This is a genomic window from Sphingobacterium deserti, assembly GCF_000757725.1.
GTDB classification, from domain to species: Bacteria; Bacteroidota; Bacteroidia; order Sphingobacteriales; family Sphingobacteriaceae; genus Sphingobacterium; species Sphingobacterium deserti.
On sequence record NZ_JJMU01000061.1, the window covers coordinates 1 to 57671 of the forward strand.

The 57671-nt window shown below is 43.0% G+C and carries 49 protein-coding genes and 1 pseudogene (1 of these 50 running past the window's edge); 23 read left to right on the forward strand and 27 right to left on the reverse strand.

The features are described 5' to 3' along the window. A partial coding sequence (locus DI53_RS15480) for a LacI family DNA-binding transcriptional regulator (RefSeq protein WP_037501725.1) occupies window positions 1-607 on the reverse strand: 607 nt, incomplete at its 3' end. 225 nt (window positions 608-832) lie between these two features. Here DI53_RS15480 and DI53_RS15485 point away from each other — a divergent pair. Beyond that, window positions 833-1144 (forward strand): hypothetical protein, encoded by a 312-nt coding sequence (locus DI53_RS15485; RefSeq protein ID WP_131555317.1) that lies wholly within the window; start codon window positions 833-835, stop codon window positions 1142-1144. A 37-nt stretch (window positions 1145-1181) separates the two neighbouring features. Further along, window positions 1182-2084 (forward strand): TIGR01777 family oxidoreductase, encoded by a 903-nt coding sequence (locus DI53_RS15490; RefSeq protein ID WP_037501731.1) that lies wholly within the window; start codon window positions 1182-1184, stop codon window positions 2082-2084. 86 nt (window positions 2085-2170) lie between these two features. Here DI53_RS15490 and DI53_RS20375 read toward each other — a convergent pair whose 3' ends face one another. Continuing rightward, window positions 2171-2311 carry a hypothetical protein gene (locus DI53_RS20375; RefSeq protein WP_157836789.1) on the reverse strand — a complete coding sequence of 47 codons (141 nt, stop codon included), beginning with the start codon at window positions 2309-2311 and terminating at the stop codon, window positions 2171-2173. Between the two features lie 453 nt (window positions 2312-2764). Here DI53_RS20375 and DI53_RS15500 point away from each other — a divergent pair, with 453 nt between their 5' ends. The 5 genes from DI53_RS15500 to DI53_RS15520 all read left to right on the forward strand — a co-directional run bounded on the left by DI53_RS15500 (window position 2765) and on the right by DI53_RS15520 (window position 10253). Next, entirely contained in the window at window positions 2765-5758 is a 2994-nt protein-coding gene (locus DI53_RS15500; RefSeq protein WP_037501736.1) for a SusC/RagA family TonB-linked outer membrane protein, read from the forward strand. Between the two features lie 11 nt (window positions 5759-5769). Beyond that, window positions 5770-6852, forward strand: a complete 1083-nt coding sequence (locus tag DI53_RS15505; protein ID WP_241462448.1) for a RagB/SusD family nutrient uptake outer membrane protein — start codon at window positions 5770-5772, stop codon at window positions 6850-6852. 74 nt (window positions 6853-6926) lie between these two features. After that, a complete protein-coding gene (locus DI53_RS20655; protein WP_241462449.1) occupies window positions 6927-7364 on the forward strand; it encodes a RagB/SusD family nutrient uptake outer membrane protein in 438 nt (145 codons plus the stop codon). Window positions 7365-8136: 772 nt separating this feature from the next. Next, window positions 8137-8415 carry a hypothetical protein gene (locus tag DI53_RS15515; protein WP_037501742.1) on the forward strand — a complete coding sequence of 93 codons (279 nt, stop codon included), beginning with the start codon at window positions 8137-8139 and terminating at the stop codon, window positions 8413-8415. Between the two features lie 92 nt (window positions 8416-8507). Continuing rightward, window positions 8508-10253 (forward strand): hypothetical protein, encoded by a 1746-nt coding sequence (locus DI53_RS15520; protein ID WP_169741999.1) that lies wholly within the window; start codon window positions 8508-8510, stop codon window positions 10251-10253. 850 nt (window positions 10254-11103) lie between these two features. Here the strand turns inward: DI53_RS15520 and pstB are convergent. The 8 genes from pstB to DI53_RS15560 all read right to left on the reverse strand — a co-directional run bounded on the left by pstB (window position 11104) and on the right by DI53_RS15560 (window position 20108). Further along, window positions 11104-11850, reverse strand: coding sequence for a phosphate ABC transporter ATP-binding protein PstB (pstB, locus tag DI53_RS15525; protein ID WP_037501748.1), 747 nt, complete (start codon window positions 11848-11850; stop codon window positions 11104-11106). Next, window positions 11840-12694, reverse strand: coding sequence for a phosphate ABC transporter permease PstA (gene pstA, locus DI53_RS15530; protein ID WP_037501750.1), 855 nt, complete (start codon window positions 12692-12694; stop codon window positions 11840-11842). Before pstA ends, pstB begins: the two co-directional genes overlap by 11 nt. Continuing rightward, window positions 12684-13574 (reverse strand): phosphate ABC transporter permease subunit PstC, encoded by an 891-nt coding sequence (gene pstC / locus DI53_RS15535; RefSeq protein ID WP_037501753.1) that lies wholly within the window; start codon window positions 13572-13574, stop codon window positions 12684-12686. Before pstC ends, pstA begins: the two co-directional genes overlap by 11 nt. Further along, window positions 13564-14436, reverse strand: coding sequence for a PstS family phosphate ABC transporter substrate-binding protein (locus DI53_RS15540; protein WP_037501756.1), 873 nt, complete (start codon window positions 14434-14436; stop codon window positions 13564-13566). Before DI53_RS15540 ends, pstC begins: the two co-directional genes overlap by 11 nt. 172 nt (window positions 14437-14608) lie before the next feature. Continuing rightward, a complete protein-coding gene (locus DI53_RS15545; protein ID WP_037501759.1) occupies window positions 14609-16453 on the reverse strand; it encodes a hypothetical protein in 1845 nt (614 codons plus the stop codon). Between the two features lie 147 nt (window positions 16454-16600). Next, window positions 16601-18463 carry a hypothetical protein gene (locus tag DI53_RS15550; RefSeq protein ID WP_037501761.1) on the reverse strand — a complete coding sequence of 621 codons (1863 nt, stop codon included), beginning with the start codon at window positions 18461-18463 and terminating at the stop codon, window positions 16601-16603. Window positions 18464-18489: 26 nt separating this feature from the next. Further along, a complete protein-coding gene (locus DI53_RS15555; protein WP_037501764.1) occupies window positions 18490-18735 on the reverse strand; it encodes a hypothetical protein in 246 nt (81 codons plus the stop codon). Between the two features lie 485 nt (window positions 18736-19220). Beyond that, complete coding sequence (locus tag DI53_RS15560; RefSeq protein ID WP_037501767.1) at window positions 19221-20108, reverse strand: 1-aminocyclopropane-1-carboxylate deaminase/D-cysteine desulfhydrase; 888 nt, start codon at window positions 20106-20108, stop codon at window positions 19221-19223. Window positions 20109-20159: 51 nt separating this feature from the next. On the opposite strand from DI53_RS15560, the gene DI53_RS15565 reads away from it, so the two are divergent. Together DI53_RS15565 and DI53_RS15570 are read left to right on the forward strand one after the other, a co-directional pair. Beyond that, a complete protein-coding gene (locus DI53_RS15565) occupies window positions 20160-21200 on the forward strand; it encodes an RluA family pseudouridine synthase (protein ID WP_037501769.1) in 1041 nt (346 codons plus the stop codon). Window positions 21201-21214: 14 nt separating this feature from the next. Continuing rightward, window positions 21215-22069 carry an aminotransferase class IV gene (locus tag DI53_RS15570; RefSeq protein WP_037501772.1) on the forward strand — a complete coding sequence of 285 codons (855 nt, stop codon included), beginning with the start codon at window positions 21215-21217 and terminating at the stop codon, window positions 22067-22069. Window positions 22070-22842: 773 nt separating this feature from the next. Here the strand turns inward: DI53_RS15570 and DI53_RS15575 are convergent. The 4 genes from DI53_RS15575 to DI53_RS15585 all read right to left on the reverse strand — a co-directional run bounded on the left by DI53_RS15575 (window position 22843) and on the right by DI53_RS15585 (window position 26918). After that, a complete protein-coding gene (locus tag DI53_RS15575; RefSeq protein ID WP_037501775.1) occupies window positions 22843-24267 on the reverse strand; it encodes an amino acid permease in 1425 nt (474 codons plus the stop codon). A 145-nt stretch (window positions 24268-24412) separates the two neighbouring features. Next, a complete protein-coding gene (locus DI53_RS20105) occupies window positions 24413-24568 on the reverse strand; it encodes a FeoB-associated Cys-rich membrane protein (RefSeq protein ID WP_117624902.1) in 156 nt (51 codons plus the stop codon). 6 nt (window positions 24569-24574) lie between these two features. Next, on the reverse strand, window positions 24575-26677 hold the full coding sequence (gene feoB / locus DI53_RS15580; protein ID WP_037502010.1) for a ferrous iron transport protein B: 2103 nt from the start codon (window positions 26675-26677) through the stop codon (window positions 24575-24577). A 4-nt stretch (window positions 26678-26681) separates the two neighbouring features. Then, window positions 26682-26918, reverse strand: a complete 237-nt coding sequence (locus tag DI53_RS15585) for a FeoA family protein (RefSeq protein WP_037501778.1) — start codon at window positions 26916-26918, stop codon at window positions 26682-26684. 132 nt (window positions 26919-27050) lie between these two features. On the opposite strand from DI53_RS15585, the gene DI53_RS15590 reads away from it, so the two are divergent. Then, the gene (locus DI53_RS15590; protein ID WP_037501779.1) at window positions 27051-27518 is read left to right on the forward strand and encodes a MarR family winged helix-turn-helix transcriptional regulator; all 468 of its coding nucleotides are present in this window, start codon (window positions 27051-27053) and stop codon (window positions 27516-27518) included. Here DI53_RS15590 and DI53_RS15595 read toward each other — a convergent pair. Together DI53_RS15595 and DI53_RS15600 are read right to left on the reverse strand one after the other, a co-directional pair. Next, window positions 27515-28333: a ZIP family metal transporter gene (locus DI53_RS15595; protein ID WP_052072465.1), complete on the reverse strand. Its 819-nt coding sequence runs from the start codon at window positions 28331-28333 to the stop codon at window positions 27515-27517. The two genes, DI53_RS15590 and DI53_RS15595, sit on opposite strands and share 4 nt — an antisense overlap. Further along, on the reverse strand, window positions 28330-28932 hold the full coding sequence (locus tag DI53_RS15600) for a phosphatase PAP2 family protein (RefSeq protein ID WP_037501781.1): 603 nt from the start codon (window positions 28930-28932) through the stop codon (window positions 28330-28332). The genes DI53_RS15595 and DI53_RS15600 overlap by 4 nt, the downstream gene beginning before the upstream one ends. Before the next feature lie 173 nt (window positions 28933-29105). Here DI53_RS15600 and glmM point away from each other — a divergent pair, with 173 nt between their 5' ends. Next, window positions 29106-30488, forward strand: coding sequence for a phosphoglucosamine mutase (glmM, locus tag DI53_RS15605; RefSeq protein ID WP_037501784.1), 1383 nt, complete (start codon window positions 29106-29108; stop codon window positions 30486-30488). 29 nt (window positions 30489-30517) lie between these two features. Here glmM and rlmF read toward each other — a convergent pair whose 3' ends face one another. Beyond that, entirely contained in the window at window positions 30518-31426 is a 909-nt protein-coding gene (gene rlmF, locus DI53_RS15610) for a 23S rRNA (adenine(1618)-N(6))-methyltransferase RlmF (RefSeq protein WP_037501787.1), read from the reverse strand. Between the two features lie 103 nt (window positions 31427-31529). Between rlmF and DI53_RS15615 the strand changes: the two genes are divergently transcribed. Both DI53_RS15615 and DI53_RS15620 read left to right on the forward strand, forming a co-directional pair. After that, window positions 31530-33131 (forward strand): Na+/H+ antiporter, encoded by a 1602-nt coding sequence (locus DI53_RS15615; RefSeq protein WP_037501789.1) that lies wholly within the window; start codon window positions 31530-31532, stop codon window positions 33129-33131. Then, window positions 33131-33907: a TIGR02757 family protein gene (locus DI53_RS15620; protein WP_037501792.1), complete on the forward strand. Its 777-nt coding sequence runs from the start codon at window positions 33131-33133 to the stop codon at window positions 33905-33907. The genes DI53_RS15615 and DI53_RS15620 overlap by 1 nt, the downstream gene beginning before the upstream one ends. Window positions 33908-33935: 28 nt before the next feature. Here DI53_RS15620 and gap read toward each other — a convergent pair whose 3' ends face one another. From gap to DI53_RS15640, 4 genes are all read right to left on the reverse strand, one after another. Next, window positions 33936-34937: a type I glyceraldehyde-3-phosphate dehydrogenase gene (gap, locus tag DI53_RS15625; RefSeq protein ID WP_193790653.1), complete on the reverse strand. Its 1002-nt coding sequence runs from the start codon at window positions 34935-34937 to the stop codon at window positions 33936-33938. Then, window positions 34937-35542 (reverse strand): peroxiredoxin family protein, encoded by a 606-nt coding sequence (locus DI53_RS15630; RefSeq protein ID WP_081939480.1) that lies wholly within the window; start codon window positions 35540-35542, stop codon window positions 34937-34939. The genes gap and DI53_RS15630 overlap by 1 nt, the downstream gene beginning before the upstream one ends. Window positions 35543-35757: 215 nt before the next feature. After that, a complete protein-coding gene (secDF, locus tag DI53_RS15635) occupies window positions 35758-38760 on the reverse strand; it encodes a protein translocase subunit SecDF (RefSeq protein WP_037501797.1) in 3003 nt (1000 codons plus the stop codon). A gap of 262 nt (window positions 38761-39022) precedes the next feature. Continuing rightward, a complete protein-coding gene (locus tag DI53_RS15640) occupies window positions 39023-39514 on the reverse strand; it encodes a hypothetical protein (protein ID WP_037501800.1) in 492 nt (163 codons plus the stop codon). A gap of 222 nt (window positions 39515-39736) precedes the next feature. On the opposite strand from DI53_RS15640, the gene guaB reads away from it, so the two are divergent. Both guaB and DI53_RS19900 read left to right on the forward strand, forming a co-directional pair. Continuing rightward, entirely contained in the window at window positions 39737-41212 is a 1476-nt protein-coding gene (gene guaB, locus DI53_RS15650; protein WP_037501805.1) for an IMP dehydrogenase, read from the forward strand. Window positions 41213-41309: 97 nt separating this feature from the next. Then, a complete protein-coding gene (locus DI53_RS19900) occupies window positions 41310-41426 on the forward strand; it encodes a 30S ribosomal protein THX (RefSeq protein ID WP_071790513.1) in 117 nt (38 codons plus the stop codon). Between the two features lie 28 nt (window positions 41427-41454). Here DI53_RS19900 and DI53_RS15655 read toward each other — a convergent pair whose 3' ends face one another. The 4 genes from DI53_RS15655 to DI53_RS15670 form a co-directional block, all read right to left on the reverse strand. Further along, on the reverse strand, window positions 41455-41748 hold the full coding sequence (locus DI53_RS15655; RefSeq protein ID WP_037501808.1) for a hypothetical protein: 294 nt from the start codon (window positions 41746-41748) through the stop codon (window positions 41455-41457). A 115-nt stretch (window positions 41749-41863) separates the two neighbouring features. After that, complete coding sequence (locus DI53_RS15660; RefSeq protein WP_037501811.1) at window positions 41864-43069, reverse strand: pyridoxal phosphate-dependent aminotransferase; 1206 nt, start codon at window positions 43067-43069, stop codon at window positions 41864-41866. Window positions 43070-43220: 151 nt separating this feature from the next. Further along, on the reverse strand, window positions 43221-43595 hold the full coding sequence (locus DI53_RS15665; protein WP_037501813.1) for a DUF1573 domain-containing protein: 375 nt from the start codon (window positions 43593-43595) through the stop codon (window positions 43221-43223). Window positions 43596-43709: 114 nt separating this feature from the next. Next, window positions 43710-44675, reverse strand: coding sequence for a KpsF/GutQ family sugar-phosphate isomerase (locus tag DI53_RS15670; RefSeq protein WP_037501817.1), 966 nt, complete (start codon window positions 44673-44675; stop codon window positions 43710-43712). 97 nt (window positions 44676-44772) lie between these two features. Between DI53_RS15670 and recQ the strand changes: the two genes are divergently transcribed. Both recQ and kdsA read left to right on the forward strand, forming a co-directional pair. Then, window positions 44773-46962: a DNA helicase RecQ gene (gene recQ, locus DI53_RS15675; RefSeq protein ID WP_037501820.1), complete on the forward strand. Its 2190-nt coding sequence runs from the start codon at window positions 44773-44775 to the stop codon at window positions 46960-46962. A 15-nt stretch (window positions 46963-46977) separates the two neighbouring features. Then, window positions 46978-47793, forward strand: coding sequence for a 3-deoxy-8-phosphooctulonate synthase (gene kdsA / locus DI53_RS15680; protein ID WP_037501823.1), 816 nt, complete (start codon window positions 46978-46980; stop codon window positions 47791-47793). Window positions 47794-47869: 76 nt separating this feature from the next. On the opposite strand, the gene DI53_RS15685 is transcribed toward kdsA, so the two are convergent. Next, window positions 47870-48343: a DoxX family protein gene (locus tag DI53_RS15685; RefSeq protein WP_052072467.1), complete on the reverse strand. Its 474-nt coding sequence runs from the start codon at window positions 48341-48343 to the stop codon at window positions 47870-47872. 205 nt (window positions 48344-48548) lie between these two features. Between DI53_RS15685 and DI53_RS15690 the strand changes: the two genes are divergently transcribed. Then, a complete protein-coding gene (locus tag DI53_RS15690; protein ID WP_037501826.1) occupies window positions 48549-50066 on the forward strand; it encodes a GH3 family acyl-acid amido synthetase in 1518 nt (505 codons plus the stop codon). 99 nt (window positions 50067-50165) lie between these two features. Here the strand turns inward: DI53_RS15690 and DI53_RS15695 are convergent, their stop codons facing one another. Continuing rightward, window positions 50166-50507: a hypothetical protein gene (locus DI53_RS15695; RefSeq protein ID WP_131555319.1), complete on the reverse strand. Its 342-nt coding sequence runs from the start codon at window positions 50505-50507 to the stop codon at window positions 50166-50168. A gap of 189 nt (window positions 50508-50696) precedes the next feature. Here DI53_RS15695 and DI53_RS15700 point away from each other — a divergent pair, with 189 nt between their 5' ends. The 5 genes and pseudogenes from DI53_RS15700 to DI53_RS20660 form a co-directional block, all read left to right on the forward strand. Continuing rightward, a complete protein-coding gene (locus DI53_RS15700; RefSeq protein ID WP_037501832.1) occupies window positions 50697-51050 on the forward strand; it encodes a DUF2200 domain-containing protein in 354 nt (117 codons plus the stop codon). Window positions 51051-51215: 165 nt separating this feature from the next. Next, window positions 51216-51788: an RNA polymerase sigma factor gene (locus DI53_RS15705; protein WP_037501835.1), complete on the forward strand. Its 573-nt coding sequence runs from the start codon at window positions 51216-51218 to the stop codon at window positions 51786-51788. 84 nt (window positions 51789-51872) lie between these two features. Beyond that, on the forward strand, window positions 51873-52985 hold the full coding sequence (locus DI53_RS15710) for a FecR family protein (protein ID WP_037501838.1): 1113 nt from the start codon (window positions 51873-51875) through the stop codon (window positions 52983-52985). A 208-nt stretch (window positions 52986-53193) separates the two neighbouring features. After that, window positions 53194-56532 (forward strand): SusC/RagA family TonB-linked outer membrane protein, encoded by a 3339-nt coding sequence (locus tag DI53_RS15715; protein ID WP_052072468.1) that lies wholly within the window; start codon window positions 53194-53196, stop codon window positions 56530-56532. A gap of 18 nt (window positions 56533-56550) precedes the next feature. After that, window positions 56551-57671: pseudogene (locus DI53_RS20660) on the forward strand (RagB/SusD family nutrient uptake outer membrane protein) (it continues 490 nt past the right edge of the window).

Genomic DNA, 57671 nt, shown 5'->3' on the forward strand with positions numbered 1-57671 from the left:
AGCCGCGCATGCGCTCTTGTGTAAAGGCGAGCTCGGCAGGGCCCGCCAGGTGTGCAACACGCGTGAAGCCCCGTGACAATAGGTAGCGAGTAGCCATGTAAGCACCATCAAAATCGCTCTGCATCACCTTTGATGCGGTGACATCAAGGGGCACGCGGTCAAAGAAAACAAGCGGCACATCGTTATCCAGCAGGCGCTTGAAATGGTCACTCATGCTGGAATGCGACGATATCGAAATCAGCAACCCATCAAGACTGCTGGTCGCGATATTCTCTAACAATTTCTTTTCACGTTCTACATCATCATTGGTTACGTAGAGTATAATGGTGTAGCCGTGCTCATAAGCTTCTTCCTGTATCCCGGAAATCACGGTGGAAAAGTAATAATTCGTGATAAAAGGAAGGACAACACCGATATTTTTTGTATTTCCCGAAGCCAGCGCAGCCGCATTGTTATTTCTTTTAAAATTCAGCTTTTCCGTTAGGGTGATGACTCGCTTGCGTGTTTCTGGGTTTACATCATGCGCGTCGCGCAGTGCTCGCGAAACGGTGGATACGGATATACCTAAGGCCTGTGCAATGTCCTTGATGCCAAAACGCTGTCTCATAAAACGGATCTATATACAATGTTACTAAAAATACACAATATCCTGTCGTCTGAAGAAAGCGCACCAATTTTGCGATAAAAATCATTGTTTTTAACGCTTTTCCGAAACAGCGCATCAAGTGTAAACGAGATAATGCTACCTTCCCAAACACACCTTTTATATGTTTTTTATTTTTTTTATGACAAAAGCGACTCTCCCTTGTTCTATGTTGAAAAGGCATATAAAATGGATTACAGACCTCAAATTGTACGATCGTTGCGTACCCTCTTGGTATCGCGTGAGCACATATTTACCGACGTGTTGAATATTGCAACAGCCGGAGAGATGCGACATGTGATGGATGCATTTGAAGATGGGGATGTGTATGACTTCCAATTATCGCATGTGGAGGATTTAAAAGATCCAAATGTGAAGAAACTCGTGCATTTGATCAAAGAAATTGATAGCACGCTTGATGAGATGAAGACCAGCAATCATATTCCGGATAAGGAATTGTGTGAAGGGTTGGTGGACGAAAATAATGATTTGGACGACTAAACAGATGTTTCGATAAATTACATAAAAGCGCTAAACTATGCAACATGTGTTAATTTCGGGTGGTACAGGATTTATTGGAAAGGCATTGATCGATTACCTGCTTGACCATTATCCGCAGGTGCAATTGACGGTGCTCGTGCGTTCCATGCAAGCGCTTAAAACCAAGGATAGGGTTCATTATTGCTTGTGGGATGTAGACAAAAACTATATTTCGGAAGATGTGCCTGCGAATATTGATACGGTTATCCATTTGGCAGGTGCAAACATCGCTGAAAAGCGTTGGACCAAAAAACGGAAGGCCGTGTTGTTGCGCAGCAGAACGGAAAGTGGCGCCTTGCTTAGCCGCTGGGTGCAAGAAAAAGGATCAGCGGTAAAGACGTTTGTATCGGCATCTGCCATCGGGTTTTATGGACAAGGAGACGAAGGCCAGATTTTCACCGAGCAGGATAAGGCAGGGACAGATTTTCTTGCATCTGTTTGTGTGGCTTGGGAGGCATCCACGCGGCCACTAAGCCGCATGGGTATCCGTGTTGTTTGGCTGCGTACAGGATTGGTATTACATCCTGATGGTGGTATGTGGAAAGCGCTTAAACCGGCTTTTGCTTTTCGCATCGCTCCCCGTTTTGCCTCGGGCAAGCAATTGTTTAGTTGGATCGGTTTGCACGACCTGCTGGCACTATACGCTTTTGCTGCCGAACAGACGGGCATTGAAGGTCCGATAAATGCTGTTGCTCCATATCCTTCGACACAAATAGATCTTTCTAAAACCTTATTGAAAAAGCAATCTCCTCCATCTTTTGTCTTCCCCATACCCGAATTTTTCCTCCGTGTTGCTTTGGGCGAGCTCGCCATCGAACTCATCAAAAATGCGGCTGTCAGCGCTGAAAAGATAGAGCGCCATGGTTTTAAATTTTCTGCCTCACACTTGTCAGATCTATAATCGAGCTCATTCTTTTGTAAAACGTTAAAAACTTTATAAGCATATGGCACTATTGATAAGCTGTATGCTTAAAACCTGCAGTTATCCTAAAGTATCCCAGAACTTAACTGTTCTAATTTCTCGCCTTCCGCTATAGGTAAAGGCTTATCGTTCCATATAGATATCATAGATACCTTATCTTTCAGTTGATGGGGTGTGTTCTCATTTATTTCATACAGTAAATTCATCGTTATTAAATAAAAGGGTGTAAGTTTTTGAACAAGTAAAAGCATAATACTTCGTTATGCTCAACAAATTTTTATGTTCGGTCAATACCTAAAAGTGTTATTTACACATTTATTATTTATGAAATATAGTTTCGAAAATTGCACATCATTTGGAAATTTTGATACCGGTGTAGTTGGTTACTGTATGTTTAAAAATTATCGATAAGATCTGTTAGCGCAGGATTTGATATATCTTGTCAACAATATTAATCGCTGCAATTCCTCCCCGCGATATATCAATTGATTCATGTTAATTAAAATACTTTTGATTTATTTAATTTTAATTTTTTACTTTTAAACACCTTCTTTATGTTTTTATTCGAAAATATTTTCATTAATATATTTGAATTATATTTTTAAATGCATTAAGTTTGTTCTGGATAAAAATATTATAAACTATTTAAACTAATCGTGATGTTACAATTTCATAGGATTTTTTCACGGCTCTTTTGTTTCTGTTTATTATCCATTTTCTCCCAAAGTAATTTGTGTGCACAGGCGTTGTTGGGAGGTTCGGTGAAGGATAACGTAGGGAAGGCTTTGGTAGGGACTTCTGTGTCTGTTGTCGAGCTTAAGCTGGCTACGAGCGCAGACAAGGATGGTAATTTCAGTTTTACGAATGTGCCTGCAGGCCGGTACACCCTACAGGCAAAATTGCTGGGATATATTACGCAGGAGAAGATTGTAGTTGTAGGTAGTGCACCAAAAACCGAACATTTTGTTTTGAATCCAAATGATGAACAGTTGGAAGAGGTCGTTGTGATGGGCTATGCTTCAGTGAAAAAAAGTGATCTGACCGGTGCTGTATCAAAGGTGTCTGCGGAAGATTTTAATAAAGGGCCGATCACGTCTCCTGACCAGTTAATACAGGGGAAGGCTTCTGGTGTTCAGATGATCAACAACAGTGGGCAGCCAGGCGGTGGAAGCACGGTTAAAATCCGTGGGACTTCGGCTGTTACCGGCTCAGGGCAGCCCTTATATGTTGTGGATGGCGTTGCTTTGGATGGAAGCAATGCGCGTCCAGGTGCTGTAGGCGGTGAATTAGGGACTGTTCCTCCAAGTAACCCTTTGGCGTTTATCAATCCAAACGACATTGAATCAATGGAGGTTCTAAAAGATGCTTCTGCGACCGCCATATACGGATCAAGGGCAGCTTATGGTGTTGTTCTAATCACCACCAAACGGGGTAAGTCTGGGGCGTTAAGAATAGACGCAACGTTGACAGGCGGCGTATCTTCTATTATGCGAAAAGTCGATGTGCTGGATGGCGATCAATACAGGGAAATGCTGGCGCGTTACGGTTTGTCTTTAGGTGATTATGGTGATAACGTAGATGCTTTAGATGCTATCCTGCGTGATGGTTTTAATACACAGAGTGATGTTGCTTTCAGTGGCGGCTCCGAAGACGCACGTTTTAGAGCATCAGTAGGTTATCAAAATCAGGATGGTATTGTTAAGACAAGTAACTTCGAAAAATTTAATGGCGCATTCAACGGCAATTTTAAAATGTTGGAAAGTAAAAAACTTGGTGTTGATATGGGTCTTGTGGTGAATCAGGTCAAAGAGCGCTTGGCACCAATCACGACTAACGCGGGGTTTTATGGCAGCTTGATAGGGCAGGCCTTGAGTTGGAATCCTACAAGATCTTTATATAATCCAGACGGCACACTATTTATAGAACAGGGAAGCTTCATGGTAAATCCTTTGGGTATGCTGGGTGCTTATAACGACCAATCAACGGTTACTAACATTCTTGGAAATTTTTCACCATATTATAAAGTTAATGATTGGCTGGAGTACCGTATGCTCGGTAGCATCAAATACGCCAATGGTAACCGTCGAACATCCACAAGGAGCTGGATCAATATGCTGGGAATTGAGGGGAATGCAAATACCCGGGGCGGCGCTGCTTCTGTTGGTGCTAATGAGTTCACGACGACGCAGATGACACATACCCTAAACTTTAATAAAGAAATATGGGATGGATTAAACCTGAATGCTGTCGCTGGGTATGAATACATGCGATTTGAAAACAGAGGGACGTTCATGTCGGGGAGGGAATATGGCGATATCGATGTTGACTACACGGATGCGTTGCAGGCGGGGTCCCAGGGTTCTCGTAGTATCTCATCGTTTAACAATCCATCCAGCGAACTTCAGTCATATTTCTTTCGAGCTATTTTCAACTACCGAAGCCGGTACTTGTTAACTGGAACAATCCGCCGAGATGGTTCAACCAAATTTGGCGTGAATAATAAATACGGAAATTTTCCGTCTTTTTCGGCAGCATGGAATATTAAAGAAGAAGCGTTCTTAAAGAATGTATCATTTCTGAGTGATTTGAAGTTGCGTGCTGGCTGGGGTAAAACCGGTAATCAAGAGTTCCCTTCCGGAGCGGCGGTTGATCGGTATGGTTATGGTTTAAATGGGGTGTTAACATCGCTCAATAATGGGAATCCAGATTTGAAATGGCAAAGCGACGAACAGACTAATATCGGGGTAGATTTTGGATTATTTAATAGTCGCTTGACCGGAACAATTGATCTGTTTTCAAAACAAACAACCGATTTATTGTATCCCCGGGTGCCTTATTATCCGAATTCGCCAGGGACCGCCATTGTGTGGACGAATCTCGAAGGTGTAATTCAAAACAGAGGTGTAGAGCTGGCTCTGCAAGGGAAACTTATCCAAACAGATGAAATAAGTTGGAACATTGGTGGTAACCTAACTCTTCTCCGCAACAGAGTGCGCGATTTGGAAGGAAGTTATAATACGGGGCTGTTGAATGGGCAGGGACTGAGTAATACCACCATTGAAGTTGTGCGGAGTGGTCTGCCTATGTTTGCTATGTTTACTCGTGATTACCTAGGGTTGGATGCTAATGGTTTTTCTGAGTATGCTGATGAAGGTTATACGTACTATTACGTTGGAAATCCCAACCCAAAGGCCCTTGTTGGTTTTAGTACCGATATCTCCTATAAGGGATTTAGCCTAGTGGCCAATTTTAACGGAACACTGGGAAATGATATTTACAATGAGACCGAAAACGCTGTATTGGCGATTGGTAATTTGGGTACACGCAATATCTCGCGCTCTTACTACGATTCTGGGCAGATGGAATCATTTGCGAATCCCATCGCGCCCTCATCAAGATACATCGAAGACGGAAGTTATATAAAATTGGCGAACGCTACCCTTAGTTATCGCGTGGGAGATCTTGGGGCAAATATCAAAAACCTGAATGTATTTGTAACCGGTACAAACTTATTGCTGTTTACAAAGTATAGTGGTTTCGATGCCGAGATCAACGTTGAAAAAAGTGTAGGAGGTCTACCTTCAGCAGGAATAGATTATATCGCTTATCCGAGCTCGCGGACATTCAATTTAGGCATAGGTTTCAGTTTATAAGTATGTGCATCATGAAAAAATCAAGGTATTTTAAATCCCATGCTTTGGGATGTGGGACAGGTAACTCTGCCAGCCTGTCTAAACAATCTTCTGGCAGGAAAAACGCGATATACTTCTTCCTTGCTTTGCTACATTTATCTTTTGGGGTTGCTTGTACCGATCTTAATGAGGAGTTGCGCGGCGAAACCAATAGAGGGAATTTGGGTTCGGCGAATCCTCAGGCCTTGCTAGACGGACTTTATCTAACCATGAGAGGTCCTTATCAAGGGCCGTGGAGTTGGTGGGCACTGCAGCAACTCACCTCAGACGAAGCTATTCCACCCACGCGTGGTGGTGACTGGGCAGATAATGGGGCCTGGCGCGCACTGTATCTGCATCGTTGGCAATTAGATCATACCACCATTGATGGCGTTTTCCGAGTATTGAATAGTGTAAGTTACGCTGCAACCGATCTATTGACTTTTTCACCTAATGAACAACAAGCCGCAGAAGCTCGTTTCGTGCGGGCCTACGTGCAATTTGATATTTTAAGTGGTTGGGGCCAAGTTCCTTATCGAGAACCAGCAGAATCAGTTGTGGGCTTATCTCGGGTTCGACAGGCCGAAGAACAAATCGAGTATTTAAGAAATGAACTGCAAGAAATTTTGCCTATCCTGTCAAATAACGGATCAGCGCGCGCTAATCCTGACGCCGCGAGATATCTATTGATGAAATTGTTCCTTAATAAGGGGATGCTTTTAAATAGAGCGAATCCTACATTTGATGCTACCGATATGGATGAAGTCATACGTCTAGCTGATGAAATTATAGGCTCGGGGCGATATAGCTTGGAAGATGACTACTTTGCGAATTTTGCAGTGGACAACCATAACTCCTCAGAGCTAATATTTGCATCTGCAAATGCTGCCGGAGAAAATGCGGGAGGGCTTAGTAATTTTTGGCGGGTAACCACGCATATGCATATGAATCCATCTGGTTTGAACGGTTTTACGACACTTTCTGATGTTTATGATCGTTTTGAAGAAGGTGACCAACGTCGCGGCGGCACATATCCAGGAATGACAGATGTTGCTGGAGTGCATATCGGATTTTAGTCGGACAGCAGTATAATGCGGCCGGTGAAGCATTGCGGGACCGGCGGGGTAATCTCTTAAATTTCACTCCTCAAGTGAGCCTAATAGAGGAAGGATCTGATATGGAGCTTTCGGGCATACGTGTTATTAAATACGTAGTGGATTATAATAACTTTGCTACCGGATTGGTAGGTAATGATTTAGCGTTGGCACGCTATGCTGATGTGTTATTAATGAAGGCGGAAGCGCTCTTGCGGAATAATAGATCTGCAGAAGCTCTAATGCTTGTGAATGAATTGCGCCTTAAAAGAGGAGCGTCGGAATGGTCAGATCTTACTTTGTCTGCTCTTTTGGATGAACGCAGCCGGGAACTCTTCTGGGAAGCGCATCGTCGCTTAGACTTGCTGAGGTTTGGACGTTATCTGGACGAGTGGCAGCAGAAGCCCGCTGATACAGATAATCGAGCGCTGCTGTTTCCCATACCACTCTCGCAAATTGGTAATCAAAATTACCAGCAGAATCCATTGTACTAAGTAATGAGGGTGGTACGCCATCCTCACATCTTTCTTCATTTACGACTTTTTTATTTTTATTTATTGTCTATTGTCTAATCTTTAGCTAAGCGCTTTGCATAGTTTTGATTTGTCTTGATTAAACCTACACTAGATCTCAATTAAAATCATAGTGGATGTTCCTGATCATCTATAATTGTCATAATCGACTTCATGCCGCTTTAAAAATTTTTATAATTCGACTGGGTCTACCATCTTTCCCAAACCAAATTTGGCATCGGTGTGTTTGTAAAATCCCTTCATACCAACATGATGTTGCAACATCCAAACGTGTTTTGGTAGGTTTTCGTATAGCGCCGTGTTACATTTTTTTTGTTTTTCAATTTTTGTAGTCGTTATTCGACGAGGTTTTTCGAACAAAATAAGGTTGTTATCAGTTGTTTTTAAAGAAGTGGAATGACGCTAAAATCTTATTTCTATACATGCGACGAATTTCTTGCTCATCATCCGCAAGCCTTGATATTGTTGGTTTGTTTCAGGGTTTAAATATTTAATAAAATATTTTTTGAACAAACAAGAATATCTCTAGTAAATACTTTTTGAATTTTAACTATCATCAAATTGCTTCATTAAAGTTCAAAAATAAGTGCATTTAGCTGTTGTTTGATTATTCTACAATCAGTAATTTAACCGATAATTTAACAGGAGTAGCAAAAATAGGGTGTGTGAGATCCGAAGTACTGTTATCTCTGCTTATGTTACGTTAATGTTAATTGTGATAATTGAACACTAAATGAATAATAATATGTCTTTTACCTTAAAATCAACCTCGCCGTTAACTGAGGGGATCGAACGTCCGCCTCTGGTGCAAATGCTCGTTAAGCCAGGCCTTAACAGTAAGCTCAAAATTCAATATATCCCACCGTCGGTGACGGTATCTATTGTCAGTCTGGAAGGTAGCTTGGCCGCAGGATCTGTATCAAGAATCCAGGTTGGAAGCCCGGGCGATCCCAACACCCCTGAGGTGGAAGATTGGACGATAGATGGAAGTGATAAGCAGATTTATTTATAGTATCAATACAAACTCATTACGTAATGATCAATATGTGTAGATTGAAAGTGGTATGGGCTAAAGCTTGTATTCCTCTTTTTTTAATTTTGTGTTTGGCTTGTTCCGAACAAGGTTCCAACGAAACTGAAATTGTAGATAATGGAACGAAAGTAGTTTTTAGTGTCTTTGAGGACGATTCTGGCGAAGGATCTGGCCAGATGCAGGTTATGTCTGCGATGAACAATGTTACTGCAGAGGAGAAGGTGGTTGGGGAGGAGCAGCACGTTTTAATCAATAATGGAACGATGCGGCTGACAGCTACGCTGGTGGAAGCAGCAGCTAGCACAAACTCGGCACGAGAATTCGTAAAGCCTACCGTAAGTGCTGCACGGGCCAGTGTTCGTAATACGAAAGCGCAAACGGTGCTTGGTAATAACGTCAAATATCGTGTGGTGCTGTATGATCGATCGACTACGCCATCAACCTTCGTATCCTCGACATTGGGTACAGCAGGTACGCCCCTGACTGTCGATGTAGTTAAGGGGAAAAACTATGATTGGGCCGTGTTTTCCTACAATGACCAAAGTGACCCTGGAACATCAAGCACAACGGTCCCTTCCGATCAACGCGATCTTTTGCATGCAAGTGGTACCACCGGACTCGTGCCGGGCACACCTGGAGATGGCACTAATGCGAACGTTCCTATAAGTGTCGTCTTGAAACATAAATTATCTGCCGTAACAGTAGAACTGAATAGTACATTCTATCCCGCTACTATCACAGCAGCGACAGCAACGCTTGGTTCGGCAAATTATTTTTTCACGTCGAATATGGATGTTAAAACCGGTACACTTTCCACCCCAGTAGCATCTACGGTACCGACGGCGATTAATTTAGTACCTACAGCTCCGGCGGCCGTCAAATCTGCTCTTTTCTATACGTCGTCAACTTCAACGATTGCTAATTTTTCCGTGACGCTAAACAGTTTATCGATCACTGATCAGTCTAACCAGGTGAAGACATCAACGACGCCTACCAACTTTAGCTGGACAAACGTAGTTCCGACAGCCGGCAAAAAATATTTTGCACGAATCAATGTGCAACCCGTTAGGGACATTTCTGGGGATAATTTTAAAATTTTATCTGTGGGAGTTTCTCCACATACCCTTTTAAATACAGGGAGTTCCGGAATGTATCAAGCCTTATATGGTACTAGTAATTTCGGGCCGACCGGAATTGTTCCTACTACCAATCGAAATTGGAATATATTATGGCGTGGTTCTAGTTCTGGAAATCTTTTTGATGCTACCACCGGGAACTATAAGCTGATCGTTGTCGGCTACGCTGCCGGAATTAGTGATAATGATGCTACGCAACTTATAAATTACGTAAATTCCGGAGGAACGGTACTTTTCTTTACGGAAAATCCTGGATCCGGTCCCGACCAAAGAGTTTGGAGGGCTTTTGCAGGGGCTACGGCTTCTTATCAGAGTTTTGGTGATTTCGGTAATTTTAACCAAAACGGAATGCTTGTAGGGCCTTTCGGCGATGCCCGAGGAACTTCTTTCGGGGACCAGGCCTTGGTGGGGTATGGAACTATCAATTACGATCCGAATCTAATCGATGTTCTCGCTTTCGCAAACGGTTCGACCACAAATGCGGTAGTCTGGAAATCGAAAACACGTGATTTTTATTATTTCGGGGATGGAGGCATGCAGTTGACAAACGATCCATTTTTGATGACAGCATCTCCGGCTTATACACCGAGAATTGGAGCATGGTATACGCGGAGCAATATATCAAACTCCGTAGTGGTGATGAATTTTATCGCGAAAACTCTCTCCAAAATGGGGCAATAAGAAAGGGGGATAAAAAGAAAATCCTGAAGCGGGGAACTTCAGGATTTTACCAAACCAATTATTAACCTAAATTATGAAATTATGAATTACATATAAAACGTGCACCGCAATGCGATAGTATGTGTTAAGGTTAGTCTTAACACTTTTTAACAAATCGTTTTTCTTTGCCAGTACACGCTCACCGGATCGTGAACCGGTAACTATTCGGGTAAATGAAACATTCGGAAGTAACCTGCTTCCGAATGTTTTTATTTACACCCGTTCCATCCTAGTCGGAATAAGGTTTCCTTTTTTTAAAAAAAGCAGCTTCGATCAACCCGCTACGCGCGGTGAAGAAGTAATAAAATTTGTGTCGAGTAAATCTCTACAAAACAAGTACTGCATACTATCGTCTATAAAAAAGGCGTCATTCTTTAGTTGAGGGTAGTGCAGTGATAGAAATTACCTCATAGAGGTGACATATCTATAGCAAGTTATTTAAAATTTGAACCGACCCCGAAGTGGGTCGCATATGTATTGATTTTTGTTAATGCGCCCCCCCTGTGGGTCAAAAAAATCTAATCTGGAATCATACTGGAAGAAGAGCTCTTTATCACACGTTATATCTCACTACTCACTACTCACTACTCACTACCCACTACCCACTTCCCAATACTCCATACGCACGGCCAAATACAAAAAAAGAATCCCGGAGCGGGGAGCTTCAGGATTCTTTGCTAACTAACCAATTATTAACCTAACTTATGAATTACAACTATAACGATGTAATATGTTGCTTTCGTATAATACTTGTTTTCTTTTAACGTTTCTTAACAGTATACTATGGAAATCGCTTTTGCATAAATGTTCTTTAGCCAAATTGTCCGTTGATATAGTTTGAAGTAAGCTCGTGCTTCGGATCTTCAAATAGACTGGTGGTAGGTCCTTCCTCCTTTACTTCGCCCAAGTACATAAAAATTGTTTTATCAGCAATGCGTTGCGCTTGCTGCATATTGTGCGTCACGATAACGATGGTGTAGCGGTCTTTCAGACTGCTTATCAGTTCTTCAATTTTTAGCGTACTGACGGGGTCCAATGCTGAGCAAGGTTCATCCATTAAAATTACTTCTGGCCTTAATGCTACTGCACGTGCAATACATAACCGTTGCTGTTGTCCGCCCGATAGCCGGGTGGCTGGCATTTTCAGATCATCTTTCACTTCTTCCCACAGGAAGGCTTCGCGTAACGCCTTTTCTACAATATCCTTGCTGTGAGGGAGGTTATTTATTTTAAGTCCGTAAGTGATATTCTCGTAGATGCTCTTTGCGAAGGGGTTTGCTTTTTGAAACACCATGCCAATTCTTTTTCGAATTTCTGTAGCATGCATATCGTTCCCGTATATGTCCGTATCGTCCAGCTTGATTGTGCCGGTAATCTTCGCGTCTGCAGAGAGATCATGCATGCGGTTAAAACTTCTCAGTAGTGTGCTTTTCCCACAACCGGAAGGACCGATGAGCGCGGTTATTTCATGCTCTCGGAAACTCACATTGATATCTTTCAGAACGTCCTTTGTTCCAAAGCTTATTCTCAGGTTTTCCGCAGATAGCTTATTTTTCATGTTGTCTGTACGTATAGCGTATATAAAAGGCAGTGAGGTTCATCAAGAAAACGACAATAACCAATACCAAAGCTGTTCCGTAAGCAATGGGACGAACTTCATCAATGGACTGATGCTGTGTAGACAGCATATACAGATGGTAAGGTAGTGCCATAAACTCCTGATTTACGGACACGCTTGTTTGGTTTATATAAAATGCTGCACCTGTAAACAAAATAGGCGCAGTCTCTCCTGCGGCTCGCGAAAGTGTAAGAACGACGCCAGTCAGTATTCCCGACATGGAAGAGGGGAGAACGATGTCTTTTATCGTTTCAAACTTTGTAGCGCCTACAGCTAATGCAGCCTCTCTCGTGCTATTTGGGATGCGTAGCAATGCTTCTTCTGTTGTTGTAATGATATATGGCAGTGACAACAATCCTAATGTGAGGCCGGCAGCAAGGAGCGATGTGCCAAGTTGTAAACCCTGAACGAACAACGCAAGTCCGAAAAGACCGTATATAATAGAAGGGACGCCGGATAAGTTACGTATAGAAGCCCGAATAAGTCGCGTCAGCCAATTGCTCTCGGCATATTCATTAAGGTATATCGCACAGCAAACACCAAAGGGAATAGAAAATAAAGCCGTCAGCAAGGTAAGCATAACGGTGCCTATAATCGGCGTCAATATTCCGCCTTTGGTCATGCCTTCCGTAGGGAGCGATCTTATAAATTCCCAAGTGATTACAGAACTTCCCTTGGAAAATATTTCCCATAAAATAACCAACAGGAAGAAACAGACCAAGATGGTGCTCCCTACCAACGTTCCCCACTCCAGTATGCTAGATAATTTGTTCTTAGGCTGCATGATATTTTCTGAATCGGTTGATAAAATACTCGCCAAGCATATTAGCGGCGAGGGTCATGATAAACAATACAGTAGCTATTGCGTAGAGGGCAAAATAGTGGGTCGTTTGATAGGGCACTTCGCCCATCTCAATTGCAATGGTTGCGGTCATTGTTTTTACCGAAGCAAACATACCCGTGGGTAATAAGGAGGCGTTTCCTGTCGCCATTAGCACGGTCATCGTTTCGCCGATCGCCCGACCTACGCCAAGCATAACTGCCGCGATAATGCCCGGTGCCGCCGCGGGAATAACGATTTTACGTAGTGTTTGCCACTTCGTTGCGCCCACACCATAACTGGCTTCCTTGTAAGTTTTCGGAACCGCGTGAATGGCGTCTTCAGCCACGGTGATAATGGTAGGAAGCGCCATAATGGCCAACAGTATTGCTCCGTTCAGTGCATTAAGACCGTTGGCTAAATCTGCAGCATGTGCAATACCTGGACCCACGACAACGATGCCCAAAAAACCAATTACAACAGACGGAATGGCGGCTAGCATTTCCACTGTGGGCTTCAATATATTTTTCAATCCGGGGCGAGCATATTCCGCAATAAACGCTGCCGTGCCTATGCCCAAGGGAATAGCGATCAGCATAGCACCGACTGTAACGAGCGTTGTGCTCAATACCAAAGGCAGAATGCCATATTTCGGATTATCTCCGGTTGGATTCCATTCCAGGCCCGTGATAAAATCCAATGGGCGAACATCAACGAAAAATGCTACGGAGTTGTAGATCAACATAGCCAAGATCGCACCTAGCAGGAGTAAAACGAGTAGGCCCGTTACTTTAAATACATACTTAAATACCCGATCCAAAGATCGTCGTGCGCTATATCTCATGGTTGTCAATAATATAGTAACCGTGTTGTTCAATTAGTTGTCGACCTGCCATACTCTTTTCAAAATCGATAAAAGGCTTCACTTTTCCCCACGATTTAGTGAGCACAAATTGATAAAGGGGGCGTTGGAAATAATACGCCCTTGCGTTAATAGCATGGGGATCGATGGGGGAGATCGCAGGGCCTGCTTGTTTTTCTCTAATTTTTAGAATTTTAACATGGCGGTTGTCCTCCGGTGCATGCGCCACGTAGCCGGCACCTACGTAACCTATTCCCGAGCGGTCGACCTTTATACCCTCTATGATCTGGGCATTGCCCGTCATCTCTTTCGCTGCATTGGAAAATTCGATGCGGAGCTTCTTTTTAATAAACGAATGCGTGCCAGAGCTACTTTGCCTACCGTATATATTGATCGGAAGATTAACGTCAATCAGCTCAGACCAATTTTTAATGCTACCATTTAGAATATGGCCCAATGTTTCTACATCAATTTCATCCAATGGGAGATCTTTGTGAACGATAAATGCAGTAGCATCTTCCGCAAAGACCACGGTGTGTAGAGCAATACCCTTTGCTTTAAATTGCGCCACCTCTTCCGGTGAGAGGGGTCTGGATGAATTAGCAATGTCTGCCTGCCCATTGAGTAGCGAGGTAATTCCTAGACCAGAACCGCCGCCAGAGATCGCGATATTGAACGTTTGATCCACTTGGGTGAATTTCTCGGCAAGGTTTACGGCCAAATTGACCTCTGTATCAGAGCCTTTCATTTTTATTGCCGGATTGTCTGGTTTGCACCCCAAAAGGCATTCGAAGGCTAATAGTATAACAAGCAAATTGAAAGCTTTGATCGCACTCTTTCTCATAGTGCAAAGCTATGGTTTAGATGTAACCGTATTGTTATCATTATGTTAAGGCTGCTTACGGTGCGATTCGCGTACTGGCTTAATGTTACATGAAATTTGTTATATCAAAAAAAAGGAGACCCCGTCAATAGGAGTCTCCCAAAAAGTAATCCCAAGATAATGGGTAATCAAGCTATTTCCCAGTTCCCAAAACCTTGTCCATAGTTTTGGCAACAATATTCATAAGCATAACTGAATTCGAAACACGCTCTTGATTGCTCCAAGCTCCTATCTTCGGCACATAGTCTGGTGAAGCTGTCAATAAAAACGGGTTTACGCCTAGTACGGGAGTTGACGAATACTTTTGCATACCCGCACTTCCAAAATAATAAAAATCGTAGTCTCTGGCCTTCCAAACGGCTGCAACACCTGAACTGGTTTTTGCCAACTCTATTACAGGCTCGGAGAAATTGCTTACGCCGGTGCCAGAGACCGCCATAGCATAATTTCCAAACATCGTATTTCGGGCGTCACCAAAGGGGCCATTTAAAAGCTCACTATCGCTGAAGGGGACACCATAACCTGTATACTTTTTTTCTGAAGCTTGGTCACCTGCAAATCGCTGCCAAACCAATTTTTCAAAATGCGATATGGGCAGTTCTATAGACCAGATAACTGTACCGCCATTTTCAATATAGTTGATCAATTGCCTCACATCATTATCAGTTAAAGGGCCACCAAAGTATCCAATAAAAACCATCTTATAAGCGGATAAATTGTCGAACGCACCTAATGGTGAAGACCGATAATCCACGTTCCACTTTAGGTTAGTGGTTGGGTATGTACCTTTTGGACCAAAATTTTTCTCGCTATGCAATGCATGCCAAGAGCCAGAATAGGGCTGATTAGGTGCTAAGGAATAATGCGATGAGCCTACAGAGAGTATTTTGAACTTATCGCCGGAGATATCCCGCACCGGCTGTATGTTAATCCTTGCAACATTCCGTTGTCCTTGCGCGGGACTCATTTCCCAGTGGTGAATTGAGGGGGAATTCAAGGATTTAATTTCATTTGCACCGGTGCGTATGCTGAGCGAATTTAATGTCACCGAGAAGCCGGTGATCGATTTGAATTTTGAAGTGTAGTAGTTTGCAACCATTACAGAGTCTCCATCATTTGAGACAAAATTCATAGCTGGTCCTATAGGGATTTGCGTATTACTTTGGACAAACTCCCCCGTCTTGAGATCTAATGTGTTTTTGCAAAAATAGGTATTCCTGCCAAGGGATGCGCTAAGTGAGATAATTTTTGCAGGATACTCTTTTACGCTTACATGCACAGAAACATTAGCCAACTTGTGTTGTAGCAACACGTTTATAGGCATAACGACTTCTTTTTCGTCACCACTATAGCCTGGTACCACTTCCGTTGTGCCTTTTGCATGTAGCAGGTCTTTGAGTCCTGTAGTCGGAGTGATGACATCCTGCGATTCACCCGGGTCATTTTCGTCATTGTACGAGAAAACCGCCCAATCGTAACTCTTCCCTTTTTCTACGTCGATAAGCAATCTTTGTCCTGCTATTCCTAAGCTTGTGGATGCAAATTTAGACGGTGTGGTGGATCTGTCGTAGAGCACCACACGGTATTTTGTGCCATCCTTCAGGACGCTGTTTGAAGAGCTTGCTTGTGTGCTTGACATTCTCGAAGAAAGCGGCTTGTTACTCACCATTGATTTTGGTTCCATGGGAGCAGATATCGGCGCTGTGCTCAGCGATGTGGTTATTCGAAATGCACCATCCTCCGTAAATTGATGTTGCTCACTTTCTTCCTGTGTATAGGTAGTGATAGCCGCAGAGCTCGATGCTCTAAGGTTTGATGTCTTACTGATCGACCCGCCGGTTTGTTCAGAAATGATAAACATAAGCTGAGCGTCTTTGTTGGTATTTTGAATGTTTATGCGCTCTTTGCTACAGGAGGCTAGGGTAATAAGAAATAGGTATGCAAAATAATGTCGTGCTTTTAATTTAAATGTGTACATTTTACGAGTAACTGATTTTTATGGTAACGTGTTTTTGCCTATTTCACAATTAGGCTGTAGTTGGATTGTTGTAAAACTAAAAATAGGAGACACCCCTGCAGGGTGTCCCCGAAAAATAAACATATAGTGTTCAAAGAATAGCTTAATCTATTTCGCTGTTCCTAAGACCTTGTCAATGGTTTTAGCAATAATGTTCATGAGCATTATTGAGTTTGCAATATTTTCTCGACCGGTCCAAGATCCACTTCTTGGTATGTAATCGGGTGCGGCTGTTAATAGAAATGGGTTAGCGCCAGGTGTGTGCGTCGGATAGTACTTTTGCATTCCTTCACTGGAAATAAAGTAAAATTCCCGATATTTGGCCTTCCAGGCGACAGCTACGTTGGAATTTGCTGTGCTAAGAGCCAACACTTCTGCGTCATTGCCAAGATTACTTATGCCGTATCCACTTGCCGGGTAATTTCCGAGGAAGGCGCCCCGTGCATCACCAAAGGTACCGTTCAAAATCGGGTGCTGTCCGAATGGTGAAGCGGTAACGGCACTGTAAAGGGTTGTGGTTGCTTGGCCACCAGCGTACTGACGCCAGACGATTGGCTCAACTGCGCCTAAATGATGGGTTCCCGTAGCATAGATTACTGTTCCTCCAGCTTCAATGTATGCTAACAATTTATTTGCATCAGCGGCAGTTGAAGGTGCGCCGCCATAGCCAACAAACACTATTTTATAGTTTTGTAAATCGTTAAACGCATTGAGAGGTGAAGGTCTATTTTGAATGTTCCACGCAAAATTCGTTGTAGGGTAGGTGCCATTAGGTCCGAAGTTCTTTTCGCTATTCATAGCGTACCAAGCACCGGAATAATTATGTGCTCCGGGCGCAGCGGTGGGCGCTAATGTATAGTGGGGCAATCCAACGGAAAGTACCCTAAACTTGTCGCCGGAGATATCGCGCACAGGCTCTATCTTAATCCGTGCTACATTCTGTTGTCCTTGTTCTGGATTCATTTCCCAGTTGTGGATGGAGGGGGAACTTAAGGATCTGATCTCATTCGTGCCAGTGCGAATATTGAGCGAATTTAGTGTTACTGAGAAGCCGGTGATGGGCTTAAATTTTGAGGTATAATAGTTTGCCACGCTAACTGATTCCTCTTCGGTAGAAACGAAAGTCATAGCGGGGTCGATTGAAATTTGTGTGTTATCATTGACAAATTCCCCAGTCTTGATATTTAATGTATTTTTACAAAAATAGGTGTTCCGTCCGAGGGATGCGCTAAGAGACATAATCTTTGCGGGATACTCTTTTACACTTACGTGCACAGAAACGTTAGCCAACTTATGCTGTAGCAATACGTTTATAGGCATAACGACTTCTTTTTCGTCACCACTATAGCCTGGTACCACTTCCGTTGTGCCTTTTGCATGTAGCAAGTCTTTGAGTCCGGTAGTCGGAGTGATGAAATCCTGTGATTCACCCGGATCATTCTCATCATTGTACGAGAAAACCGCCCAGTCGTAACTCTTTCCTTTTTCGACATCAATAAGCAGTTTTTTTCCTGCTATTCCTAAACTTGTAGATACAAACTTAGAAGGCGTGGTGGATCGGTCGTACAGTACAACACGGTATTTTATACCGTCTTTTAGGATAGTGCTTGAAGGACTTGTTTGAGTGCCTGACATTCTCGAAGAAAGTTTATTACTCACCACCGATTTTGGATCAATCAAGGCAGACATAGGCGCTGTGCTCAGCGATGTAGTAATCCGAAATGCACCGTCCTCCGTAAATTGATGTTGCTCGTTTTCTTCATGTTTATATGTCGTGGTAGCGCCAAAACTCGATGCCCTAAGGTTGGATGTTTTGTTGGTTGCGGAGCCGGTTTGTTCAGAAATGAGAAACATAAGCTGAGCGTCTTTGCTGGCATTTTGCATGTTTAAGTTTTCTTTTGTGCAAGATGCAGCGACAAGTAAGATTAGAAAGGCTAAAGCACTTACTATTTTTGATTTACAATTAAGCATAATTATATCAGGTTTTACGAATGGTATTAGAGAAAAATCTGTTGTTCAGATTCTGTAACGCGCCAGTCTTCTACTTCTGGGGTGAAGTTATTACCTTCGCTACCGATCTGTATTCTTGCTCCAGATGTTGCTGCTATTCCACCCTCCATTTGGATAATATCCACGTCTATCGCGGGCGGAACATACTCCAATTTGATTTTGGACGCATTTTCCGCAGTGGTTTTGCTGTGTGTGTCTTGGTGATAATCCCTCGTGCTTTTCATTTCCATCATACTTGTGCTTTACGCGTTTTTATTAATCTATAATGAGCCTATTTTAAGCTTTTAAATAACTTGTGCTACGCAATCTGATTATGTATTATCAGTATGCTTCATATTTTCTGCAACAAAAATCCAATTTTTATTTGGTTAAAAAATAGATTTTGTTTTCTTTGAAAATAATTGTAGATGGTTGTTTACAGTGGTTGTTTTTCATATTAAGAATACTAAAACGGTTATGCAGCTTCGATTGGTATCCATTATTTCAAATATTAAGGTAGTTATATTCTTATAGGTAATAATTGTTGTAATTTACCGAGGTCCTGCTTTATCATTGAGTATTTTGGTGTATAAATGCTAAACTTGAAGGTTTGTAAATAGGGTTATAGAATTGTATTAGTGCGCCTATGACAGGTTTGTCACCGCGGTATTATTCGTAGCAAAAATATTACTCCATTTTCTAATGAAAGTAAAAACGCAAAAAGTCTATCAGTCAGGTCTTAAAATCTGTCTAACATGCCTAATAAACCAGTAAGTCCACCAGTATGCAAAATGAGAATTTTAGATCCGGAAGGGATTTGATCTTTCGCCAGTAAGTCGTGTAGCGCAAAAACAAGCTTTCCAGTGTAGGTTGGTTCGAGCAATACTCCGGTTTGCTGCGTGAAGTCTTTAACGAAGCTTATAAGAGAGGGGGTGGTTTTGGCATAGCCACCACAGTGATAAGCGGTATGGAGCTGCAGATTCTCTTGTCCGTTCGGTAGTAATTTCGCTATTTCTTCGCCGATAAAGGAGCCGCCTTTTAAAACAGGGACAGCGTGCACGATGCTGGTCAATCGGTTTTTGTTGATCCCGTGGAGAAGTCCGGCTGCTGTTGTACCAGTCCCACAGGCGCAAAATATATGCTCGTAATATTCGTTTAGTTCGTCGATGACCTCGCTGCATCCCATCATGCCATGCGGACCGTATCCCCCTTCATCAATAAAATAAGCATTGCTGTCCTTCGCGAAGTACTCCTCAAAAAGCGTTTCCTTTTCTTTATAGCGTTGCCGGTCCGTAAATTTTAGCTGCATGCCAAATAGCTTGCACAATTTTAACACGGGGTTGTCAACTTCTTCGCCTCGCACGAAGGCGAATGTTTTAAAGCCAAACTTAGCGCCTGCACAAGCGGTAGCAAGGAGGTGATTAGACCAGGCACCACCGAATGTAACTAATAGGGTTCGGTCTTGCTGTATGGCCTGGTTAAGGGTATATTTCAGTTTTCGCCATTTGTTTCCTGATATATATGGATGTATTAGATCGTCGCGTTTGACGAAAACACGCACATTCTTTTCGGTATATAAAGGAAGCCTGATTTCTTCTACCGGGCTATGTACATCAAATCTTAACATATTACGCTGCCAAAGTTAGTAGATTTTAAAGGATTTCGATACTTTTGCGTGATGGCAGAAGAATTGGATTTTCAGGATCAGGAAGAACAGGAACTTTTTGAACATTTACGTATCGAGGCGGATAAAGGTCAGGCCCAGCTTCGGTTGGATAAATTTCTGATGAACAGGGTGGAAAACACATCCAGGAACCGTATTCAAAATGCTATAGCTGCGGACTCCGTGTTGGTTAACGGTAAGATTGTCAAAGCCAGCTACAAGGTGAAACCGCTCGACGTGGTCACCGTGGTATTGCCCGATCCACCGCGCGATACGGAAGTGTACCCAGAAAATATCCCCTTATCAATCTTGTATGAGGATGTCGATGTGCTGCTGGTGAATAAGGAAGCCGGCATGGTTGTGCATCCGGGCTATAATAATTACACCGGTACGCTGGTGAACGCGTTAACATACCACTTAAACCAATTGCCTACGATGCCGGGAAACACCGGGCGCCCGGGCTTGGTACATCGCATTGATAAAGATACATCCGGTCTATTGGTCATCGCTAAGAATGAATGGGCAATGACATTCTTGGCTAAGCAATTTTTCGAGCACTCCATTCAGCGGAAATATGTAGCACTGGTATGGGGGGATATAGTCGAAGATGGTACCGTAAAGGGTTACATCGGACGTCATTTGAAAGACCGCCGCGTAATGGATATGTATGATAGCGAAGAAAAAGGAAAATGGTCGGTTACACATTACCATGTACTGGAGCGCCTGGGCTACGTCACGCTGATAGAATGCGAGCTGGAAACTGGGCGTACGCACCAAATACGCACGCATATGAAGTCGATTGGGCATCCCATTTTTTCTGATGAGCTCTACGGCGGTAGTAAGATATTAAAGGGCACAGTTTTTAATAAATATAAGCAGTTTGTAAACAACTGTTTTGCGATCTTGCCGCGGCAGGCTCTACATGCCCGATCATTGGGTTTCATACATCCGCAAACAAAAGAAATGGTAAACTTTGAAGTGCCATTACCAGATGATTTTCAGCAAGCGCTGGATAAATGGCGATCCTATGCCACAAATATGGATGAGCAAGCTTAACTCCTATTAAATTTATGTCAGTACATTATATCAATTTCGACGGTCAGATCATTCCAGAAAGTCAGCCTATAGCTGGCGCTGATAGTAGGGCACTGCGCTACGGCGATGGACTTTTCGAAACTATGCTGTGGAAAGACGGCGATATCCGTTTCCTGGATCTGCATGCCGACCGCTTGCAGCGCGCTATGCAAACTATACAACTGGAGGAAGCATCTAAGTTTGACGTCTTCTTTATACGTTCAAAAACGGAAGAGCTGATCCGTAAAAATAACATGCTCGGACAGCAGGCACGCGTACGGTTGATCGTGTATCGTGCTGGTGGCGGGCTCTACGCCCCGGAAACAAATCGTCCCGTCTATTGCCTGCAGGTATCGCGTATACAAACGTCCTTAAGGGATAAAAAATTAGGCTTGATTGTGGATTTGTATACCGAATTTAAAAAGCCATTTAGCGATCTCTCGCATCTTAAATCAAACAATGCGTTGGTTTATGTATTGGCAGGTCTTTACAAGAAGAAATTCGCTTATGACGAAGTGTTTTTGCTGAATCAGGAAGGTTTTCTTTGCGAGGGGCTTAGCTCCAATATCTTTGTGTATTACGAGAAAGTGCTTTACACACCCGCTTTAACGGAAGGTTGTGTAGCAGGTATTATGCGTAAAGTAGTGATGGACATGGCGGAGCATGAAAATATTCCCGTGGTGGAAGCGCAGATAAGTTCGGAGATCATGAAGCAGGCCGATGAAATTTTCTGCACCAATGCTACACAGGGTGTGCAGTGGGTAATGGGATACAAGCAAAAGCGTTATTTCAATAAGATATCAAGGATATTGCAAGATAAGTTGCAAAGTTGGTCTTATGAAGAGGAATAATTTTTTTGTAAAATAAAGATTTTTTGGCATGAGTAGTACTTGTAGTCAGTTTGTCTCATGAACAATCCTTCCGACGGATGCCGCGGCCACTTTTGTAGGCCAAAAGTAGCAAAAGCCCGTCGCTTGAAACCTTTGCAGGGAAGGTTTGTGCAATTCGAAGTAAAAAGTAAAAAGTAAAAGAATTTTATATACCGGACCAATTATACATACTAAGTACTAAAATCTAAATACTCACCGATCACATCTCACTACCCACTACTCAATACTGAAGATTGCCGCGTCGTCGTGCCTCCTCCTTGCATTTGAAAGTAAAAATTAAAAATTAAAATAATTTTATATACAGTACCAATTCTACCATACTAAGTACTAAAATCTAAATACTCTCTGTTCAGGTCTCACTACGCAATACTCACTACGCAATACGCGTCATTGCCGCGCCGTCGTACCTCCGGTTCGCATTTGAAATTAAAAATTAAAAATTAAAAATTAAAATAATTTTATATACAGTACCAATTCTACCATACTAAGTACTAAAATCTAAATACCCCAGATCACATCTCATTACGCACTACGCATTACGCGAATTTGCCGCGTCGTCGTGCCTCCTCCTCGCATTTGAAAGTAAAAAGTAAAAATTAAAAATTAAAAAGTCAAAACTAAAAGAATTTTATATGCGGTACCAATTCTACATACTAAGTACTAAAATCTAAATACTCCCTGTTCAGGTCTCACTACGCAATACTCACTACGCATTACGCACTACTCACTCCCCCTTACTTCCTCCGATTTCTCTGTACCAACAGGTAACTGATGTAGAGCAAGATCAGCCAGATGGGGATCAGCTCTACAGAGATTTTCAGTCCGGTAAACCACATCATAATAAGCACGCCGGAAAGAAAAAGTAAACAAATATAGTTGCTGAGCGGATAGAAAAGCGTAGGAAACAGCGAGCGCTCCTTTCTTTCGCCGAGCTTCCGTTTAAAAAAGATATGTGTAAGCGAAATCATAATCCAGTTGATCACTAAGGAAGAAACAACTAGACTCATTAAAACTTCCAACGCTTTTTCGGGCATAATCTTGTTGATAACAATGCAGATCGCTACCAAACCTGCGGAAACCAAAATAGCATTGATAGGGGAGTAGTTTTTGTTGAGTTTGGTGAGGAACCGCGGAGCATTGCCTTGTTCGGCGAGGCCAAATAACATCCGAGAATTGCTGTACACGCAGCTGTTGTACACAGACAGTGCCGCTGTCAGAACAATGAGGTTCAATGCATTTGCGATGATGTTTGTAAAGAAATACGTCGATCCAAACAGCTCAAATTGCATACCTTTTAGACTCGCAAATACTTCGACAAATGGGCTTGTTTCCGGCGTGATATTCCGCCAAGGCATTAAGGAAAATAAAATGATTAAGGAACCAATATAGAATATCAATATCCGCCACAGCACCTGGTTTGTTGCCTTTGGAATGTTCTTCTCCGGGTTCTCCGCCTCTGCGGCAGTTATACCCACCAATTCCAAGCCTCCAAATGAAAACATAATCATGACAAGCGCTGCCAGCAATCCCTGATAGGATCCATTTTCTGCCGTGCTTAGCCAACCTTTCGGAAAGAAGCCTCCATCGTTCGTCAGGTTATTCACACTAGCCTGCTCACCTGCATTACCGCTGATGAGAAGGTATATGCCGAAGATGATCATGGCGATAATGGCGACCACCTTGATAATGGAAAACCAAAACTCGGTTTCGCCATACACTTTCACAGAAGCAAGGTTCAGCGCATTGATCGCGAAAAAGAAAAATAAACTTGAAACCCAAAGAGGTACCTCGGGCCACCAAAACTGTACGTAATGGCCGATCGCCGTTAATTCGGCCATGCTCACCAGCAGATACAAAACCCAATAGTTCCACCCGGAGGCGTAGCCGGCAAATGATCCCCAATATTTATTTGCGAAAAAGCTGAAGCTGCCCGATACGGGCTCCTGCACGACCATTTCGCCGAGTTGGCGCATGATAAAAAAAGCGATGATTCCTGCTATTGCATAGCCAAGGATTACAGAGGGGCCGGCAAGCACGGCTGCCTGTCCAATACCAAGAAACAGGCCGGTTCCTATTGCACCACCCAGTGCAATCAGTTGTATATGTCTATTGCTGAGGCCCCGCTTTAATTTTTTGTTGTCTGTTGAATTCGTTTCCAAGATCTATATTCGTGTAGTGTATGAATAGGGATGGGTTGTATGTTATGATTAATAGTCGTATTGCCCCTCCTTTGTTCAGCGCGTTCCGGCGTCGAAAGTGAGCCCACCAACCTATTCAGGCCGTAAATATAGCAAAAGTATCAGATTAACTACCTCCTGATCCCGATTCGCTCATGGAGCAGCCGCAACCCTTGGCACAGCCGCCCTTTTTCTTTTTAGCCGGCATAAAGCGTTTCACCATGTAAATTAGGGCCACAATAAATACAACGGCTATAATACTATATTGAATGATTAAATCCATACCTTTCTATTTCATTAGTTGATAAACCACAAACGCGATAAGATAAGCTACACCAGTCATCATCAACGTTTGGATAACTGTCCATTTCCAAGAGCCCGTCTCGCGTTTCATAATGGCGATCGTGCTCATGCACTGCATCGCAAAAGCGTAAAACAGCAATAGCGAAACACCTGATGCTAAATTATAAGCAGGTTTACCCGTGTTTCGATTGATCTCCGACTTCATTTTGCCTAGCAAAGTATCCTTCTGTTGATCATCTTCGATATCGACATCTTCACCAAGACTGTATACGGTCGCCATGGTGCCCACAAATACTTCGCGCGCAGCGAAAGACGATATCAAGCCTATTCCCATCTTCCAATCGTAACCCAATGGTGTCACGACCGGCTCGATTCCCATACCTAGGTAACCAAGAAAGGAGTGTTCTAGTTTGAATGATGCGATTTCTTCACCAAGTTCCTCTTCCGCTACGCCAGGATTAGCTTCCGTAACGTAACGTTCCGCTTCGCTAAACCGATCACCTGGGCCAAAACTTCCCAATACCCATAGAATCACAGCCATGGCCAAGATAATTTTTCCCGCGCCAAAAACGAAGCCCGATGTTTTATCCCACACATTGGTGGCAACGTTCCGCCAGTCTGGAGTCTTGTAAGACGGAAGCTCGAATATCAAGAACGATTTGTGGTTGCTCTTGACAATTTTGTTAAGTACCCAAGCCGATATCAGTGCCGCTACAACACCAAGAATATACAATAAGTTCAATACCAAACCTTGAAGACCAAAACCTAAAAAGGTATCATCAGGAATCACCAGCGCGATAAGTACAACATATATAGGAAGGCGAGCGGCGCAAGTCATAAAGGGTGTCACCAACATGGTGATGAGCCTCTCCTTGCTATTTTCAATATTCCTGGCTGCCATGATAGCGGGAACCGCACAGCCCACGCCCGACATCAGTGGAATAACGGATTTTCCATTCAATCCATAAGGGCGTAACCATCTGTCCATCAGGAAAACTACACGGCTCATATAACCTGTTTCTTCCATTAAAGAAACCAAAAGAAACAAAATAGCAATCTGGGGTACGAAGATTACAATTCCACCGATACCCGCTAAAATCCCTTGCGTAATCAAATCTGATATTGGCCCGGCAGGCAGCGTTGATGCTGTAAAATCAACAAATGCGGCAAAGTTCTCGTCGATCCAATCCATAATTGGGGCTGACAGGGTAAACACCAATTGGAAGATCAGGAAAAGCAAAGCAAAGAATATCACATATCCCCAAACAGGATGGAGCAATGCTTTGTCGATGCTATTCGTATTGCTTACATGTTTGTTTTCCTTTGCAAACACGATGCTTTCCAAGTCCGCCGCAACCGTTGCGTTGCGTTTTATAGATTCAGACTTTTGCAGTTCGGCACCGGTAATATGGTGTTTTTTCCGGATTTCTATCAATCGTTGCCGTTGTTCATGAGAAATAAACGAGATGTGATCCTGCGCGAGAAATTGCCAGCTTTGATACTCCGTTTGCAATGGGAAGATCTTTTTAGTCTCGGCCAAGGCCTCGTCGTATTTCGGTTCCGTCGCAAAACGACTGAAATAGTGCCCCGGGCGTTCATCAAAAGATTGGATAAGCGCTTGAATGCCTTTGCCGTTTCGCGCATCCGTGGTAAGTACTTTTGTGCCTAAATACGCTTCCAACTGTTGGTAATCGATCTCTAGCCCTTTGCTTTTCACTTCGTCAATCATATTAATAACGAAGATGGCCGGAACGCCGATTTCACGTGCTTGTTGATACAACACGATGGATCGTTTAATATTATTTGGTTCCGCGACCACGACGACCAGGTCTGGGTAAGCTTGATTTTGTTTATCAGCCAAGGAATTGAATACAATTTCCTCATCCAATGAGGTAGGGAATAAGGTATAGGTACCAGGTAAGTCGATTACCGAATAGGTTTTTCCGTTCGCTTTCACCGTACCTTCGCGTTTTTCGACGGTAATACCCGGATAATTGCCTACGTGCTGGTGTAATTTTGTTATGCGGTTGAATAAAGAGGTCTTTCCCACATTTGGGTTTCCCAAAAGGGCAATGATCGTTTTTTTCATGGGATTATTTTTCAACTAAAATGTGTACGGCTTCAGATTTACGGATAGCAATTAAATTATTGGTGCTGAGTAGATGTAGCCCGATAGGGCCGTTAAATGGTGCTTTATGCATAACTTCTACCATACAGCCAGGGAGTAGGCCCATTTCGAAAAATTTCGAAGGTAACTCCGTTGAATTTAAATCACTTATCTTCGCCACATCGCCCACTTTTAAACCGTCAAGACTGAAACTTTTTTGCATTTCCTATGTTAAAATAATAATATAATTTATATTCGTATTCGAAAATATTTCGCTGTGCGACCAAAGATAACTAATTTAGATTTATTCTAGGGAATTTTAGTTGTCACACTTTTGTATTACTAACTTACATGAATGAAGATCGAGAAAGAACTTAAAGTGAAAAAATTCACCAACGATTGGCAACGCGCCACTGTGAATGTTTTATTTACAGCGAGTTGGCTTACACTTATATTAGAGAAGCGTGCAGCGAAGCGAATGATTACCCTACAGCAATTCAACGCGCTACGCATACTCCGGGGTCAATATCCGGCTCCCACAACGAATAACTTAATCCGTTCTCGTATGATCAGCAATACGCCTGATATCTCGCGGTTGGTAGATAGGATTGTGACCAAGGGCTTGGCATCTCGTGCTAAAAACAAGGATGACAAGCGCGCAGTGGATCTTTTTATCACACAGAAAGGGTTGGATCTGCTTGACGAGATTGAGGAAGACATGATGTTGACCGACCTATTGCCAGAACATATATCAGAACGTGATGCCGTAAAGTTGAGCGCACTTTTAGACGCGCTTCGCGGCGATAGCAACGACGAGGATTAATGCTTGTGTCCTTCGTGATCATGATCATGGCCGTGGTTATGATCATGATGTTCGTGTAGCTCGTGGCCAGCCCCGTGGCTGTGGTCGTGCCCCTCAAATAGAAAGTTTGCCAATGATACCAACACACCGATGATTACGGCTATCATTTTCTTTCTATTGAATTTATGGTGATCTGCCGATCCGGACTCGAAAAGAATGGTCGTCGATATGTGCAGAAATATACCAATAACGATGGCCATAATTTTATCGAAGTATTTCGAGATACTTCCTATCTCGCCCTCACTTATTCCCTTGCTGGTCACAAAACCCAGCGGTGTCATCACAGCGAAAAGCAGGATAAAGAAGCCAATCTTTGTTTTCGACAGCCGTGTACTTAGCAGCAAGCTTCCTAGCGCAAAAGCTGCAGGGATGTGATGAATCGCTATGCCAAAAACCAATTCCGACTGGTGCCCCGCCGCCAAAGGCATGCCTTCTAAGAACGCATGCAGACAAAGGCTTACCATGATGCCTACGGGGAAAATATTATGTTCATGATGATGAATGTGTCCATGTTCAATACCTTGCGAAAATTGCTCTAGCAGCAGCTGAAAAAGAAACCCACCTAAAACATATAAACCGATAATTTCAGGACGCGTACTATTCGTCATGTAAACGTGGGGGATAAGGTGTAATACCGTGATACTAAATAGATAGGCACCACTGAAAGAAAGTACAAGTTTCAATAGATTGGTGTTATCTCTCTTTACAAAAAAGACAGCAAGGCCGCTTACGAAAGCAGAGATAAATAAGATACTGATTATTAAGATGGAACTCATGTAGATACTGTTGTTTCTTGAAGTTGGTTCGTTTTGAAGAAGTCCGGGAAAAATCTTCGGAACAGGTATCCTACGCCTATCCCTATTAAAATTCCCAATACTGCCCCGCATATGATATCGACGGGATAGTGTACACCGACGTATATCTGTGAAAAGCTAATGAGGGAAGCCCAAGTGATGCCAAGCCATAGCGTATGTTTCCAGCGTCTTCGGAATAGCGCAATCCAGAAAAAAGCCATCGCAAAATGGTTTGTTGCATGGGAGGAGGTGAAACTGAATCCAGAACCACAACGAACCCGTATGTTAACTTCGTTTTTGAAGACCAGATCGTTGCAGGGGCGGATTCGTTTCACATTCTTTTTGATAATATGAGACGATACAGCATCAGACACACCGAAATTCGCTAGCGTAAATGCTACGATTAGGATGCCCATCTTGCCATAGTGCTTAATAAAGAAAATGATCAAAAATAAGTAAAGGGGCGCCCATGTGTATGGATTGCGTAAAATAGGGAGTAGCCAATCAAAAAAAGGATTGCTTAATCCTTGGTTGATGGCCAGAAATACTTCTTGGTCAAAATGAATGAGTTGATTCAACATATTTTCCGGTGCTATTTAAAATACCCCCAAAAGTAATTAATAAATATATACATTGCCGTGTTTTAACAAAACGACACAATGTTGCAACAAAAGTATGCTTTTCCGTGCAAATGTGAAACTTTTATGTGATAATTTGTGATATAAAGCTATTTTTACCATTCAAACATTTGAATATGACACTTATTAAATCGATATCTGGTATTCGTGGTACAATAGGCGGAAGGCAAGGAGAAGCGCTGACACCAATTGACGTTGTTAAATTTACTGCTGCATTCGGAAAGATTCTATTGCGAAATACGGGCAATAAAAAAATTGTGATCGGGAGGGATGCGCGTCTATCAGGCGATATGGTGAGCAACCTGGTCGTTGGTACATTACAGAGTATCGGGGCTGATGTTGTTAATCTAGGTCTGTCAACCACACCTACGGTGGAGATTGCTGTGCCGATGGAAGGCGCAGCTGGAGGAATTATTTTGACAGCCTCTCATAATCCCGGACAGTGGAACGCTCTTAAACTACTTAATAGCAAAGGGGAGTTCATCAATGATGCAGAAGGTAAAGAGGTGCTGGCGCTCGGCGAGCAGCTCGATTTTGATTTTGCAGAGGTAGGCGATTTGGGTGAAGAAACTAAGGACGAAAGTTACTTGCAAAAGCACATTGATGCCGTTCTTGCCTTGCCATTGGTGGATGTGGAGGCTATTCGCCATGCAAACTTTAAAATCGCTGTTGATGCCGTCAACAGTACTGGCGGTATTTTTATTCCGGAGCTACTGGACGCCCTAGGCGTGAAAACAGTATATAAGATCCACTGTGAACCTAACGGCCATTTTCCGCACAACCCCGAGCCACTAAAAGAACATTTGACAGACCTTTCTACAGCTGTGCTAGAAAACCATGCCGATTTAGGAATAGCCGTTGATCCAGATGTAGATCGCCTAGTATTTATGATGGAAGACGGTGAGCTATTCGGCGAAGAGTATACGTTAGTAGCGGTTGCGGATTATATTCTAGGAAAAACGAAGGGAAACACAGTTTCAAATTTAAGCTCCACACGCGCTTTACGTGATGTCACGGAAAAGCATGGTGGTGAATATTTTGCCGCTGCAGTTGGAGAAGTGAATGTCGTGACGAAAATGAAAGAAGTGGCAGCTGTAATCGGTGGGGAAGGTAACGGTGGCGTGATCTACCCCGATTCTCACTATGGCCGCGACGCACTTGTGGGTGTTGCCCTTTTTCTAAGCCATCTGGCAAAATTAGGAAAGAAAGCATCTGTGTATCGTGCAGCGTTACCGCAGTACTACATGTCTAAAAATAAGATTACATTGACTCCATCTTTAGACATCGATAACCTACTGTTGAAAATGGAGGAGAAATATAAGCACGAGAGATATACCAATATTGACGGCTTAAAAATCGATTTCGAGAAGGAGTGGGTACATTTACGAAAATCAAATACAGAGCCTATCATTCGGATCTATTCAGAGGGACCAACTCCAGAGGCTGCAGAGGCTATAGCGCAACGGATAATTAGCGAAATAGAAGCAATAATAGCATAAAAAAAACGGCGTCAGCCGTTTTTTTTATATCAATTCCATTTCCAAGCTAGGATGCGAATGCGCTTATTGCCTTGTGCCATTGGAATAATTTCCAGTTTAGGCACTTTATGATACTCCAGAATGGCGATCAACGGTTTCAAATTGTCCTTATCCGATACGAGTGTCGTAATCCAACCAAGCTGATCCTTAAATTCCATACTTTCGTAAATCATACTACGGATAAATTGTTTTTCGCCACCTTCGCACCATAATTCATTTGGATGCCCGCCGAAATTCTGCACGGGTAATTTCTCTGCATCTTTGTGAAGGTTGTTAAATTTCTTCGTGCTTTTTTGCCAGTTGTCTTCTCGCGATTTAAAAAATGGCGGGTTGCACATCACCGCGTTAAAACGGTCGCTTTTTTCCACTACACCTTTAAAAATATTCCCTTTATCTTCTTGTAGACGTAACGTAACGTCTCGCTTCAGACCAGCATTTAATTTCAGCGTTGCCTGCGCATGGTTTAGCACCCCAGCTTCGATGTCAGTGCCAACGAATGACCACTGGTAGGATCGTTGACCTAAAATAGGGTAGATGCACGATGAACCTGTACCGATGTCCAAAATCTTTACACCGACACCTTTCGGAATGTCACCCGCATGATCTTTTGCCAACAAATCAGCCAAATGATGAATATAATCAACCCGGCCGGGGATGGGCGGACAAAGGCTATTTCGCAATATTGACCACTGATCAATCTGATAATATTTCATGAGCAGGGATTTGTTCAATTCAAATACAGCCTCAGGTGATGAAAAATTGATGGACTCCTTCCCGGCCACAGTTGTAATAACATGCGCCTTTAATGCAGGGTTTTTCGCTGTCAATTTTTTTATATCGTATCCCGAAGCGTGTAAATTGCGCGGGTGCATATTCGTTTGTTGTGTTGGTCCTGCCATGAACTTTTTGTTTGCGAGCAAAGGTACATAAATATTGCTGGCTTTGCGGAAACTGGTTATATTTACTGCTTGAATATGATCGACTCATCTTATTGATTAATCAATGATTGAATCCAACGTTTTACTGGTTATGTTGCTGTTTTTCTTCATGGCCATGCTTTTTGTTCTCAGCCAAAGGTTGAAGATATCTTATCCCATATTGCTTGTTGTCGGTGGTCTGTTGATTTCGCTGATACCCGGCGCACCGCGGATAAGTCTGGATCCTAACATTATATTCTTGGTGTTTCTACCGCCTTTGCTTTTTGAAGCGGCTTGGTACACTTCGTGGGATAATTTTCGGAAGTGGCGCCGATCAATTTTTATTATGGGATTTGGTCTGGTCTTCGTTACCTCGCTGGCCGTAGCCTATTTTTCGGTGGCCATTATTCCTTCCTTCACACTAGCATTCGGCTTCTTGTTGGGCGGGATAATTTCTCCGCCGGATGCCGTGGCGGCGACCTCCGTCTTAAAAGGGGTCAGTATCCCGAAGCGTGGGGTGACAATCTTGGAAGGCGAGAGCCTAGTTAATGACGCGGCCTCGCTGACCGTTTTTCGGTTTGCGCTCGGCGCGATCGTTTCCGGCACTTTCGTGCTGCAAGAAGCGGCGACCGACTTTCTGATTTTAGCGGTGATGGGCGTTATCGTAGGGTTAGTGATCGGGCATATCCTGTACATCTTCTTGCGTTACGTAGCGAAGTCGTCAAGTATCACTACACCTATTACGCTGATCGCTCCATACATCATGTATATCGTTGCCGAGCATTTCGAATGGTCCGGCGTATTGGCGGTAGTGAGTGGCGGTCTGTTTCTTTCCTATCGTGCAAAAGATTATATGAACCACCATACGCGTATACAAACGAAGGAAGTATGGGCTACAGTAGGTTTTTTGCTCAACGGATTTGTTTTTATCTTAATAGGCTTGGAGTTACCTATCATCGTTAGCGGCTTGGAAGACTATTCTATCGAAGAAAGTATCTATTATGCCTTATTGATTAGTGTCATTGTTATTGTGCTGCGGGTGCTGATGGTTTATCTATCGGCCTTTGTTCCGCGCATGCTGTCTAAGCGTATTCGTCAGCGGGAGGTGAGTCCCGGGTGGAAACTTCCATTAGTTGTTGGTTGGGCAGGTATGCGTGGTGTGGTGTCGCTTGCATCCGCCTTAGCGATACCCTTAACGTTAGATAACGGTGCTGCTTTCCCACACCGTAACATCATCTTATTCATTACCTTCATCGTAATTCTCACAACATTGGTTTTTCAAGGATTGACATTGCCATTGCTTATACGTTGGGTAAACTTGGAGGATGTGGATCAGGAAATTCCAGAAAAAGTGCAAATCGAAACAATTAGGCTTGCTCTTGCTAAACAAGCCATTGCACATTTGGACAACAGATATAGCGAAGAAATGAAAAAATATGAAACCATAGCCCGCGTGAAGGAGCAATATCAGCGAAGTATACGCGCTACGGAAGATGCGCTTGATGATGAATCGAAAATACTGTTGAGTGGTGTTCGTGCTCTGTATAAACAGGTCGCTTTAGATTTAATACAGGTACGCAGACAAGGTCTGGAAGCCTTCCGAAAAGACAAAGAGTTTGATAGTGAAGTTATCCGACAGATGGAACACCACCTCGACTTGGAAGAATCCCGATTGATACAAGGCTAATGGCAGATTTTGATATTAAAGAATTTCTAGACGGGAAAGTGAACGCCTTTAATAGGCCGGCTTTCATCCAAAATGATCCGATATGCATACCCCATTCGTTTACCAATCAGCAGGACATAGAAATTATGGGTTTTTTTGCCGCGATATTGGCTTGGGGACAGCGCAAAACGATAATCAATAAATGTGATGAATTGATCCAGCGTTTTGATGGCGCGCCCGCACAATTTATTCGCGAACACAGTGATGCTGATCTCAAAAACTTGTTGGGCTTCAAACACCGCACGTTCAACGATACAGATCTGCTCTATTTCGTTGCCTTCCTGCGGATGCATTACCATAAATTTGATTCGTTGGAAGATGCGTTTCTTATTGGCAGTCAGTATGGTGAAGATTTTAACATCGAGCGCAGCCTAAATGAATTTAAGGCGTACTTCTTTTCGCTGCCCGATCACCCCATCCGCACAAAAAAACACATCAGTTCACCGCTGCAAAAGTCTAGCTGCAAACGTCTAAATATGTTTCTACGTTGGATGGTGCGTACAGATGATTGTGGCGTGGATTTTGGCATTTGGAAGCGTATTTCTCCAAGCGACTTAATTTGCCCTTGTGATGTGCATGTCGAGCGTGTAGCTCGCAGGTTCGGGTTGATCACGGCTGATAAGATCAACTGGAAAACAGCGTTGGAGCTTACCGCGAGTTTGAAAACTTTTGATTCCATTGATCCTGTAAAATATGACTTTGCGCTTTTTGGGATAGGCGTAGAGGGAGAGGTGTAAGAAGCGCGAACACGGGCTCGCGCTATATTTATTGATTTGCTATTTTAACAAGCAAATCTACCATTCTATTGGAATAGCCAAATTCATTGTCGTACCAGCCTACTACTTTCACGAGGCCGCCTACGATGGAGGTTAGCTGTGCATCAAAAACGCAGGAGTAGGGGTTATTGATAATGTCTACCGATACAATTGGATCTTCCGTATAGTACAATATGTTTTGCAAACTGCCGACAGCCGCTTCCTTGAATTTTTGGTTTATCTTCTCCACAGTTGTTTTCTCGCGCAAAGTACAGGTAAAGTCTGTTAACGATCCATTCAGGACTGGTACGCGGATACCTGCGCCGCCTAATTTACCCTCCAAATGAGGAAAGACATTGGTTATCGCCTTTGCGGCACCCGTGCTGGTGGGGATAATGGATGATGATGCCGCCCTGGCGCGACGCAAGTCGCGATGCGGCGCATCGTGCAAATTTTGGTCGCCTGTCATGGAGTGCACCGTGGTAATATAGCCATCATTGATGCCCCAATTTTCGTCAAGAATCTTAACCAATGGCGCCACGTTATTGGTGGTACAGGAAGCATTGGAAAAAAGAACTGTCTGCCAATCGAAGTCATGATCGTTGATGCCGAGCACCACGGTCGGTACATCTCTGTCTGGCGAGGGCGCCGATATAATAGTCTGGCGAGCGCCAGCCTGTAAGTGCAGCGCTGCTTGATCGCGACGCGTAAAGAAGCCGGTGGATTCGATCACGACATCTATTTCCAACGCTTTCCAAGGGAGCAGGGCCGGGTTTTTCTCGGTAAATACCTTTATGGCTGTACCATCCACAAAAATATGCTGCTCATCAGCGCTTACCTCATGCGTAAATGGCCCGTGGACAGAATCGTATTTCAACAGATGAGCTAATGTAGCGGTGTCTGTCAAATCATTGATGGCTACAATTTCAATATCGTGCTGCAGCCATCTCCTGTAGATATTACGTAAGGTATTACGACCTATTCTTCCAAATCCGTTTATGGCTACCCTCATTATTTCGTAAATTCAGCAAGCACGTAGCCGATTTCTTTTTCGCCATCCCAGCTATTTTTTAGCTTACCATCAGCCCCGTAGACATAGTTTGCTGGGAATTGTTCAGGGACATGAAACTTTTGGATAAACTCTTGATTCCGGTCATATAAAACCTCTACATTGGGCTTATCAACCAATTCTTTCCCAAAGGTTTCGAGGAAAGAGGCCATAAGCGCCGGATCGTTCATCGATATAAAGTATAGATTGACGTCTTTGATTTTCGCGTAATTCTTTGCAAGCAGTCCAGTTTCATGTTGGCAATGCCCACAACTTGGGTCAAATAAGATAAATGCAGTGTTCTTACCAGCAGGAATATCAGCTTTGGAGAACCCTATTCCTGACTTCACTTTGTAGAATTTGAAGTCTGGAATGCTGGATGCAGCTTCTTTCGCCATTGGGGGGGCAGGAGCTTGCTGAGCGGCGGCTTGCGATGCAGTCGCAGGATGCTCATTTTCTTGCATCCGTTGTTGCGTCGTTTGCTCCTGTGTTTTGTTGCTGTCGCCCGATTGGCAAGCAGTCATACATATCACGGTACCTAATGCTAGGCTGCTGAAAAAGTACTTCATTTGTTGTTTTTTTTATGATACCCAAAACTAGGAAAATTTGCTACAAGGAGCGGCATAAAAGTGCATGAAATGATGATAAAATGAAACCAGCATGATTTTTACTATCCGTCGCTTTAGCCGTAATAACGACACCAACACGCCTTACTTAAAACCACATTAAACGAACAAAGGCCTCCGATTACTCAGAAGCCTTTGCTCATTTATGTTTTTGTTTGTTACGGCGTAATAACTTTTGCCGCCGGAATTTTTTCGTCAGTGATATGTTTTCCTTTTCCTAAATCGTAAACTGCAGGTGCAGCTAAAATAATGGAGGAATAAGTACCAACAACAATACCGATTAGGATCGCGAAAGAGAAACCGCGGATAACCTCGCCACCGAAAATAAATAACACCACCAATACGAAGATAATCGTTAAGGAAGTGATAATAGTACGGCTTAAAGTCGTGTTTATTGCATGGTTTATTACGTCTCCAAAGTTTTTACTATGGGCTCCTGGTTTTGCTAGGTCTTCACGAATACGGTCAAATACAACCACGGTATCATTCACAGAGTAACCCAATACCGTCAGAATAGCAGCAACAAAATGCTGGTCGATATCTAACGAGAATGGCACGATACCATCTAGTAGGGAGAATAGGCCCAATAAGATAACGCCATCATGAATCGTTGCTACAGCAGCACCGGCAGAGTATTGCCATTTTTGGAAACGTACCAAAATATAACCTGCAATAATCAGAATAGAAAAGATTGCCGACCATACTGCACGGTCTTTGATATCGGTAGCAATACTAGGTCCTACTTTTTGTGAAGATAGGATCTCATGTTTGCTGCCTGATATTTTCGACAAACCTTCGTTAAGTTTTGAGAGTACTTCTCTATCTGCTTCGTCGCTAGTTTCTTCAATATGGTAGGTCGTTGTTACGCGCACCTGATTCTCGCTGCCGAAAGTTTTTACTTCCGTTGTAGACGCAAATGTTTCGTCCAGATTTTTCCGAACTTCTTCAAGATTTACTGGCTGGTCATAGCGTACAGTGTATGTACGTCCACCTTTAAAATCAACACCCAATGAGAATCCTTTTGTTAATATAGATCCAAGGCTAATGACAACCGCAATAATAGAAACTACGTAGAATATTTTCCTCTTTTTGATAAACTGGAAATTTGCGTTTTGAAGCGTTTTCGCTGACCAAGGGTAAGATACTGATATCTTCATGTCTTTTTTCAACATATATTCGAAGATCAAACGAGAGATGAAGATCGAAGTGAACAAAGAAGTGATAATACCGATCATTAACGTTGTGGCAAAACCTAAGATTGGTCCGCTACCGAAGAAGAATAATACTAAACCAACCAGGAACGTTGTGATCTGCGAATCCAAGATAGATGGCATGGCGTGCTTATATCCATCCGCAATAGCTTGACGAATGCTTTTCCCGGATCTTAGCTCTTCCCGGATACGCTCATAGATAAGTACGTTTGCATCAACGGCAGTTCCCATTGTTAACACGATACCTGCTATACCCGGCAAGGTGAGCACGGCATTTAACGATGCTAAAATCCCCATTAAGAAGAACACGTTAAACAATACCGCAATATTTGCAGCAATACCTGCACGGTTGTAGTAGGCGATCATAAAGATCATCACGACAACAATACCGATAACGGCCGAATTCACACCCGCGTCGATAGCTGCCTGACCTAGGGAAGGACCCACGATAGCTTCTTCAACGATTTTTGCTGTGGCCGGCAAACGACCAGCCTTTAATACGTTGGCTAAATCTTTGGTGTCTTCGATCGTGAAGCTTCCAGAGATTTGTGAGCTACCATTAGGAATTTCTTCGTTTACCGAAGGTGCAGAGTAGACAACGCCGTCCAACACGATAGCAATGGCTTCTCTGTTTTGCGCAGCTTGTGCCGTAACCTTACGCCATTGACGCGCTCCCTCTGTATTCATTTGCATGGATACAACAGGTCTGTTTTGCTGATCGAAGTTGTCTGTCGCATCTGTGATCACGTCACCGCTCATCACTGCACCACTTTCAACGCCTGTTGTCTTTATAGCATATAAGGATAGGAAGTTCGGTGTTTTAGGCTCCGGCTTAACTGCCCAAAGTAACTTCAGGTTTCCAGGAATTGTTGCTTTTACCTCTGGTCTGCTTAAGTATGCATTTACGCGAGCAGTATCTTTCAAGTTGGCAATACCAACCATTGGTCCTGGCATCAAACTAGGTTGACCGTTTTCGCCGGTGTAAGTTGCAGGATTTAAAATAGCGAATAAAGGATTGCTAGCTGCTAAGTCTGGAGATATTCCGGTTGAATCGGTGCTATCCTTTTTTCCAGCACCTAAATTAGCCAGTAGGTTATCATCGCTACCTGTCGTGTCAGCAGCCGCTTTAGTCGAATCAGCTGTTGCCGCAGGTTTTGCTGCAGGCGTAGTTGTTTTGATGGTTGAAGCAAGGATGCCATTGATGTTTTCCAACAATGGGTATACTTGGAAGTTATCATGCGTAGAGAAAAATTCCAACTTAGCCGATCCTTGAAGGAGCTTACGCACACGAGCCTCATCATTAACCCCAGGGAGCTCAATTAAAATACGGTTTGTTCCTTGTTGAATCTGGATGTTTGGTGACGCTACTCCGAATTTGTCAATACGGGTGCGCAAAACTTTATATGAATTCTGGATGGCGTTTTCTGATTCTCTATTTAAGAACGTACGAACTTCGTTATCCGAACTATTAGATTTTATTAACGCAGAATTATCCTTTGTTGCGAAAAAGTTTGCAAGGGGAATGGAAGCACCTGTCGCTTTATACTCCTCCACAAAAAGTTCGACAACACTTTTGTTTACAGACTTGCTTTTTTCTACGGCAGTTTCTAATGCTGTATTGAATTTCTCATCCTTAGGATTATTTGCGAGGTTCAAGATAAGTTCGTCCAAGGATATCTCCATGGTAACGTTCATACCGCCTTTCAGGTCTAGTCCAAGCGCAAGCTCGTGTGCCTTAGCCTCTCTGTAGGTGAACTTTGCAAGTCCTAAATTATAAATTTCTTCACCTGCCATGGAGTCTAAATACGCTTTTTCTTTGGCCATATCGCCTTTCGCGTAGTCAGCAGCATCGCGTTCTACTTTCCGTGTAACAAATGTGAATGATAAGGAATAGAGGCATGCTATTGACACCACTATTACCAAAAATTTAATCAGCCCTTTACTCTGCATTGTCTGTAATCCTGTATTGTTTGATATAGTTTTATATTACTCTTTTTAATCTACGATTTAGCTTAATAATACTTAGCCAAGATTCGCAAAGGTATAAAAATTTTGTATAAAGAATACATTATCGGGGAGATATGCAAACAAAAATCAAATTTGGGTGTAGGTCGGTTCAAAAGTTTTGTTTTTAGGCCTTTTTGTCCCTTTTAAAATGAAGCTGGGCGACCTGATTAGGATCGCCCAGCATGGCAATTCGTAAATGTTTTGCCTATTTAAGTGTGAATTTGAATCCCAATGTAAAGCGTGCTGGCTCAAAGTTTGAGTTGTGGGTTAAATTCCACCACGGTTTCCAATCAAAGTGAAATCCGATAGGAGCGGTAGGGATTTTATATTCCAAACCCACTGCTGGTCTAATGGCAACGTATGTTTCGTTATCACCACCGTACCAACCGCGACCATCAACAAAGCTTAATTGCGGACCTACACCCACATACCAGCCTAAGCCATTTGTTCCTGCTATTTGTTGGTTGTAGGAATAATCTACACCTAATGTGATGACGTCATCGCCAAATAAGACCTGCGCGTTACCCGCGTTAGCGCCACCAAACGAATGCTTGATTTGTGGACCCACTAGTGTCGGGCCATCACCCACATCGATAGCCAAGCCAATTGCTGTTTTATACGGTGTTTGTGCGTTGACCTCGGTTGTGCCAAGCGCCAATAATGCGGCAGATAGTAATGGTAAAAATACTTTTTTCATGGTTGTTTGTATCTATAATTTCATAGGAGATCGATTTTCGATCCCGATATTTCGCTGTATTTGCAAATAGTTTGCCAAACATAGCCTGATGTTAAAAAAATGTGAATTTTCTCCCATTTTAATCTGAATGTCATGCTTTGCGAAAAAGATATTATTTTTTGATAATTTCGTAGAAAATCGTAATTTTGCCTTGCAAATAGAAACTCCAAAGATATTTGCCATATGCAGTTAGATCCACAAAAATTTGTAGCGGAAGGTTTAACATACGACGACGTTCTGCTTATCCCAGCTTATTCAGAAATTTTACCTCGCGATGTTGACACAAGTACACGTCTTACTCGAAATTTAAAGCTAAACATTCCGTTAGTATCAGCGGCGATGGATACGGTGACAGGTGCTGAACTTGCAATTGCTATTGCACAGGCAGGGGGGATTGGCATGCTGCATAAAAACATGTCCATCGAAGAGCAAGCTGCTGAAGTTCGCCGCGTAAAACGCTCTGAAAGCGGCATGATTCAAGATCCAGTGACATTGCTGGAGGGATCTACCGTTGGAGATGCTTTCAAAATCATGAAAGACCACAAAATTGGCGGTATCCCAATTGTGAACGAGGCCGGCAAGTTAGTCGGTATTGTCACGAATCGCGACCTTCGCTTTCAAAAAGATATGGCAAAGCCAATCAATGAGTTGATGACGAAGACCAACCTTGTTGTGGCACCTGAAGGTACAGACCTTATTCAAGCTGAGGAAATCTTGCAAAACGAGAAAATAGAGAAACTACCTGTTGTTGATGCAGAAGGGAATCTGAAAGGCTTGATTACCTTTAAAGATATTCAAAAATATAAACATTATCCCAATGCTGCGAAGGACACACACGGACGCTTATTAGTAGGCGCTGCTGTAGGCGTTACCGGCGATACCATCGAACGTGTTTCGGCGTTAGTAAAAGCAGGTGTTGATGTGGTGACGATTGATACCGCGCACGGTCACTCCAAAGGCGTTGTCGATAAGCTTAAAGAGGTGAAAAGTAAATTCCCGGAATTACAGGTCATCGTTGGTAACATCGCTACAGGTGCAGCTGCAAAGGCGCTGGCAGATGCAGGTGCAGACGCTGTAAAAGTGGGGATTGGTCCAGGCTCTATATGTACAACGCGTATCATTGCCGGCGTTGGTGTACCGCAGTTGTATGCCGTATATGAGGTGGCTAAAGCCTTGAAAGGAACCGGTGTGCCGCTTATTGCTGATGGTGGTATTAAACAGACAGGGGATATAGCAAAGGCTATTGCTGCTGGTGCAGACACGATTATGGCAGGGTCATTGTTTGCTGGTGTCGAAGAGGCTCCCGGAGAAACAATTATTTACGAGGGTCGTAAATTTAAATCATATCGTGGAATGGGGTCCTTGGAAGCGATGGAAAAGGGATCCAAAGATCGTTACTTCCAAGATGTAGAGGATGATATCAAAAAACTGGTTCCAGAAGGTATTGTAGGTCGCGTTCCGTATAAAGGTACACTTGCAGAGGTTGTTTACCAATATATTGGTGGCTTACGCGCATCGATGGGTTATTGCGGTGCTGCGAATATTGAACAGTTGAAGGAAGCGCAGTTTGTACGGATCACGGGTGCAGGACTTCGTGAATCGCATCCACACAATATCTCCATTACGAAAGAGGCGCCAAACTATAACAGCAGAGGTTAGTCGTTGTTAAAAATCAATTTACCTTTGGTGGTTCTGAATTTTATTATTAAATTGCTGTTAAGCAATCAATAATTTTTAAAATTTAAACAGATACATTATGGGAAAAGGAGATAAAAAAACACGTAAAGGAAAAATAATAATGGGATCTTACGGAAAGAAAAGACCGAAAAATGGTCCCAGAGTAACGAATAAAACAAAAAAAGACGAAGCTTAAGCTTCGTCTTTTTTTGTTTTGACAGCGGTTACTTTAAATTGTTGATGGCTTGCTGTTCGCGTAGTTTATCGACATTATTTTTTTCACCGAACTCTTCTGTTTTTTCCTGAAATGAATCGAGAATAGTTTTAATTGCTTCGGCATTATCTGCTGTACGTTGGTAGATGTCGGGCATTTTAGATTCAATAGTTTTGTCGCCAAGTTCTATATTATCTACTTCAATTTTACCGATTTTTTCTAAAACAGCCTGCTGGCTATTTCTTACGTCTTCAAGCTCTCTGGTGATCTTCTCCATGAGATCAAATTTTTTCAGTTTGTCCATAGTCTTCAATTTGTTTTAGTACTCTTAATAAAACGAACGGAGAAAGAAATTGTTTTAAAAAAAGCGATAAAGTTGACCTTTATCGCTTTTTGAATTTTGCAAGAGCTGTGGACGTTTATGGAGTGTTGGTGCGCCCCGGATATGCTTTTAGACCTTCTTCAATGCAGATAAGTGCAGCTAGTAGATCTTCGTTTTTTAACACATAGGCTAAACGTACCTCATGCTGACCTGCATTCTCCGTGCTGTAAAATCCCGTGGCCGGGGCCATCATAACGGTTTCCCCGTTGTGTGAAAACTCTTCCAGCATCCATTGGCAAAATCGATCCGCATTATCGATAGGTAGTTTCGCTACCACGTAAAAGGCACCACCTGGATTTGGGCAAAATACGCCGTCAATTTTGTTTAAGCCATTCACCAGGACATCTCGACGGGCGGTGTATTCTTTTGAAACTGCCTGAAAATATTCATCAGGTGTATCCACTGCAGCTTCGCCGGCAATCTGTCCTTCCAACGATGGGCTTAGGCGTGCTTGTGCGAATTTCAGCGCGGTTTGATAAAGTTCCCGGTTTTTAGTTATTAAACAACCAATGCGCGCACCACAGGCAGAGTATCGCTTCGAAACGGTATCTAATACAACTACATGCTCTTCCAGTCCTTCCAAATGCATGGGTGAAACAAATTCGCGACCATCATAGCAAAATTCGCGATAAGCCTCATCGGAAAATAGGTACAGATCATGTTTTAAACACAACTCGCGTAACGCTTCGAGCTCCTCTCTGGAATAGAGGTATCCGGTAGGGTTGTTGGGATTGCAGATCGCTATAGCCTTCGTTTTGCTGGTAATCAATTTTTCAAAATCAGCAATAGCCGGTAAAGCAAATCCGTTGTCAATATATGACATGATCGGTTTCACTACAATATCTGCAGCGCAGGCAAAGCCATTATAGTTGGCGTAGAAAGGTTCCGGGATAATAATTTCCTCGCCTGGATTTAAGCAGGCCTGCATCGCAATAGTGATCGCTTCAGAGCCACCATTGGTCACCAAAATATCAACAGGAGTAATATTGTAATTTAATTTGTTGTAATACGATGCAAGCTTAGCACGGTAGGAAGCGGTACCTTCTGATGCCGTATAGGCCCAAACCTTAAAATCAATGTTTTTCAGCGCATCGAGCATGACCTGTGGAGTCTCTATATCGGGCTGGCCGATATTGAGATGATAGATTTTTTTCCCATCTTTCTTTGCCTGATCGGCAAATGGGGTGAGTTTTCGTATTGGCGAAGCGGGCATGTCGATGCCTCTGTTCGATATTTTTGGCATTATAGGGTTGTTTTTTTGTTTGTGTTTCACAAAAATAGAAAAAAAGAATAAGCGAACGCGTAACGGAAGCAGACATTCTTTTCAGACAAGGGCGCAACAAAAAAGCCATCGGTACAATCACGATGGCTTTTGTTATTAAGAATAGATTGTGTTATTCAACACTACCTTTTACAGTCAATGTTTTAACAGGTGTCTTGGTATTAGACTTCACCGTGAATTGTTTTGTAAATGGGCCTTTGGCCGCTGCATTATACGTCACCGTAATTGTGCCAGCCTCGCCCGGCTTGATAGGCGTTTTAGTAAACTCCGCTACAGAACATCCGCAAGATGGTTTCACTTCTGAAATAATTATCGGGGCATCGCCAGCGTTTGAAAACTTAAAATCATAAGATGCTGGTTTGTTCTGTGGGATGGTTCCGTAATCATGGGTCTCTTTCTCAAAACTAAATTCGCCGATAGCAAGTGTCATTGATGTAAATGTGATTACGGCTACAAATACGGCTAATATGCTTAATGTCTTCTTCATCTTCTTATTCCTTTTAATACGGTATTATCTAAACAAAATACAAGCCAAATGTAGCTATTACACAAGCTTTTTATCATTCTTTGCGTTAAATAAACAAAAATATTACATAACCCCTTAGATGATACCCTCTTTCAATAAATCCTGAAGATGAACAATACCTTGGTACGTATTATTTTCCACAACGATCAATTGGGATATGTTGCTTTGCCGCATGCGGTGGAGTGCTTCAACCGCCAGCTCCTCACGATCTATTGTTTTTGGTGATTTCGTCATGATGTCCAATGCGGTCAGTCCGCTAAGGTCTTCGTATTTTTCCAACATTCTACGGATGTCACCATCGGTCACGATACCAATTATTGTTCCCTGATCAATGACTGCGGTAGCTCCTAAACGGAATTTTGTAATGGTGACAATCACTTCCCTTATATTCGCTTCTGGAGCAAGGAAAGGTTTCCCATTGTTATCCGATAGATCGGCAACACGAAGATAGAGTTGCTTACCCAATGCACCGCCTGGGTGGTATTTGGCAAAATCGCGATCCGAAAATTGCCTACAAGTTTGCAGGCAGACCGCCAACGCATCGCCCATCGCTAATTGAGCCGTCGTACTTGTCGTTGGCGCTAGATTGTTAGGGCAGGCTTCGCGATCAACCGAGGTGTCGAGTATGAAGTTCGCTTGCTTTGCAAGGAATGAATTTAAGTTGCCAACCATAGCGACAAGCGTGTTACCCGTTTGCTTTAAAAAGGGTACTAATACTTTTATTTCTGGTGTATTTCCACTTTTAGATAATGCAATGATGACGTCATTTTTCTGTATGATACCGAGGTCGCCATGTATAGCGTCAGCGGCGTGCATGAAGATGGAAGGTGTGCCGGTAGAATTGAAGGTAGCAACCATTTTCTGCGCGATAATAGCGCTTTTCCCAATGCCCGTAACAATCACCCGACCTTGCATATTCAGGATGGTATTCGTCACATCGACGAAGTCCTGATCGATAGTATTTATTAGTTTATGGATAGCATTGGCTTCTAGTTCAAGTGTATCCACAGCCGTCTTTTTGATGTCTATGTTGTGTATCACAGAAAAAATATCTAATTTTATATTACGAAACTACAAAAGTAAGTTATTTAAGACTCATAAAAGTCACAGGTCCATCTAATTTTTTGTTCTACAGTCAATGGAAATAGAAAAATCACTATTTGACAATCTACAGGAATTTTTCGGCTTCGATACATTCAAAGGGGATCAGGAAGCTATTATAACGAATATCCTGAATAAGAAAGATACATTCGTTATTATGCCCACGGGAGGAGGAAAGTCAATTTGTTATCAATTGCCTGCGCTGATGAGTGAGGGGACGGCAATTGTCATTTCACCGCTGATTGCCTTGATGAAAAATCAAGTCGATCAAATGCGTGCATTTGGGGGGAACGAAAGTATAGCCCATTTCCTAAATTCCTCGTTGAATAAGAGTGAAATTTCGAAAGTGAAACAGGATGTGACAGACGGCAAAACAAAGCTGCTTTACGTGGCACCAGAGTCTTTGGCAAAAGAAGAAAATACACAATTTCTGCGACAGATAAAAGTGTCATTTGTTGCTGTAGATGAAGCGCATTGTATTTCGGAATGGGGGCACGACTTCCGTCCAGAGTATCGAAAAATAAGGCAAGTTATCAACGGCATTGGCGAAGGTATTCCCATCATCGCGCTTACGGCGACAGCTACACCAAAAGTTCAGTCTGATATTCGTAAGAATCTGCAGATGAATGATGCTACGCTTTTCAAATCTTCCTTTAACCGTTCCAATTTATATTACGAGGTTCGCACAAAGAAAAACGTGGTGAAGGAGATCGTCAAATTTATACGATTGAATGTTGGAAAGACGGGGATCATCTATTGTCTTAGCCGTAAAAAAGTAGAAGAGATAGCCGAAGTTTTGAATATAAACGGGATAAAGGCTTTGCCCTATCATGCAGGGCTGGACGCTAAAACCAGGGCGGATACGCAAGATAAGTTCTTGATGGAAGATGTCCAAGTGATCGTCGCGACTATTGCTTTCGGCATGGGCATCGACAAACCTGATGTGCGTTATGTTATCCATCATGATATTCCTAAATCTATGGAAGGCTACTACCAAGAGACAGGTCGGGCTGGAAGGGATGGCGGTGAAGGTTATTGTTTGGCTTTCTACGCGGAAAAGGACGTTGAAAAGTTGACAAAATTTATGAAGGATAAGCCCGTTTCAGAGCGGGAAATCGGTACACAAATTCTAAAAGAGGTGATCGATTATTCCGAATCATCCGTTTGTCGTAGAAAGCAGATTTTGCACTATTTTGGTGAACAATTCGACGAGACAGGCTGTAACAATATGTGCGACAATTGTCGGACGGAGAAAACCTATTTTGACGCTGAAAAATCATTACTCGAAGTCTTAGGCTTTTTGAAAGAGCAGGGTGACAAATTTGATGATCATCACATTATCAACGTCATGATCGGGCAGAATAACCAACCAATATCGTCCTACAAACATGATACGCACCCCTTGTTCGGAAAAGGGAAGGAGCTTGGAATAACGTATTGGAAATCACTCATTCGTCAAGCAGAATTAAACGGTTTTGTAAAAAAGGATATTGACCATTACGGTTTACTTATTTTGACGGAAAGTGGTCGCAAGTATCTTGCTAACCCATATGCATTGAAATTTATTCTCAATAGGCCTATGGAAAAATCCGACGAAGATCTTAGCGAAGACATCGGCGGATCTGCAGGCGCGCTTGATATGGAGCTGCTTAACATGTTGAAAGAGTTGCGGAAAAAGATTGCCAAGCAGAAGTCTTTACCGCCATTTGTTATCTTTCAGGATCCTTCATTGGATGAGATGTGTACCCACTATCCGGTAAGCTTGGACGAGCTGAAACAAATTCAGGGTGTTGGCGCTGGGAAAGCCGCTAAATTTGGTGCCGCATTTGTGGAACTGATAAAAAAGTATGTGCAAGATAATGAAATCGACCGGCCGCAGGACTTAGTCGTGAAGAGCGCAGCGAATAAATCGGCGCTTAAGGTCTCCATTATTCAGAATATAGACCGAAAAATTGGCTTAGAGGACATTGCCTCCTCCAAAGGAATAAGTTATGAAGATCTTCTGAAAGAAGTAGAATCCATTGTCAATTCTGGTACGAAGCTCAATATTGGTTACTTTGTTGATGAAATGATCGATCGGGATCGGCAGGATGAAGTTTATGATTATTTTCGTGCGGCGGAAATCGATTCGATAAAGGAAGCCTTGGCAGAGCTAGGCGAGGAAGATTACACATTCGAAGATATACAGCTGATGCGTATAAAATTCATGTCGGAGTTAGGAAATTAATTACCATAATACACTATGATTCAAGATTATTTGCCGGGCATAAAAAACGGTGGCTCGCTGCAGTTTTTTTTAATGGCTGGTCCCTGTGCTATTGAAGGAGAAGACATCGCATTACGCATCGCCGAACGCATTGTTAATATAACAGATAAATACAGCATCCCTTACATTTTCAAAGGCTCATATCGCAAGGCAAATCGCTCGCGCGTTGATTCATTTACTGGAATCGGTGATGAAAAGGCGCTTAAAGTATTGCAGAAAGTAGGTGAGACTTTCGGTGTTCCTACTGTTACGGATATTCACGAAAGCCATGAAGCGGCTATGGCTGCGGAGTATGTTGATGTTTTGCAAATTCCCGCTTTTCTTTGCCGGCAAACAGAACTTTTGGTGGCTGCAGCCCAAACCGGTAAAGTTGTGAATATTAAGAAAGGACAATTCCTATCGGCAGCCTCGATGCAGTTCGCCGTAGATAAAGTGAAGGATTCTGGGAACTCAAAAGTTTGTTTAACTGATAGAGGTAACTCGTTTGGTTACCAAGATCTTATTGTGGATTATCGCGGTATTCCGGAGATGCGCGCTTTCCAGGTGCCAACCATCATGGACTGTACGCATTCGTTGCAGCAACCTAATCAAACGTCCGGCGTTACAGGTGGTAAACCAGCATTAATCGAGACGATTGCAAAAGCAGCTATTGCTGTGGGCGCCGATGGTTTATTTATCGAAACACATCCTGACCCTGCCAATGCAAAATCAGATGGAGCAAATATGCTGCATTTGGATCTTTTGGAAGGTTTAATAGAAAAGCTCGTGCGCGTACGCGAAGCTATTTTATAAAATTAAAAAAATAATAATTGCCGTCTTGCTGACGCTTGTTGTAATCAGGAAGACGGCCTTTTTATGGAAGAAAAAATTATTTCAATTTAGATGGGAAGCTGTCTGTACCCGCCATCCCGGCATTCTTCTCGCGCTTTCGGTAGCCAATAGCCCCCATGCTCCACAATGCCCATAAAATCAATACGGGTTGAAAGAAAAGACGCAGCAATCGGGCTCCTTCCGTGTTAAGCCCAAATCCATCACGCTCGTTGACATACTGTGCGATATTTCCAGGGAATACAGCGATGAAAAATAATGCAAGCAACCAAGGAATTGCTTTGTAGCGATGTCCCCAGATGATAATTAAGAGTCCTAAGCTTATCTCTACTATTCCAGATAGTACAACTACCATATCCTTGTCCATGGGAACCCAATCCGGCACCTGTGCTTGAAATGTTGTTCGGGCAAAAGTGAGATGGCCTATCCCCGCGAATAACATAAATAGCCCTAGTATAACGCGCGCCACCTGTTGTGCGCTGCTTAGTGGTCTGTGGTTTGATAGATTGTCCATATCGTTGATCCTGTTTCTACTATAACGAGTGCCATAGACGGAAGTTTGAATTTTTTCTAAAGCGGAATAGCATATGCTATTTGCTGTGCCAAAACAAGATTCATCGGAAATTCTGCCTTAACATGCGCAGATGTTTTAGGATAATAAAAACTAAAACGGAGCTTGAACGTGTTATAGAGAAAAATGTAATCACCTTGTATACACTATGGCAATTATTGGAGAAATTATAAAGCGAGCAATTAAAGTCAATGGTTTAATCAGTAAGGATCCATCACCTGTAGAAGCGCAGCATGAGGTATTACTCGCGATGTTAGAGAAAGCGAAAAATACGGCATTCGGTCGTCACTATCATTTCGAGGGGATACTTTCTTCGGAGGATCCTGTCCGTGCATTTCAGCATGCTGTACCTATTTTTGACTATGATAAGTTATATGCGGAGTGGTGGCATTATCTGGAAGTAGGGCACGAGAATGTAACTTGGCCGGGTGGACAAAACTATTTCGCTATGAGTAGTGGCACGACCAGTAATAGTAAAGCAATACCTGTCACCGACGACATGTTAGATGCGATCAAAAAAGCCGGCATACAGCAAATTCTTAGTTTAAAGAATTTTGATCTACCTGCAGATTTCTTTGAGAAGGATATTATGATGTTAGGGAGCAGCACGGAGTTAAAAGAACGGAAAGGTTTCCTTGCGGGTGAGATCAGTGGTATTTCAGCAGCAAATTTGCCCTTATGGTTCCGGAAATTTTATAAACCGGGCAAGAAAATCGCCGCTAGTAAAGATTGGGATGAGCGCGTAGCTAAGATAGCTAAATCTGCGCATAAGTGGGATGTAGGCAGTATGTCTGGTATGCCCTCATGGTCCGAATTGTTACTCAAAGAGATCGTCAGGCTTAACAAAGTGGATACAATCCATGACCTTTGGCCAAATCTCCAAGTTTACACTACGGGGGGCGTAGCTTTCGGGCCTTACAAAAAGAGTTTCGAGAAGTTGTTTGCCCGCCCGGTAACTTATATTGACACGTATTTAGCCTCAGAAGGATATTTAGCTACGCAAAAGCGACCTGACACGGATGCTATGGCGCTTATTGTAGATAACGGTATATTCTTCGAATTTGTACCGTTTGTAGAACGTAATATGGATGAGTCTGGAGCTGTAAGACAAGATGCAGAGGTTTTGGCATTGGATGAAGTAGAGGAGGGTGTAGAATATGTGTTGCTGATAAGCACGGTGTCTGGCGCATGGCGGTATATGATCGGTGATACCATTATTGTTAAGGATAAAGTGAGGGCAGAAATTATTATCAGTGGGCGTACCAAGCATTTCTTAAATGTGGTGGGCGAGCAGCTTTCCGTGCACCAGATGAATACGGCAATTCAAAAAATGCAGGATAAATTTCACGTTCAAATTAAAGAGTTCGTTGTCTCCACGGTTCAACGTGATGGCAAAAAGATCAATCAGTGGTACATTGGCGCTGAGCAAGAGTGTCCTACAGGAGAGCTGCGTAAATTTTTGGATGAAGAGCTGCAGGAAAGTAATAAGAACTTTAAGGTAGCGCGAAATCAAGCGCTAGACGGGTTGGAGCTCCGTGTTATTCCTACTCATTATTTTCACCAGTGGAGCGAACAGCACAAGAAGATGGGCGGTCAAGCCAAAATCCCAAGAGTGATGAATCAGGAAGATTTCGAAGCGTTTGAAGAATACATTTCTAAATTGTAATATATTCCAGATACCGATGGATAACCCTTAAGATTATCCATCGGTAAAAGGTTTTCGCATAAGAAACGCAGTTGCATGTTTCCTTATGTTCGAAAAAGACTAAAATTCATCTTTGCCCGTTCGTCTATCAACTACGATCGTTTCCCCAGTCGTCTTTAAATCCTGCTCGTCCAATGTCGATTCGGGATCATTCTCCTCTTTTTCTAACGACTCATTATCGGATTCGGAAGTATCAGGATTCTCACGTTCCAACGGGTTTACATCAGGTTGGGTGGGCGGCAGATTTTCTACTCCTTCGCCTTCGTCAGGAAATTTATCCATCTCATCCGGTTCCACCGCTTCTTCTCGCTTTTGTTCATCCGGATCAGCATCCGCAAATGCATGCCCTACGTGTATTAGCGCTAGACTCAAGTAGCTAGTCGGTTCTTTTACAGTTCTCATAGTTGTCCTCCAATTTTCTTTAAGAACCTCGCCTATCCTCGAATAGTTCATTTAAGCTGAAACCAGCGAAGTAAGTAACAAACAGTGCTGTTTTTTGGTTAAAGGAGGGGAAACGCTGTCACCCAGAAATTCTAAAATAACAATAGGATACAGGTCATTTTCCTTAACTTGCTTAAAAAAGCAAATGATATGAAAAATATAGAGCGTGTTTATAAGATGTCCTTCGCAAGCGTATACCCACACTACATACAAAAGGCCGAAAGAAAAGGCCGATCGAAGGATGAGGTTGACCAAATTATAAGTTGGTTGACAGGCTATGACGCGATAGCGTTACAACGTATTCTTGATAACAAAACTGATTTCGAAACCTTGTTTAATGAGGCTCCAAGAATTAATCCAAACGTGCATAAAATAACAGGTCTCATTTGTGGTTATCGCGTGGAGGAAATCGAAGATCCAATTATGCAGAAAGTCCGATATCTTGATAAATTGGTAGACGAGTTGGCAAAAGGTAAGTCAATGGATAAAATCCTCAGAACATAACTCTGTTTTCTTAATGTATCGTCTATCGATCGCTACAATATACATCAATTAAAATATTTTTATCTTCATTTGTAAATATTTTGTTAATATTGAAGTGAATTTGCATTCCAGGTGCAGGATGTTGGTGGGGCTGGTTAATATTTTATAAATCGATAAATTGACAAAATGAACTATTTCAAGATAGCCGACATGGATCTGATGGCTCTTTTAAAAAAGGGAGATCATGCCGCTTATCTGGAAATTTATGACCGCTACAAATCGCCGCTTCAGGCACATGCCTGGAAAAAGCTTGGGCAGGCGCAGGATGTTCAGGATGTCATCCAAGAACTTTTTACGGAGCTGTGGACAAAACGAGAAGCGTTAACGCTCACCTCCGGATTGGCAAACTATCTTTATACCGCTGTCAGGAATAGGTCGCTTAATGTAATCTACAAACGAAAAAAAGAAAATTTCTATTTAGCTTCTTTAAACGAGTTTATTCACGAAGGCAATTATCTAATCGATCTGCAAATTCGGGAGAAGGAATTGCGCGCTACCATACAGCAAGAAGTGGATTTGCTTCCCCCGAGAATGAAAGAAGTGTTCACCCTTTGCAGGGACAAAGGACTCTCGCATAAGCAAATTGCGGAACAATTGGGGACATCAGAACATACTGTTTCCAAGCAAATGACCAACGTCTTAAAAATATTACGAAAAAGACTGGGGTCACTTTATTTTCTTCTATTTCTACTTTATTAAAAAATAGTGTATTTCCGATACTTGTTCACCCATACTTATTTGTCATAGGTATATAGGGGTCACTTAAGCGTGTCTGCATAACCAATGGAAAAAGCAAAAAAGTTATTACGTCTTTATACAAGGGGAGAAGCAAGTCCTGAACAAAAAGCCGTCGTGGAAAAGTGGTACAAGCAATTGCGCGTACGAGACACTTCGGCTTTTTCACCACAGGATCGTGTGCAGCAACTGGAGGAAATACGGAAGCTGTTGCCGAGGCCACCACATGCCAAAACAAAAGAATGGATGTTAATTGCCGCTGCAGCTTCTATCATCTTGATAATGGCTCTTAATTTATTGCTTTACGACCGGCAGGACCATTCTTTCTCGGGTCCGCAAACAGGTTTGATAAACGATGTGGCACCTGGTGATACTGCGGCAACATTGACTATGGCAGATGGTACTAAAATTAGGCTCACGACCGAGTTGGACGGCGATATTGTGAGTAAACCGGGGATACGGATTACAAAGACGGCAGATGGGCAACTTATTTACCAAGTCGATGACACCGGAGACGACCCACGCGGAACGAATACACTATCGACCAATAACGGGCAGACGTATAGCATCACATTGCCAGATAAGAGTAGGGTGTGGCTTAATGCGGCTTCTAGTTTAACTTATAGCGCAGCTTTTTCGCGTAATGAGCAACGTAGGGTCATATTAAATGGAGAAGCGTATTTCAAAGTTGCGCCAGATAAAAGCCATCCCTTTATCGTGGTGACAGACAAGCAAGAAGTCCTCGCCACCGGAACAGAATTTAATATAAACTCCTATACAAATGAGCCGGCAGTGAACACGACCCTGATTGAAGGGGCTGTCAAAGTGTTGGCGGCAGGCAAACAGCACCTCCTTCAACCGGGCGAGCGAGCAACAAATAATGGTAAAGAAATACGCATAGCGCATGCAGATATTGAAAGCACGATAGACTGGAAGGAAGGAGATTTCAATTTCAATGAGGTACCCTTCCGCACTGCCATGCAGAAAATCGCCCGCTGGTACAATGTGGAAGTTGTTTATGATAAATCTGTACCAGCCAACGTAGAGGCCCGGGGGTGGGTGTCTAGAAACAGAAACTTATCTTCTGTCCTTGATTTAATAGAGTCGTCCGGTGTCGTTCGTTTCGAGATCGAAGGCAGGAAAGTTTTTGTACATCAATAGAATATTACCCAATAAAGCTAATATGTATAAACCTTTAAACGTGAAATTATGAAGCAATACTACTGTTAAAATCTATAAAACAAACCAGAGATGTATAGTACATCCCTGGTCGACGTTTGGAACAGATCGTTCGAAAACTAACTCGTTAACTAGCAGAAACCCGCGCTGTGGAAAGTTGGGGCATACTGCTATAAACCAAACAAATCAAATGTATAAAAAATACTCCATTAAAATTGGCGTAAATGGTACGCTATGCCGTAAAATATCGCTTGTTATGCGGCTCACCATTGCAATGCTTCTCGTTACGATGACCCAACTTGTGGCGAAAACAAAGGCGCAGCAGATAACGATAAATCAGAAAAACGCTTCCTTAGAATCCGTTCTTAAAGAAATCAGAAATCAAAGTGGCTATGATCTTATCTACGATGGAAAAGCAATTCCGAAGAATAGAATAGTAAACGTGACACTTACAAAAGCTACCGTAAATGAGGCGTTGGAGAAAACTTTGAAGGATTTGCCACTCCGTTACGTTATAAAGGACCGAAGTATTACTATCCGTCATCATAAACATATGGAACAGCCAGCTGTCAGTGTCTTGGCTCGTATTGAGGGTACGGTCAAGGATAGCTTGGGGCAAGCTATTGCAGGTGTTTCCGTATTAAATAAGAGCAACAACCAAGGCACCTCCACCACGATGCAAGGCGAGTTTGAGCTGGATGCAAATGAAGGTGATATACTGGTATTTTCCGCACTTGGCTATCAAAAGCAGGAAATCCGTGTAGGAACACAAACACGAATAAACGTTATTCTTCAATCCGAAGAAGAGCTCATGGAACAAGTCGTCGTTACGGCTTTGGGAATTCGCCAGTCTGCGAAAACATTAACCTATAATGTGCAGGAATTTAAGGCCGAGGAGGTGACACGGAATAAAGATGCAAATTTTGTCAATGCATTAACTGGAAAGATTGCGGGGGTAACGATCAACGCAAGTTCATCGGGAATTGGCGGCGCGACGCGGGTGGTTATGCGCGGTACAAAGTCTATAGCAGGAAACAACAATGCGCTATACGTCATTGATGGCATCCCTATTCCCAACAACAATGGTGGAGAGTCTGTAGGAACTTTTGCAGGTCCTGTAAGTGGAGAGGGAATTTCCAGCTTCAATCCAGAGGATATAGAAAGCATCACGGCATTGACGGGTCCATCGGCAACAGCACTATATGGAAATCAAGGTGCCAATGGGGTGCTTCTTGTCACGACCAAAAAAGGATCAATTGGACGAATTCGCGTAAATGCGTCGCATAGTTCCGATTTTTTCACACCCTTTGTTATGCCTCGTTTTCAAAATACCTACGGACAGGCAAATCCACAAGAATATGCAAGTTGGGGGGGCAAGCTCCAACAGCCATCAACCTATAGTCCGCGAGGTTTCTTTCAGACTGGTTTTAATGTGTTTAACTCCGTTAGTGTTTCCGGAGGAACGGAAAAAAGCCAGACGCTCTTTTCGGCAGGAGCAAATAATGCGGAGGGCATTATACGGAACAACACATTTAATAGGTATAACTTCTCCCTTCGGCATAACACACAGCTTACGGACCGCTTGACGGCAGACTTCAGCGCGATGTACGTAAAATTAAATGATAACAATATGGTTGCGCAGGGGCAATACCATAACCCAATTGTGCCCATCTACCTCTTCCCGCCGGGAGATGATTTTAATAAATACAAGGTATATTCTCGCTATAATCCCGATCGTGTAATAGACACACAGTTTTGGCCATATCGGGATCAAGGAATTTCCCTGCAAAATCCTTATTGGATAACTGATGCGCAGCGGGCTGGAAACAATATCGATCGCTATATGATGAGTGTAACGGCTAATTACAAAGTGTTTGATTGGTTAGACGTAACAGGGCGCGCGCGGATAGATAATAGCCTCACGCAAAACGAAAATATTAGGCCCGCCAGTACAAGCCCATTATTTGCTTCAAACTTCGGCTTTTATAGCACGAATAAAGTTTCCAGCAAAAATACATACCTGGATTTTATCGCTAACATCCGAAAAGATATCAGTGATCGGGTTAGTTTTCGGGCGAATGTGGGCGGAAGCTATCAACATGACTGGATGGATGGTTTGGGGGCTGGTGGCAACCTTACTCGCCTAGCAAACTTCTATTCGGTACAGGAAAATACGGAAAATCCGCCCACGCAAAGTTATAGCCGTACGGAACTGCAGTCGGTTTTCGCTACAGCGCATTTCGGCTATGACAATTGGCTATTTATGGATTTGACGGGTCGCTACGAATGGCCATCGCAATTGCCTCCCGGCGTTGCAACCACTTCCTCTTATTTTTACCCGTCCGTAGGTGTTTCGGGGGTGTTGAGTGATAAGTGGAATGTATCAAAAGACGTCATTTCTTTTGCAAAATTACGGTTCTCTTACGCCGAAGTGGGTAATCCGCCGCAATTTGGGATAGTAAATCCGGTGTATTCCTTGATTGATCAGCGATTCCGGCCAGCTCCTTTCCCAGACTACCTGCCTGAGCGTACCCGCTCTTACGAGGCCGGTATGGAGCTTCGCTTTTTACGCGATCGCTTATCGCTAAATGCCACCGTATACCAATCAAACACCACAGATCAATTACTTCAGCAGCCCACGATAGCGATTGGGGTCTTTACGGATTTCTTTTATAACGCTGGAGATATACGCAATCGGGGAATTGAGGCGACCTTATCACATCATGGGAAATTTGGAGAACTAAATTGGACATCGGGGCTGGTGTTTTCTTTAAATAGAAATCGCATTATACGTCTTTCAGACGGATTTTTGGATCCGGCAACCGGTGAGCCGTATGTGAATGAACAACGTCCGGTTAGCGGTTTAGGTGATTTTCAAAATGTGTTAACCGTAGGGGGCACGATGGCTGATTTCTATATTTCGCGTGTGCTACGCGAGAATAATCAGGGTAACCTTTGGGTTAGCCCTGTTGACGGATCGGTACAGCAGATAACGCTTTCAGAGCGGCGGTACGTAGGAAACGGGTTGCCTGATTTTACATTAGGCTGGAACAACCAGTTTTCCTTCAAAGGTGTTGATGTATCCTTTCTAGTTGATGCACGCGTCGGCGGAGTGGGTGTATCCTATACGCAAGCGCTTATGGACGGGTTTGGGGTCTCCGAACAATCGGCTATTGATCGGGATAACGGCGGTGTGCTGGTTTATGATACTCGATATCCAAATGTCCAAGGCTATTATAATTTGCTTGGAATGGGGGCAGACGGTATGGCAGCATATTACATTTACAGTGCAACGAATGTGCGCTTGCGTGAAGCTGCTATTGGCTATAACATCCCACGTAAATGGCTTAATGAGAAAGGCCCAGATTTGCGGGTATCCGTCACGGGAAGAAATCTATTTATGTTTTACAATAAATCTCCTTTCGATCCGGAAACGACATCATCTACCGGAACGTACGGCCAGGGTATCGATTACTTTAGGCAGCCCAGTTACCGAAGTGTGGGATTTAGTATACGAGCACAATTTTAAAAATTTGACATGAACATCATGAGAAATTATCATAAACACTATACCGTTGTACAAGCTTCTTTCGCTTTTCTCTTATGCGTTGCTACGCTGGCATCCTGCACGAAAAAGTACGAGGAGTACAATACAAACCCATATCTTGCTACTCTTGAACAGCAACTTGCTGACGGTTTCTTAGTAGGACGGAATTTCCCCGATATGGTTAACGCGGTAATGCCCGCCGGCGATCCCGCCGGCCAAACCAATTTTATCAATAGCTATCAGTTGGCATACAGTTTGGCTGCAGACTGCTATGCAGGCTATATGGGGCAAGCAAATAACTGGAATGGAAATACCAATAACTTAACCTATGGATTTAACCTGGGTTGGGTTAACGAACAATTTAGGCTAACTGGTGTCCTTATGGCGGGCTGGACACGGATTAAACAGGCAACAGATTTATCAGGAGATTCGCTGCAGTTTTCCGTAGCCCAGATCATCAAGATTACAGGCATGCTGCGCGTAACAGATAGTTATGGGCCTTTGCCTTATTCCCAAATTCCGACAGGTACTTTTACACCGGCATTTGACAGTCAGGAAAGCATATATAGGACATCTATCGCTGAATTGGGAAGGGCAGCGGATATCCTGCATGAGCTTGGTGCTAATGCGGGGACACCTTTAGCGGCATACGACCAAATATATGTGGGAAATTACGTGCTGTGGGCTAAGTATGCGAATTCCTTAAAGCTCAGGTTAGCTATGCGGATGGCCTATGTAGACCCGGCCAATGCACAACGCTTTGCCGAAGAAGCGGTCAGCCACCCAGCCGGTCTGTTAATGACGATCACAGATGCTGCCCTCTAAAAAGGTATTTCAGGACGGAATTTTAGAAACCCTATGTTTCACTTATCACACGGTTATAACGAGCTACGGATGGGTGCCACGATGGACTCGTATTTAAACGGTTACAATGATCCGCGTATTGCAAAATTCTTTCAAACCTCTGAGATCCGCCCGGGTGTTTACGTAGGGCTGCGAAGTGGCATTGATGTCGTTCCGGCAGTTTACCAACCGTTTTCAACTTTGAATGTGGCTGACGATACGCCCTTACCTTGGATGTACGCTTCGGAAGTTTCCTTCCTGCGTGCTGAAGGAGCACT

What these genes read in the sequence shown, in the direction of transcription:
- DI53_RS15560 (WP_037501767.1), bottom strand. Translation starts at nt 20,108, where the DNA reads ATGTTAAGATTTGATGTACATAGCCCGGTAGAAGAAATCAGGCTTCCT.
- DI53_RS15570 (WP_037501772.1), top strand. Translation starts at nt 21,215, where the DNA reads ATGTCAGTACATTATATCAATTTCGACGGTCAGATCATTCCAGAAAGT.
- rlmF (WP_037501787.1), bottom strand. Translation starts at nt 31,426, where the DNA reads ATGGCAGGACCAACACAACAAACGAATATGCACCCGCGCAATTTACAC.
- DI53_RS15545 (WP_037501759.1), bottom strand. Translation starts at nt 16,453, where the DNA reads ATGTACACATTTAAATTAAAAGCACGACATTATTTTGCATACCTATTT.
- DI53_RS15660 (WP_037501811.1), bottom strand. Translation starts at nt 43,069, where the DNA reads ATGCCAAAAATATCGAACAGAGGCATCGACATGCCCGCTTCGCCAATA.
- pstC (WP_037501753.1), bottom strand. Translation starts at nt 13,574, where the DNA reads ATGAGATATAGCGCACGACGATCTTTGGATCGGGTATTTAAGTATGTA.
- recQ (WP_037501820.1), top strand. Translation starts at nt 44,773, where the DNA reads ATGGAAATAGAAAAATCACTATTTGACAATCTACAGGAATTTTTCGGC.
- DI53_RS15565 (WP_037501769.1), top strand. Translation starts at nt 20,160, where the DNA reads ATGGCAGAAGAATTGGATTTTCAGGATCAGGAAGAACAGGAACTTTTT.
- DI53_RS15515 (WP_037501742.1), top strand. Translation starts at nt 8,137, where the DNA reads ATGAATAATAATATGTCTTTTACCTTAAAATCAACCTCGCCGTTAACT.
- DI53_RS15490 (WP_037501731.1), top strand. Translation starts at nt 1,182, where the DNA reads ATGCAACATGTGTTAATTTCGGGTGGTACAGGATTTATTGGAAAGGCA.
- DI53_RS15595 (WP_052072465.1), bottom strand. Translation starts at nt 28,333, where the DNA reads ATGAGTTCCATCTTAATAATCAGTATCTTATTTATCTCTGCTTTCGTA.
- DI53_RS15695 (WP_131555319.1), bottom strand. Translation starts at nt 50,507, where the DNA reads ATGAGAACTGTAAAAGAACCGACTAGCTACTTGAGTCTAGCGCTAATA.
- DI53_RS15710 (WP_037501838.1), top strand. Translation starts at nt 51,873, where the DNA reads ATGGAAAAAGCAAAAAAGTTATTACGTCTTTATACAAGGGGAGAAGCA.
- DI53_RS15620 (WP_037501792.1), top strand. Translation starts at nt 33,131, where the DNA reads ATGGCAGATTTTGATATTAAAGAATTTCTAGACGGGAAAGTGAACGCC.
- pstB (WP_037501748.1), bottom strand. Translation starts at nt 11,850, where the DNA reads ATGAAAAATAAGCTATCTGCGGAAAACCTGAGAATAAGCTTTGGAACA.
- DI53_RS15555 (WP_037501764.1), bottom strand. Translation starts at nt 18,735, where the DNA reads ATGATGGAAATGAAAAGCACGAGGGATTATCACCAAGACACACACAGC.
- DI53_RS15500 (WP_037501736.1), top strand. Translation starts at nt 2,765, where the DNA reads ATGTTACAATTTCATAGGATTTTTTCACGGCTCTTTTGTTTCTGTTTA.
- DI53_RS15590 (WP_037501779.1), top strand. Translation starts at nt 27,051, where the DNA reads ATGAAGATCGAGAAAGAACTTAAAGTGAAAAAATTCACCAACGATTGG.
- DI53_RS15540 (WP_037501756.1), bottom strand. Translation starts at nt 14,436, where the DNA reads ATGAGAAAGAGTGCGATCAAAGCTTTCAATTTGCTTGTTATACTATTA.
- DI53_RS15485 (WP_131555317.1), top strand. Translation starts at nt 833, where the DNA reads ATGGATTACAGACCTCAAATTGTACGATCGTTGCGTACCCTCTTGGTA.
- pstA (WP_037501750.1), bottom strand. Translation starts at nt 12,694, where the DNA reads ATGCAGCCTAAGAACAAATTATCTAGCATACTGGAGTGGGGAACGTTG.
- DI53_RS15505 (WP_241462448.1), top strand. Translation starts at nt 5,770, where the DNA reads ATGAAAAAATCAAGGTATTTTAAATCCCATGCTTTGGGATGTGGGACA.
- secDF (WP_037501797.1), bottom strand. Translation starts at nt 38,760, where the DNA reads ATGCAGAGTAAAGGGCTGATTAAATTTTTGGTAATAGTGGTGTCAATA.
- DI53_RS15715 (WP_052072468.1), top strand. Translation starts at nt 53,194, where the DNA reads ATGTATAAAAAATACTCCATTAAAATTGGCGTAAATGGTACGCTATGC.
- DI53_RS19900 (WP_071790513.1), top strand. Translation starts at nt 41,310, where the DNA reads ATGGGAAAAGGAGATAAAAAAACACGTAAAGGAAAAATAATAATGGGA.
- DI53_RS15665 (WP_037501813.1), bottom strand. Translation starts at nt 43,595, where the DNA reads ATGAAGAAGACATTAAGCATATTAGCCGTATTTGTAGCCGTAATCACA.
- DI53_RS20375 (WP_157836789.1), bottom strand. Translation starts at nt 2,311, where the DNA reads ATGAATTTACTGTATGAAATAAATGAGAACACACCCCATCAACTGAAA.
- glmM (WP_037501784.1), top strand. Translation starts at nt 29,106, where the DNA reads ATGACACTTATTAAATCGATATCTGGTATTCGTGGTACAATAGGCGGA.
- DI53_RS15690 (WP_037501826.1), top strand. Translation starts at nt 48,549, where the DNA reads ATGGCAATTATTGGAGAAATTATAAAGCGAGCAATTAAAGTCAATGGT.
- DI53_RS15585 (WP_037501778.1), bottom strand. Translation starts at nt 26,918, where the DNA reads ATGCAAAAAAGTTTCAGTCTTGACGGTTTAAAAGTGGGCGATGTGGCG.
- DI53_RS15685 (WP_052072467.1), bottom strand. Translation starts at nt 48,343, where the DNA reads ATGGACAATCTATCAAACCACAGACCACTAAGCAGCGCACAACAGGTG.
- DI53_RS15550 (WP_037501761.1), bottom strand. Translation starts at nt 18,463, where the DNA reads ATGCTTAATTGTAAATCAAAAATAGTAAGTGCTTTAGCCTTTCTAATC.
- guaB (WP_037501805.1), top strand. Translation starts at nt 39,737, where the DNA reads ATGCAGTTAGATCCACAAAAATTTGTAGCGGAAGGTTTAACATACGAC.
- feoB (WP_037502010.1), bottom strand. Translation starts at nt 26,677, where the DNA reads ATGAAAAAAACGATCATTGCCCTTTTGGGAAACCCAAATGTGGGAAAG.
- DI53_RS15615 (WP_037501789.1), top strand. Translation starts at nt 31,530, where the DNA reads ATGATTGAATCCAACGTTTTACTGGTTATGTTGCTGTTTTTCTTCATG.
- DI53_RS15655 (WP_037501808.1), bottom strand. Translation starts at nt 41,748, where the DNA reads ATGGACAAACTGAAAAAATTTGATCTCATGGAGAAGATCACCAGAGAG.
- DI53_RS15700 (WP_037501832.1), top strand. Translation starts at nt 50,697, where the DNA reads ATGAAAAATATAGAGCGTGTTTATAAGATGTCCTTCGCAAGCGTATAC.
- DI53_RS15705 (WP_037501835.1), top strand. Translation starts at nt 51,216, where the DNA reads ATGAACTATTTCAAGATAGCCGACATGGATCTGATGGCTCTTTTAAAA.
- gap (WP_193790653.1), bottom strand. Translation starts at nt 34,937, where the DNA reads ATGAGGGTAGCCATAAACGGATTTGGAAGAATAGGTCGTAATACCTTA.
- DI53_RS15630 (WP_081939480.1), bottom strand. Translation starts at nt 35,542, where the DNA reads ATGAAGTACTTTTTCAGCAGCCTAGCATTAGGTACCGTGATATGTATG.
- kdsA (WP_037501823.1), top strand. Translation starts at nt 46,978, where the DNA reads ATGATTCAAGATTATTTGCCGGGCATAAAAAACGGTGGCTCGCTGCAG.
- DI53_RS20105 (WP_117624902.1), bottom strand. Translation starts at nt 24,568, where the DNA reads ATGGATTTAATCATTCAATATAGTATTATAGCCGTTGTATTTATTGTG.
- DI53_RS15640 (WP_037501800.1), bottom strand. Translation starts at nt 39,514, where the DNA reads ATGAAAAAAGTATTTTTACCATTACTATCTGCCGCATTATTGGCGCTT.
- DI53_RS15600 (WP_037501781.1), bottom strand. Translation starts at nt 28,932, where the DNA reads ATGTTGAATCAACTCATTCATTTTGACCAAGAAGTATTTCTGGCCATC.